51 protein-coding genes (1 of these 51 only partly in view) are annotated in these 54,737 nt (G+C 45.1%); 20 read left to right on the top strand and 31 right to left on the bottom strand.

Translation table 11 applies throughout. From position 1 onward, the window contains the following. Positions 1-364: 364 nt before the first annotated feature. From NHH16_RS07380 to NHH16_RS07365, 4 genes are read right to left on the bottom strand one after another with little or no spacing between them, the layout of a single operon-like run. Positions 365-1,210 carry an SAM hydrolase/SAM-dependent halogenase family protein gene (locus tag NHH16_RS07380; protein ID WP_262068947.1) on the bottom strand — a complete coding sequence of 282 codons (846 nt, stop codon included), beginning with the start codon at positions 1,208-1,210 and terminating at the stop codon, positions 365-367. Between the two features lie 26 nt (positions 1,211-1,236). Continuing rightward, positions 1,237-2,070: an energy-coupling factor transporter transmembrane component T family protein gene (locus NHH16_RS07375; RefSeq protein ID WP_262068946.1), complete on the bottom strand. Its 834-nt coding sequence runs from the start codon at positions 2,068-2,070 to the stop codon at positions 1,237-1,239. Then, complete coding sequence (locus tag NHH16_RS07370; protein WP_262068950.1) at positions 2,071-3,774, bottom strand: ABC transporter ATP-binding protein; 1,704 nt, start codon at positions 3,772-3,774, stop codon at positions 2,071-2,073. It lies immediately after the preceding gene. After that, on the bottom strand, positions 3,774-4,574 hold the full coding sequence (locus tag NHH16_RS07365; RefSeq protein WP_262068945.1) for a GNAT family N-acetyltransferase: 801 nt from the start codon (positions 4,572-4,574) through the stop codon (positions 3,774-3,776). Before NHH16_RS07365 ends, NHH16_RS07370 begins: the two co-directional genes overlap by 1 nt. 129 nt (positions 4,575-4,703) lie before the next feature. On the opposite strand from NHH16_RS07365, the gene NHH16_RS07360 reads away from it, so the two are divergent. The 3 genes from NHH16_RS07360 (at position 4,704) to NHH16_RS07350 (ending at position 6,556) form a co-directional block, all read left to right on the top strand. Next, positions 4,704-5,567 (top strand): SAM hydrolase/SAM-dependent halogenase family protein, encoded by an 864-nt coding sequence (locus NHH16_RS07360; protein WP_262068944.1) that lies wholly within the window; start codon positions 4,704-4,706, stop codon positions 5,565-5,567. 110 nt (positions 5,568-5,677) lie between these two features. Continuing rightward, entirely contained in the window at positions 5,678-6,172 is a 495-nt protein-coding gene (locus NHH16_RS07355) for a QueT transporter family protein (RefSeq protein ID WP_262068943.1), read from the top strand. Positions 6,173-6,184: 12 nt separating this feature from the next. Further along, a complete protein-coding gene (locus NHH16_RS07350) occupies positions 6,185-6,556 on the top strand; it encodes a VOC family protein (RefSeq protein WP_262068942.1) in 372 nt (123 codons plus the stop codon). A 50-nt stretch (positions 6,557-6,606) separates the two neighbouring features. Here NHH16_RS07350 and NHH16_RS07345 read toward each other — a convergent pair whose 3' ends face one another. The 14 genes from NHH16_RS07345 to NHH16_RS07280 all read right to left on the bottom strand — a co-directional run bounded on the left by NHH16_RS07345 (position 6,607) and on the right by NHH16_RS07280 (position 24,477). Further along, positions 6,607-8,004 carry an ABC transporter permease gene (locus NHH16_RS07345; protein ID WP_262068941.1) on the bottom strand — a complete coding sequence of 466 codons (1,398 nt, stop codon included), beginning with the start codon at positions 8,002-8,004 and terminating at the stop codon, positions 6,607-6,609. Next, entirely contained in the window at positions 7,976-9,424 is a 1,449-nt protein-coding gene (locus NHH16_RS07340; protein WP_262068940.1) for a COG1361 S-layer family protein, read from the bottom strand. The genes NHH16_RS07345 and NHH16_RS07340 overlap by 29 nt, the downstream gene beginning before the upstream one ends. Further along, positions 9,417-10,133 (bottom strand): ABC transporter ATP-binding protein, encoded by a 717-nt coding sequence (locus tag NHH16_RS07335; protein WP_262068939.1) that lies wholly within the window; start codon positions 10,131-10,133, stop codon positions 9,417-9,419. The genes NHH16_RS07340 and NHH16_RS07335 overlap by 8 nt, the downstream gene beginning before the upstream one ends. A gap of 199 nt (positions 10,134-10,332) precedes the next feature. Further along, positions 10,333-11,178 carry a MetQ/NlpA family ABC transporter substrate-binding protein gene (locus NHH16_RS07330; RefSeq protein WP_262068938.1) on the bottom strand — a complete coding sequence of 282 codons (846 nt, stop codon included), beginning with the start codon at positions 11,176-11,178 and terminating at the stop codon, positions 10,333-10,335. Between the two features lie 14 nt (positions 11,179-11,192). After that, complete coding sequence (locus NHH16_RS07325; RefSeq protein ID WP_262068937.1) at positions 11,193-11,855, bottom strand: methionine ABC transporter permease; 663 nt, start codon at positions 11,853-11,855, stop codon at positions 11,193-11,195. After that, entirely contained in the window at positions 11,845-12,882 is a 1,038-nt protein-coding gene (locus NHH16_RS07320; RefSeq protein ID WP_262068936.1) for a methionine ABC transporter ATP-binding protein, read from the bottom strand. The genes NHH16_RS07325 and NHH16_RS07320 overlap by 11 nt, the downstream gene beginning before the upstream one ends. 291 nt (positions 12,883-13,173) lie before the next feature. Next, positions 13,174-14,064 carry an AraC family transcriptional regulator gene (locus tag NHH16_RS07315; RefSeq protein ID WP_275982129.1) on the bottom strand — a complete coding sequence of 297 codons (891 nt, stop codon included), beginning with the start codon at positions 14,062-14,064 and terminating at the stop codon, positions 13,174-13,176. A 908-nt stretch (positions 14,065-14,972) separates the two neighbouring features. Beyond that, positions 14,973-16,901, bottom strand: coding sequence for a right-handed parallel beta-helix repeat-containing protein (locus tag NHH16_RS07310; protein WP_262068935.1), 1,929 nt, complete (start codon positions 16,899-16,901; stop codon positions 14,973-14,975). A gap of 27 nt (positions 16,902-16,928) precedes the next feature. Beyond that, positions 16,929-17,762 (bottom strand): carbohydrate ABC transporter permease, encoded by an 834-nt coding sequence (locus tag NHH16_RS07305; RefSeq protein WP_262068934.1) that lies wholly within the window; start codon positions 17,760-17,762, stop codon positions 16,929-16,931. A 3-nt stretch (positions 17,763-17,765) separates the two neighbouring features. Then, the gene (locus tag NHH16_RS07300; protein ID WP_262068933.1) at positions 17,766-18,674 is read right to left on the bottom strand and encodes a carbohydrate ABC transporter permease; all 909 of its coding nucleotides are present in this window, start codon (positions 18,672-18,674) and stop codon (positions 17,766-17,768) included. Between the two features lie 64 nt (positions 18,675-18,738). Next, positions 18,739-20,070: an extracellular solute-binding protein gene (locus NHH16_RS07295; RefSeq protein WP_262068932.1), complete on the bottom strand. Its 1,332-nt coding sequence runs from the start codon at positions 20,068-20,070 to the stop codon at positions 18,739-18,741. Between the two features lie 142 nt (positions 20,071-20,212). Beyond that, positions 20,213-21,172, bottom strand: coding sequence for a DUF4340 domain-containing protein (locus NHH16_RS07290; protein ID WP_262068931.1), 960 nt, complete (start codon positions 21,170-21,172; stop codon positions 20,213-20,215). Then, positions 21,165-22,727, bottom strand: a complete 1,563-nt coding sequence (locus tag NHH16_RS07285) for a response regulator (protein ID WP_262068930.1) — start codon at positions 22,725-22,727, stop codon at positions 21,165-21,167. Before NHH16_RS07285 ends, NHH16_RS07290 begins: the two co-directional genes overlap by 8 nt. Beyond that, entirely contained in the window at positions 22,705-24,477 is a 1,773-nt protein-coding gene (locus NHH16_RS07280) for a sensor histidine kinase (RefSeq protein WP_262068929.1), read from the bottom strand. Before NHH16_RS07280 ends, NHH16_RS07285 begins: the two co-directional genes overlap by 23 nt. A 199-nt stretch (positions 24,478-24,676) precedes the next feature. Here NHH16_RS07280 and NHH16_RS07275 point away from each other — a divergent pair, with 199 nt between their 5' ends. Then, entirely contained in the window at positions 24,677-25,237 is a 561-nt protein-coding gene (locus tag NHH16_RS07275; protein WP_262068928.1) for a biotin transporter BioY, read from the top strand. Here NHH16_RS07275 and NHH16_RS07270 read toward each other — a convergent pair. The 3 genes from NHH16_RS07270 to NHH16_RS07260 all read right to left on the bottom strand — a co-directional run bounded on the left by NHH16_RS07270 (position 25,207) and on the right by NHH16_RS07260 (position 30,085). Further along, the gene (locus NHH16_RS07270; RefSeq protein ID WP_262068927.1) at positions 25,207-27,075 is read right to left on the bottom strand and encodes a beta-propeller domain-containing protein; all 1,869 of its coding nucleotides are present in this window, start codon (positions 27,073-27,075) and stop codon (positions 25,207-25,209) included. The genes NHH16_RS07275 and NHH16_RS07270 overlap by 31 nt on opposite strands. 15 nt (positions 27,076-27,090) lie before the next feature. Then, complete coding sequence (locus NHH16_RS07265) at positions 27,091-27,564, bottom strand: RNA polymerase sigma factor (RefSeq protein ID WP_262068926.1); 474 nt, start codon at positions 27,562-27,564, stop codon at positions 27,091-27,093. Positions 27,565-27,802: 238 nt separating this feature from the next. After that, positions 27,803-30,085 (bottom strand): hydratase, encoded by a 2,283-nt coding sequence (locus NHH16_RS07260; RefSeq protein ID WP_262068925.1) that lies wholly within the window; start codon positions 30,083-30,085, stop codon positions 27,803-27,805. Between the two features lie 225 nt (positions 30,086-30,310). Between NHH16_RS07260 and NHH16_RS07255 the strand changes: the two genes are divergently transcribed. After that, the gene (locus tag NHH16_RS07255; RefSeq protein WP_262068924.1) at positions 30,311-31,618 is read left to right on the top strand and encodes an MATE family efflux transporter; all 1,308 of its coding nucleotides are present in this window, start codon (positions 30,311-30,313) and stop codon (positions 31,616-31,618) included. On the opposite strand, the gene NHH16_RS07250 is transcribed toward NHH16_RS07255, so the two are convergent. The 9 genes from NHH16_RS07250 to NHH16_RS07210 form a co-directional block, all read right to left on the bottom strand. Continuing rightward, on the bottom strand, positions 31,608-32,717 hold the full coding sequence (locus NHH16_RS07250; protein WP_262068923.1) for an ABC transporter ATP-binding protein: 1,110 nt from the start codon (positions 32,715-32,717) through the stop codon (positions 31,608-31,610). The two genes, NHH16_RS07255 and NHH16_RS07250, sit on opposite strands and share 11 nt — an antisense overlap. After that, positions 32,718-33,575, bottom strand: a complete 858-nt coding sequence (gene rsmI / locus NHH16_RS07245; protein ID WP_262068922.1) for a 16S rRNA (cytidine(1402)-2'-O)-methyltransferase — start codon at positions 33,573-33,575, stop codon at positions 32,718-32,720. Positions 33,576-33,577: 2 nt separating this feature from the next. Further along, positions 33,578-34,309 carry a tRNA1(Val) (adenine(37)-N6)-methyltransferase gene (locus tag NHH16_RS07240; RefSeq protein WP_262068921.1) on the bottom strand — a complete coding sequence of 244 codons (732 nt, stop codon included), beginning with the start codon at positions 34,307-34,309 and terminating at the stop codon, positions 33,578-33,580. Continuing rightward, positions 34,302-35,219: a PSP1 domain-containing protein gene (locus tag NHH16_RS07235; protein WP_262068920.1), complete on the bottom strand. Its 918-nt coding sequence runs from the start codon at positions 35,217-35,219 to the stop codon at positions 34,302-34,304. Before NHH16_RS07235 ends, NHH16_RS07240 begins: the two co-directional genes overlap by 8 nt. Position 35,220: 1 nt before the next feature. Then, the gene (gene holB, locus NHH16_RS07230; protein ID WP_262068919.1) at positions 35,221-36,219 is read right to left on the bottom strand and encodes a DNA polymerase III subunit delta'; all 999 of its coding nucleotides are present in this window, start codon (positions 36,217-36,219) and stop codon (positions 35,221-35,223) included. After that, positions 36,206-36,793 (bottom strand): nucleoside/nucleotide kinase family protein, encoded by a 588-nt coding sequence (locus NHH16_RS07225; protein WP_262068918.1) that lies wholly within the window; start codon positions 36,791-36,793, stop codon positions 36,206-36,208. Before NHH16_RS07225 ends, holB begins: the two co-directional genes overlap by 14 nt. After that, entirely contained in the window at positions 36,786-38,186 is a 1,401-nt protein-coding gene (locus NHH16_RS07220) for an aminotransferase class I/II-fold pyridoxal phosphate-dependent enzyme (RefSeq protein WP_262068917.1), read from the bottom strand. Before NHH16_RS07220 ends, NHH16_RS07225 begins: the two co-directional genes overlap by 8 nt. A 25-nt stretch (positions 38,187-38,211) precedes the next feature. Then, on the bottom strand, positions 38,212-39,558 hold the full coding sequence (locus NHH16_RS07215) for a glucose-6-phosphate isomerase (RefSeq protein ID WP_262068916.1): 1,347 nt from the start codon (positions 39,556-39,558) through the stop codon (positions 38,212-38,214). A 68-nt stretch (positions 39,559-39,626) separates the two neighbouring features. Next, entirely contained in the window at positions 39,627-40,319 is a 693-nt protein-coding gene (locus tag NHH16_RS07210; RefSeq protein WP_262068915.1) for a 5'-methylthioadenosine/adenosylhomocysteine nucleosidase, read from the bottom strand. A gap of 102 nt (positions 40,320-40,421) precedes the next feature. On the opposite strand from NHH16_RS07210, the gene NHH16_RS07205 reads away from it, so the two are divergent. Beyond that, entirely contained in the window at positions 40,422-41,486 is a 1,065-nt protein-coding gene (locus tag NHH16_RS07205) for an undecaprenyldiphospho-muramoylpentapeptide beta-N-acetylglucosaminyltransferase (RefSeq protein WP_262068914.1), read from the top strand. A 78-nt stretch (positions 41,487-41,564) separates the two neighbouring features. On the opposite strand, the gene NHH16_RS07200 is transcribed toward NHH16_RS07205, so the two are convergent. Further along, on the bottom strand, positions 41,565-42,287 hold the full coding sequence (locus NHH16_RS07200; protein WP_262068913.1) for an adaptor protein MecA: 723 nt from the start codon (positions 42,285-42,287) through the stop codon (positions 41,565-41,567). Positions 42,288-42,754: 467 nt separating this feature from the next. On the opposite strand from NHH16_RS07200, the gene NHH16_RS07195 reads away from it, so the two are divergent. From NHH16_RS07195 to NHH16_RS07130, 14 genes are all read left to right on the top strand, one after another. Continuing rightward, positions 42,755-44,611 carry a glycosyl hydrolase family 18 protein gene (locus tag NHH16_RS07195; protein WP_262068912.1) on the top strand — a complete coding sequence of 619 codons (1,857 nt, stop codon included), beginning with the start codon at positions 42,755-42,757 and terminating at the stop codon, positions 44,609-44,611. A 70-nt stretch (positions 44,612-44,681) separates the two neighbouring features. Further along, positions 44,682-45,740 carry an L-threonylcarbamoyladenylate synthase gene (locus NHH16_RS07190; protein WP_262068911.1) on the top strand — a complete coding sequence of 353 codons (1,059 nt, stop codon included), beginning with the start codon at positions 44,682-44,684 and terminating at the stop codon, positions 45,738-45,740. Positions 45,741-45,742: 2 nt separating this feature from the next. Continuing rightward, positions 45,743-46,372 (top strand): uracil phosphoribosyltransferase, encoded by a 630-nt coding sequence (gene upp, locus NHH16_RS07185; protein ID WP_262068910.1) that lies wholly within the window; start codon positions 45,743-45,745, stop codon positions 46,370-46,372. A 16-nt stretch (positions 46,373-46,388) separates the two neighbouring features. Beyond that, positions 46,389-46,877, top strand: coding sequence for a deoxycytidylate deaminase (locus tag NHH16_RS07180; RefSeq protein WP_262068909.1), 489 nt, complete (start codon positions 46,389-46,391; stop codon positions 46,875-46,877). A gap of 265 nt (positions 46,878-47,142) precedes the next feature. Next, entirely contained in the window at positions 47,143-48,060 is a 918-nt protein-coding gene (locus NHH16_RS07175; RefSeq protein WP_262068908.1) for a P-loop NTPase family protein, read from the top strand. After that, positions 48,053-49,252, top strand: a complete 1,200-nt coding sequence (locus NHH16_RS07170; RefSeq protein WP_262068907.1) for a CpaF family protein — start codon at positions 48,053-48,055, stop codon at positions 49,250-49,252. Before NHH16_RS07175 ends, NHH16_RS07170 begins: the two co-directional genes overlap by 8 nt. Then, entirely contained in the window at positions 49,176-49,958 is a 783-nt protein-coding gene (locus NHH16_RS07165) for a type II secretion system F family protein (RefSeq protein WP_262068906.1), read from the top strand. The genes NHH16_RS07170 and NHH16_RS07165 overlap by 77 nt, the downstream gene beginning before the upstream one ends. Next, entirely contained in the window at positions 49,895-51,157 is a 1,263-nt protein-coding gene (locus tag NHH16_RS07160) for a type II secretion system F family protein (RefSeq protein ID WP_262068905.1), read from the top strand. The genes NHH16_RS07165 and NHH16_RS07160 overlap by 64 nt, the downstream gene beginning before the upstream one ends. A gap of 46 nt (positions 51,158-51,203) precedes the next feature. After that, positions 51,204-51,350 (top strand): Flp1 family type IVb pilin, encoded by a 147-nt coding sequence (locus NHH16_RS07155; RefSeq protein WP_262068948.1) that lies wholly within the window; start codon positions 51,204-51,206, stop codon positions 51,348-51,350. Between the two features lie 92 nt (positions 51,351-51,442). Next, positions 51,443-52,699 (top strand): DUF5702 domain-containing protein, encoded by a 1,257-nt coding sequence (locus NHH16_RS07150; RefSeq protein ID WP_262068904.1) that lies wholly within the window; start codon positions 51,443-51,445, stop codon positions 52,697-52,699. A gap of 84 nt (positions 52,700-52,783) precedes the next feature. Beyond that, the gene (locus tag NHH16_RS07145; RefSeq protein ID WP_262068903.1) at positions 52,784-53,581 is read left to right on the top strand and encodes a pilus assembly protein; all 798 of its coding nucleotides are present in this window, start codon (positions 52,784-52,786) and stop codon (positions 53,579-53,581) included. Beyond that, positions 53,572-53,991: a prepilin peptidase gene (locus NHH16_RS07140; protein ID WP_262068902.1), complete on the top strand. Its 420-nt coding sequence runs from the start codon at positions 53,572-53,574 to the stop codon at positions 53,989-53,991. The genes NHH16_RS07145 and NHH16_RS07140 overlap by 10 nt, the downstream gene beginning before the upstream one ends. After that, the gene (locus tag NHH16_RS07135) at positions 53,991-54,401 is read left to right on the top strand and encodes a TadE family protein (protein ID WP_262068901.1); all 411 of its coding nucleotides are present in this window, start codon (positions 53,991-53,993) and stop codon (positions 54,399-54,401) included. The genes NHH16_RS07140 and NHH16_RS07135 overlap by 1 nt, the downstream gene beginning before the upstream one ends. Then, positions 54,374-54,737 carry the 5' portion of a DUF6382 domain-containing protein gene (locus tag NHH16_RS07130; RefSeq protein ID WP_262068900.1) on the top strand. Its footprint extends 305 nt past the window's final position, so 364 of the gene's 669 nt are visible here — the first part of the coding sequence; its start codon is at positions 54,374-54,376; its stop codon lies off the right edge, out of view. Before NHH16_RS07135 ends, NHH16_RS07130 begins: the two co-directional genes overlap by 28 nt.

Here is a 54,737-nt window from a genome sequence, read left to right as displayed (position 1 = left end):
GCGGATTGCGGACTTACACCGGTTAGAAACGTGCGCCGCCAGGCGCACTACAAAAGCCCCGGCAGCACTTAGCTACTAGGGGCTTAACTTATCCGTTACGCATACAATACTTTTCTCATTTTGGGAATAAATCACACGCAAAGGTGGTACGTCGGTGGGTGGCGTTTTCCATTATCTTATTGCTTGCCCCCGGGCGGGCGCTATACCCTTTCTAATTTTCCCATTTTGGACTTTTTTTGGACTTTTTACTTTCTTCAACTGCATATTGCAATATACGCAAAACGCTAGAGCCCTTTATTTATCAAGACTCTAGCGTTTATTTTTATAAAACTATCGTTGCAATTTTTCTTAATTATATCTTAATCTATATTTTTTGCAAGATGACTTTCCACTCAGGACCGTACCCTAACTGGTACTGGTTGCAGAAGTTCCCTTGGCTAACCGCCATGGCAATTCGCATCAGCTCATTGTTATAAATCATCGGGTCGCCCTTCTTGGCGTAACCAAAGCTTTGGTGGAAAAGTACCGACTCTTGGAACACCTCCTGGCCGTCGTGCTCTACGGTCATCTTAACCAGATCGCCGTAAGCAAATCCCGCCTCTCGGAAATCCTTTAGCGGTATATTCGTCCAAAGGTTACCGAAATTCGGATCATTAATCTCAAAAATACCTTCCACTCTCCCTGGGGTAATCTCTGGGGTGAGCAGGGGATGGGTAACAATCTCATCAAGGCCGTATTCTGGACCTACGCCCGCAAAGTCGATAATACCACTGGCAAGTCTAGCAGCCGTATAGCCAAACACGTCCCGGCCATGGAAAATCGCCACCTCTTCTGTCCCTTTTCCTCTTAAGCGGTTCACACTCTCATCAATCTCCCGGACAGCCTCAATGCCCATCATCGCTTTCACATGAGTTAAAGCCCCATTATCCGGGGTCACCACGTAGTGACCGGTGACAGTTTTAGCCACACACGCCTTTCTCGAAGTGCCCACCCCTGGGTCCACCACCGAGACGTAAATCGTGCCCTCCGGCCAAAAAGGCAAGCTCTGGAACAAACGATAACTGGCACTCCAAGTATCGTATTGTGGCAGCTCGTGGGTACCGTCGTGGATCTCTAGCTCCCTGTCTACACTTTTTACCACGCCGTACATGGAGCTAACGGCGCTTTCTTTATAAGTAAAATCTGTCTGGAAAACTAACATTGGTTTCATAAATAATCTACCTCTCTTTCACATACTTATATAAATGGATTCCAAAATCTGGACTTATTAATAAAGACACTAATCATAACTGTAATGGCAAACACGATAACCGCTAGGACAATCGCCACCCAGTCGCCAGCCTTAAGAGGCTTCGCCGCGTACCAGGTACGTTTCTTTTTCTTTCCAAAGCCCCGCAAATCCATAGCGTTACTGATTAACTCAATTCGGTCCAAAGTAGAAAAAATCAGGGGAATACAGATATTCATAATATTCTTAATCCTTGTTCCTAGCTTCTCCTTCTTCGATAAGTCTAAACCCCGGCTCTGCTGAGCCAAAGAGATATCGCCGTAGTCACGAATCAAATCCGGAAAATACCGCAAGGTTAAAGATAGAGCAAAGGCCCCCTTATAGCTAATACCAATCCGGTTAATGGAAGCGGCAAACTCACTAGGGTTGGTAGTCAGTAAAAAAAGCATCCCCATCGGTACCGTTGCTGCGTATTTTAAAAGCTTCGTCAGCTGATATAAAAGTTGTTCCTGGGTCACCACGTAACGACCGAGAATCGGAAAAATCACATGCTCCGTTCCGTATATCTCCGTGCCATAGGTGGGACTAAAGAGAAACGTGAGCACAAAGTTTAACAGTAAGAAAACGAAGACGTAAATTATCATCGTCCTTACCTGGGAGAACTTAATCTCCGACATGCGAAAAAAGATAACTGACAAGACGGCAACCCCGATAATACAGCGAATATCGTAGGAAAACATCACCGCAAAGGTATAGCAAACGAAACATATTAGTTTCGTAAATCCCGAAAGATTATAGATAATATTGTCTTTTTCAACGTAATCAAATAGTTTACTCTTCATCTACCGCACCTCCTTTTCGGAGTCGATAAATTGCTGAACAAACTTTGAAGGTTCCGGTAGACCGATCTTTTGGGCTAAGTCATAAAGAGACGTTACCTTTAAGTTCGCCGCCGCTGCCACTTCAGGATTTGACAAAATCTGAGCCGCACTTGCATCCCCTAGCTTTTCCCCTTCCGATAGGACGATGGCATGAGGGGTATACTCTAACATCAGGTGCATATCGTGAGTAATCAGAATAATCGTCACCCCTTGGTCATTTAATTCTTTTAAAAACTCCATAATCTCTGTATAGTGCTTATAGTCCTGACCGGCCGTTGGTTCGTCGAGAATAAGAACGTGAGGATTTAGCACCAGGATTGACGCTATCGTCACCCGCTTTTTCTGTCCATAGCTAAGAGCTGATACGGGCCACTTACGAAAAGGCGTAAGCCCACAGATTTTCATGACCTTTTCCACTCTTGGTTCGATCTCTTCCTCAGGTACGTCCCGCAAGCGTAGTCCCAGGGCAATCTCATCATAGATCATCGGTTTGCAGATCATCTGATTCGGATTTTGCATAACGTATCCAATAATCTGGGAGCGCTCCTTGATGGTTTGGCCTTTGAGAGACTGGCCTTTGTAGAAGACATCACCTGCGTCTTCCTTCACAAACCCGCAGATAACTTTCGCCAGCGTACTTTTCCCGGCGCCGTTACGCCCTACGATACTCACCATTTCCCCGGCCTTAATGGAGATATCAATCCCTTTTAAAATCTGGCGCTTTTTCGTATAGCTAAACTCTAGGTTGCTGATTCTTAAAATCTCTTCCTTTTCCGCTTTCTCAGGGCTTTTCCTCTGAGCCTTTTCCCAAGCTAATAGCGGGGCCTTCACCTGGTCAATATTAAGGGTCTCAATGCTTCCTAGGCGCAAGCTTTCATCTGGCGCTACCCCCGCGTATTTAATAGCCGTTACGTATAAAGGCTCCCGAATCCCGCACCGGGATAACACTGCCCCAGCTAGGAGAGCATCCGGCGTACCCTCGGCCACAATGCGCCCTTCTTCGATGACGATAATCCGGTCTACGTGGCGATATAGCACATCCTCTAAGCGATGCTCGATAATCACCATCGTCTTATGAAACTGCTGGTGAATCTGATCGATTAAATCGATTGCCGTCTTACCGGTAGCTGGGTCTAAGTTCGCCAGCGGTTCATCAAAAAGCATAATCGGCACGTCATTCACCATGATCCCGGCAAAAGAAACCCGTTGCTTCTGACCACCTGATAGTTCAAAGGGCGAGGATTTTAGATGCTGATCCATATCTACAAGAGCGGACACTTGATCTACTAGCTCTTTCATCTTTACTTGATCGGTACCGTCATTCTCCAAGGAGAAGGCAATGTCCTCACCAACTGACAGCCCGACAAACTGACCATCTGCATCTTGAAGTACCGTTCCCACTTGCCCCGAGCGTTCAAAAATGCTCTGGTCCGACACATCCTTTCCCTCAATTCGTAGCGTCCCTGTAGTTTCTCCTTTATAAGAAGAAGGAATCAATCCATTTAGGCAATGGCCTAAGGTGCTTTTCCCGCTACCAGAGGGACCCACAATCAAGACCTTCTCACCTTCATATATCTGCAGATTAATCTCGTGCAAAGTCGGTTCTGCTTGGCTAAAGTACTTGAAGGTGTAATTTTCAAATTCAATCATAACCTTTCTATCCATTACTCGTTCCTCTCCAAAATCGTCCACGCTGCCTCCTTGGTAAATCCACACGCCACATACAGATTGTGCTCTGTCTCGGGAATTGCCAGCAGACAAGGAATCTTACCTTCTTTCACAATTAGCGCTGCGAGGTGCCCCACTAGCTGAGTAGCGAGCCCTCTATTGCGAAACTCTGGCAAGCACCCCACGCCGCCGATCATGGTGGTTTGTGGACTTTTCGCTGCCGTATTCGCCCCGGCAATAATCTTGGTCCCCTCTGTTATAAAGAAGTGACGCCCTTCTCCGGAGCGCAAACGGTTCAGCAGCATGTCTTTTGAAGCATAGGCCGCTCTGAATTCTGGAAACTTGCGCAGAAAGGCAAATAACCGCTCGCCATCTGCCAGGGTCGCCTCCTGAATACACCCCTGGTCTTTGGGAAGCTTATTCAGATCACCGGCAAACACATAAAGCCCTTTGGTAATCGCCGTATAGCCATCTAGTTGATTTGCCAGCTTCCGGATGGTCTCTTCCCGACCCATCACCTGGCGAATTCCCTTTTCCCTTACATACGCTAGCGCAAACGCTTCATCAACCCGATCTTCTTTTCCGTAAACTATTAAGTTGTCATAGAAACGAAGATATATCCCTTTTATCGTTTCCGCGGTAACCTCTTGACTCTTCGTCTCTACATGGATTTCTTGAAAATCATTAGCAAACCCATAGATTAGTATGTCCGCTATCAGGAAAGTATTAAGCACTGCCTCTTCGTGAGCATACTTAAGCAGTTCCTCTTCGTGACTTTTATCACATCTAATCACCATCTTTTTTTCACCCCAAATCCGTATCAAACTCCTTTAAGTATAGCATAGGCTTTTTTCATATGCTATACTAATGATACGCAAACACGGGTGCTTTTGCATGTGATGTTTAGCTCGAAAAGGATAAATATTATGAAGAAAAAACCATTAATTTTGCAAACGGATTTTGGTACTGCAGATGGGGCTGTCAGTGCCATGTACGGAGTTGCCTACTCCGTTTCCCCAGAGCTGTTGATTACTGATTTGACCCATGATATTCCCCAATACGACATTTGGGAAGCCTCTTACCGGCTGATTCAAACTGTCAGCTACTGGCCGGCCGGCACGGTCTTTGTCAGCGTCGTCGACCCTGGCGTGGGTTCTACTAGACAGAGCATCGGCGTGAAAACCAAAAGCGGCCAATACATCATCACCCCAGATAACGGGACCCTCACCCATGTGAAGAAGATGCTGGGAATCGTTGAGGCCAGAATCATTGATGAGAGCGTAAATCGCCTCCCTAATTCCGGCGAAAGCTATACCTTCCACGGCCGGGATATCTACGCCTTTACTGGTGCTAGGCTGGCTGCTGGCGTGATCGACTTTACCGGTGTCGGCCCAGAAATTCCCGTGGACTCTGTCGTAGAGCTGCCTGTAATTGACGCCACTTTTGATGGCGATAAGGTGCACGGCACCATCGATGTCTTAGACGTCCGCTTCGGTAGCCTATGGACTAATATTCCTAGAGACCTTTTTGTAGGCCTTGGCTTAAAGCACAATAGCCGCGTAGAGATAAAGATCCAAAACGAAACCCGAATCCTCTACCAAAATATCTTAACCTATGCGAAAAGCTTCGCTGATGTTAACGTAGGAGAACCTCTCGTCTACGTTAACAGCCTTGATAACATGGCTGTCGCCATCAACCAAGGAAGCTTCTCTAAAGCTTATAACATCGGCACCGGCACCTCTTGGCGCATTTCTATGGGGAAGGCTCCAAGAATTGTCTATGATGATTAACGAGGTGGCCCCCACCTTGATTTCACTCTTTACAAATGCTATACTACGGGGTGCATAACCGTCTGTTCGAAACCATCCAGACGCTAAAAAAAACTAAGGAGAATTTAATAATGAAGAACAAGAATTTACTATTTACTGTGCAGGCAGCCATGATTGCTGCTATTTATGTGGTGCTGACGCTAATTTTCGCCCCTATTTCCTTTGGTGAAATACAGGTGCGGATCGCTGAGGCCCTAACAATTCTACCGCTATTTACACCGGCGGCGATTCCCGGCTTATTTATCGGTTGTTTAATCGGCAATATTGTCGGCGGAGCCATTTTGCCAGACATTATCTTCGGAAGTTTAGCTACTTTAATCGGTGCTGTGGGAACTTACTTTTTACGTCATAAGACCCCGTATTTGGCACCCTTGCCACCAATTATCGCCAACATCTTAATCGTACCGTACGTGCTGCGCTTGGCGTATGGGGTAAACCTACCCATTCCGTTTATGATGATGACCGTTGGCATTGGCGAAATAATCTCTTGCTTCGGCCTAGGACTAATCGTCTACTTTGCTCTACGAAAATATAGGGATGTAATCTTTACACCCCACTTCAATTAGGAGGAAAAACCTATGAAATTCCAATTTATCCACGAAAACTACAACGTTATGAACCTTGAGAAGTCCATGCAATTTTATGAAGAGGCTCTTGGTTTGAAAGAAGTTCGTCGCAAAGAAGCAGAGGACGGCAGTTTTATTATTGTCTACCTAGGCGATGGTGAGACGGATTTTGAACTTGAACTGACCTGGCTTAGAGACTGGGATAAGGAACATTACGATTTAGGTGATTGCGAATTTCATCTGGCCTTTCGCGTAGATGATTACGACGGCGCTTTTAAGAAGCACCAAGAGATGGACTGCGTGGTCTTCGAGAATCCCGATATGGGAATTTATTTCATCACTGATCCCGACGGCTATTGGTTAGAAATTGTTCCAGCTAAATAAAGCAAAGCTCTTCGACTAATTACAATCGAAGAGCTTTTTTCTATATAAAATTATTCCCCGCGGATTGCTGCTAGTGGCGAGAGCTTCATTCCCCTTGATGCTGGTAGAATACCAGCTACCACACCGACGACCATAGAAAAGGCCATCGCCAAAAGGACGAGCCAAGGTGGAATATAAGAGATGTTTCCACTGATACCCATGGATGCACCACCATTTGCCGCAAGCATATTGATAGCTGCGGACAAAATAAAGCTAAGGACACACCCGATAAAGCCACCAAAAAAGCCGATTCCGGCTGCTTCTAGAAGAAACATCCGGTGAATGCTCTTAAGACTACAACCAAGCACCTTCATCACCCCGATTTCCTTGGTCCGTTCATAGATAGCCATCATCATCGTATTGGCGATGCCAATCGCAGCGACGAAAAGGGAAACGGCACCGATACCGCCTAGGACGGCTTGAATAATAAAGAACTGCTTCTGCATACTCTCTAAGTATTCCTGGTTAGTAGAGGCGTTATATCCCAGCTCGCGCACGGCCGCTACCACCGCCTCCACGTTATCGATATCATCTACTTCAAGAGTGGCACTGGAATAACAAAAGTCCTTGTAAGGTTTTCCCGACTTGGTCTCTGGTTGTCCGGGAATCTTCTTACCAGTAAACTCTTTCTTTAGTACCTTTTTTAGACTTTCTAAGTCACAGTAGGCATAGTAGCCATTGATGGAGTAATCGTCGATTTCTCCCTCTAGGAGACCACTGGATTTAACGGGGTATTTCTTTGCCTGCTTTTGATTAAACCCATCCCCCTCCTCACTACTACCCTCGCTTCCGCTATTATCTTGACTAGCCCAGTAACTATCCGTATCCAGAATCAAAAAGAGCGTATCTTTTCCAAGATCGATATTTGGCACCGTTCCCGTCTCGTAATACCCTTTATCCGTTCCTCTTTCATAGAAGTTCGTCAATAGCGTATTACCGTAGACAAAATCCAAGCGACTCTGCCCGACTTCTGGAAGCTCCCCGTCTTTTAGCGTTAACTTTCTTGCTTCTAAGCCTTCCCGGGTTGAGGCAATAATCGGGATATAGCCCTCGTAATTGCCTTTTTTGAAGATACCTGTTATTTCGTAAAGAGGGGCCACGCCGATGACGTGTTCTAGTGCCTTTAATTTCTCTAGCGTATCATCGGTAAGATACTTCTCCCCTTCTTCTTCCGTATTACCATAGTAAATATAGGTCTCGCCGGCACTTTTACCGGTAACGTTCACACTAGTAAGTCCCCCACTAGCTTCTACCTCATCTAACATCGACTGCTGCAAGCCAAGGCCCAAGGAAATCATCGTTACGATAGAGGCGGTACCGATAACCACACCGAGAACCGTGAGAAACGTTCGCAGCTTTCTTCTCCGCAAATTTGTAACACTAATCCTCAGAAGGTCCATAGGTCGCATCAAATAACTCCTCCTCATCCATTTGGCCAAGCTTACTTTTACGCTTCTTGATTTTTAAAATGATAAACGCACCGCCGCAGATTACTAACACCCCGATAACTACGGGAATAATCGGCAACCCGCTCTTTTTCTGCTCAGTCACCATGGGCTCTGCCATCATTTCATCAGTCGCCCCGGCCGTAATTTCAAGAGAAAAATCCTTGCTTACCTCGGTTCGCTTTCCCCCTTCATCTTCATAGGAAAGAGTCATTTTCATCTTCTCTTTCCCCTTGGTTTCCTGCTTTCCTTTAAGCATTGCATCGATGGAAGCGGTCGCCCCAGATTCCACATGGCCGATAAAGACTTCTTCTTTCTCTATCCCTTTCCCTTCAAAGGTTGCCTTCACATTATATAGCTTAATCCGTCCCATATTGTAGAGCTCGCACATGATATTGGCGTCATCACCAACGGCAACGCTTTCCGGGGCAATCTCAAACTCGGAGAACTCAAATCTAGCATCTTGACTAACTGGAATCGAGAGATTGGAATTCCCCTCAATCTGATTGCCACTACCATCCTCATACATCATCGCCATGGTTAAGCTATAGGGTTTGTTCACCAAATCAGCTTTGGCATTCAAATCGATGCTAATATCTGCCGTCCCGCCAGCAGGGATACCTTCTAAGAAAATGGAACTGCTGCCTGTAGCTGGTAAGAATGAGGGTGCCGCCGTCTCTTCTTCTCCTTCAGGCGTGGCACTCATATTAAAGAGCATATTGGAAACACCGGTTACCTTAGACGTATTTTTAAGATGCACGACTAGCTTAAAATTGCTACCGGCTTTTACCGTTCCTGGGTCGGTACTAAAGCCCGTTACGATGACCCTAGGGACAGAGCTATTGCCGCCGCTTTCGCCGCCACCGCCGCCGCTATAGATCGGCTCAGAGTTGGCAACCATCGGCGCTTCCAGACTAGGTGCCGGGTTAGGTGTAATGGGCTCTTCGTCTGCCTTCTTCTCGCCCTTCACATAGACGTTCTCAGTGATTGGCGCCACTCCATCTGCAAGCACGTTAAACTTTACATTGTAACGCTTCGTTTCGATAGCCTTCTTCCCCGTCATCTCAAAAGCAACTTCACTACTTGCTCCCGCTGCTAAAATATCTATTTTCTGTTCATACCTTTGGGAATCCGTCGTAAACGGCCAAGAATTGCCGTCATTACCTAGATCTGGTGAGACGATAACATTCGTCATATCTACAGCACTATTATTTTTCACCTCTAGGATAATCTTCTTCTTTTCTCCGGCCGTGTAGGTAGGGACCGCATTATCCTTTACATTTAGCGATAGCTCGCCTGCTGCCCGGACCGGTACCATCATCAAGATACCGCCAATTAATGCAAAGGCAAGTACGCCCGCTACCATCTTCTTTACTTTATTCATCTTCTTTGCCTCCCTCTTCTCTCCTGTTATCAACAATTTTCGTTATCTGTCCGTCTTTTATATGAAAGACCCTATCCGCATACGTCGCCAAATTATCATCGTGAGTAACCATAACTAAGGTCTTCTGATTATCGCGAACCACTTTTTGCATCAAGGTCATAATTTCCTCAGAGGTCTGAGAATCCAAATTTCCCGTAGGCTCATCGGCAAAGATAATCTGGGGATCTACTACCAAAGCCCTGGCAATTCCCACTCTTTGCTGCTGCCCACCCGACATCTGCATCGGTACGTGTTCTTTATGAGAGCTTAATCGCACCTTCTGAAGCATCTTGACTGCTTCTTGAAGCCGCTCCTTTTTACTAACTCCCTGAAAACTTAGGGGTAAAGCCACATTTTCTAAAGCTGTCAGCATCGGCATCAAATGAAAGGACTGAAAAATAAACCCTACCTTTTTACGGCGATAAGTAACTAACTCTTCTTCTGTTCGTTTTTCAATATGCTCTCCACCAACGACAATTTCGCCCTTGGTCGGACCTTCAAGACCCGCCAACATATTTAAGAGTGTGGATTTTCCCGAACCAGAGGTACCGACGATTGCTACAAACTCACCTCTGGCGACGGTAAAATTAATATTCTCCAGAGCTCGCACCACTTCGTCACCAACCTTATAAAGCTTGTAAAGGTCCTTTACCTGTATTACATTTTCCATAGTCTTCCCTCCTCGTGTTCTTAAGCTTACCCATTAAAGTGTAAGAAAATACTGCCATCTTTATGAAGATTTTATGAAGATTAGATAGCTATTCAGGACAGCAGTCGGTTATAAATACGGAGTAGACGAGTCTGTGGTCTGTCCTGAACCATTACCACATAAAAAAAGTAGCCCGAAGGCTACTTTTAACGGATTTCTATTATTCTGTAAACGGCACTACCGCTCCGTCATACTTTTCATTGATAAATTCAGTAATCTTATCTGACTTTAGAACTTCTACTAACTTTTTGATCTTTGCACTCTCTTCATTACCAGCTTTCACTGCGATAATATTTACATACGTCTTCGCGGCTTCTGAATCTGCCTCTTCATATACAAGAGCATCTTTTTTCACTGAGAAACCAGCTTCTAGTGCGTAGTTCCCATTGAGAATAGAAAACGCTTGCTCATCCACCACCCGAGGAATCTGAGCTGCTTCTAATTCAAGGATTTCCACACCTTTAATATTGTCCTCAATATCGTTAACGGTGGCATTGATGCCAGCTCCCTCTTTAAGCTTGATAATTCCATTATCTTCCAGCAATAATAGTGCTCTCGCTTCATTGGTGGTGTCGTTAGGCACAGCAATCACATCCCCTTTTTCTACTTCGTCTAGGCTCTTTTTCTTACCTGGGTAAATTCCTAGAGGTTCGTAGTGAATACCACCAGCGGATACAAGCTTAGTTCCTCTTTCTTCATTAAAGTTCTCTAGGTAAGGAAGGTGCTGAAAGAAGTTCGCATCGAACTCATCACCATCAACTACTACGTTTGGTTGCACATAATCACTAAAAACGGTAATCTCAAGATCGATTCCCTCTTCCTTTAAAAGGGCTTTCGCTTCCTCTAAAATCTCTGCGTGTGGAGCTGCGGAAGCCGCGATAGTAATCGCCTTGTCATCTCCAGAGCTTTCTTTGCTGCCCTCATCTTTTTTGGCGAGACCACAACCACTTAAGGTTCCCACCGCCAATACACCTACTAATAATAACGCTCCAATTCTCTTTTTCATAATCATTCTCCTCCTTATTTTCTTCTATCTAAACTACTGGCAAAGCGATTGCCGACAGCTTGAAATAGCAACACCAAGACTACTAATAGTACTACCGTAATAATCATAATACCAAAATCATAACGGTGGTAGCCGTAACGAACGGCGATATCACCTAAACCACCAGAACCAAAGAATCCACCCATTGCCGAATATCCGATAATGGTCACTAAGCAGATGGTCGCTCCCGAGATCAGGGAAATCCGCGCCTCTACTAACATCACCTTAAAGACAATAAAACGATTCGTCGCGCCCATAGACCGGGCCGCTTCGATGACCCCTTTATCCACCTCGTTTAAAGAGGACTCTACCATCCGCGCCACCAGTGGGGCAGCACTTAAGGAAAGGGCAACTACCATTGCTGTTGGGCCTGTGCTTTTACCGATTAAAAACTTGGTTAACGGCCCAATCAAAAGGGCAAAGATTACAAAAGGAACACTTCTGGTAATATTAATAACGATTGTTCCCAGTAATTTATTGACAGCGGCATTGGGCTTAAGTCCGCCCTTATCGGTCACATTTAAGATAACTCCTAGAGGCAAGCCGATAACGTATGCCAATAACGTGGATAGCAATACCATATATAGCGTTTCACCAATGCCTTTTGTTAGCATCTCCATAATTTCTTTAGTAAACATCTGCTTCTACCTCCTCTACCTTTAGTCCTCGTTCTAGTAGATATGCGCTCATTTCGCTTGCCAGCTTCGCATCTTCCGGCAAACGAATCAGCATTTCTCCCTTTGCAATACCCCCGACGTTCTTCGTATCCGCTCCAAGGATATTAATCGGCGTATTAAACTTTAAAATCACATTGCTGATAACCGGTTCAAAGGCAGAGTTTTCTGTAAAAACGATTCTCACAATCTTGCCGCCCTTTAGAAGATCCTTTACCTTCTCATCACCGAGAACATGGTCTTCTTTCCCTGCATCTTTAAAGATTAAGTGCTTTGCGGCCTTGGATTTCGGGTTGTCAAAAATCGCCTCCACAAAGCCTTCTTCCTTCACTTCGCCTGCTTCCATAATCGCCACCCGGTTGCAAATCTCCCGAACGACTTCCATTTGGTGAGTAATAATCACGATGGTGATTCCCAGCTTTTTATTTATTTCTTTTAGCAAGCTGAGAATTGCTTTCGTAGTCTGCGGGTCAAGTGCGGAAGTGGCCTCATCGCAGAGGAGAATCTTGGGGTTACTCGCCAGAGCTCTGGCAATGGCCACCCTTTGTTTCTGGCCTCCGGAAAGCTTCGAGGGGAAGGCTTTGCTCTTTTCGGATAACCCCACCGTCTCTAAGAGCTGGTGAGCTCGCATTCGCGCTTCTTTCTTAGTTACACCAGCGATTAGAAGGGGCAAGCAGATATTATCGATCACATTCTTCTGCTCTAACAGATTAAAATGCTGAAAGATCATCGCAATTTCGGTCCGTTCTTTTCTAAGCTGCTGTTCATTTAAGCTCCCCAGCTCCACCTCGTCGATATAAACCTGGCCTGAGGTGGGCTTTTCTAGGTAGTTAAGACAGCGAACCAAGGTACTTTTGCCCGCTCCCGACATCCCTATAATGCCGTAGATATCCCCATCGTTAATCTCTAAGCTGACATCTTTAAGAGCCGAAACCTCTCCTTCTTTTTGATAAAATGTTTTTGTCAAATTCTTAAGTCTAATTGTTGACATCTCATTCCTCCCAATTATCATCGTTGTTTTTTAAATGAACCGGAAGCATCACGCTTCGCGAAAAAAAAGGTGTACACGCTTACACGCATACACCTGCTAAAATATCCTAATTAAAAAGCAATCGGAAACATTTTACGAAGCAGAATATCTAATGCGTGCAAAAGAAACTGTGTACATCATCATTGTTCCACAGCTACGCATCATCATCATTTCTACATTCGTCTTTTGAGTCTTAAATGTATTCACCGATTTGCCTCCTAGATTCTTTCTTTGCACTTTACTATGAGACATTCAGGAACTTTTGTCAATAACTTTTTTCTTTTGCACAGGTATCCATATCTCACAATAGGCATAATTCTTTTTATTTTCCGACATTTTTGTAAAAGAAAAGTTAGGGGCACAAATCAATTCATAATCAGCCGATGGCAACCACTCGGCATAAATTTGCGCCATGGTATTTTGCATAGTCTCGGGGAAGCTTCCCTCATTAGGAAATACTGCCCAGGTAGCCGCTTCTACTTTTACTTTTTCTAACAAATTATTGCTATCCCCGTTTGTTGTCAGTACGCCAATCATGTGAGTTAACTCACCCTCTTCTTTTTCAAATTCGCTATCAGCATTATAAGACGCATTAACAACCTGGTATGGTTCTATGTTTTGCAAGGCGTGCATTTCCTTTCGTTGTTCCTCGGTAATGCTCTTCGCTAACTCCACAATCTCATTATTGACACCTACAAACTGCATGGGAACACGTTTGCTTACACCTGCCAAATAAAACGTTGGCATTTCTACAACTTTATATCTCATACTTTTTCCTCCTTGTACTGTAATGAGAAACGTAAGCTTGGGGAAAGATTTACTAGCTTGCTTTTTCGCTACTTCTGACGGCAAAATACCACTCCATTTCGTAAACGCTCGCGTAAAACCATCCAGCGATTGATACCGGTATTTATACGCCACATCTGTAACTTTTTCGCCTCTAAGTAAGTCTCTGTTCGCTTCTGCTAATCGACGATTCTTGATATATTCACTCAATGTCATTCCGGCAAGGTGAAAAAAAACCGTTCTAAAATGATAGTCGGAAACCTGTACATACTCAGAAATCTTCTTAAGTTGCAAGTCATCCGTTAAGTGGTCCTCAATGTATTCGATTACTTGATTAAGCTTTTTCAGCACGTTCATCCCCTCCTTTCGTAGATATATCATAGCAGAGAGTTCCCAGCATTTACTCGACTTTTTATAATGATTTTAGTCGAATTTCTATAAGACTATTTTTACATAGGAAAGCGGCCACTACAATCGTTTTGTTGTAATGGCCGCCTTCCTATTTAGTTATAAAGCTTTATCTTTAATCGGAGGTTTCTTCCGATCAGTCGTTCCCGTTTATTACTTTTTTCTACCTCTGTTATTGATTATATTCATTAACAGCCCAAAGCCCTCGGTTTTGTTTCTTACTAACATTTTCTTGTAGTCATACACTCATTTTTGTCTTACTAATATGCATATTTCCACAATTAATCTTTTGCTTTCGTTAAACCTCGGCATCTATTTTATTTTCCCTATCTCATATAAAACATTTCAATTGGTTAATAAGCACCTATAACTTTTCTTATTGGTAGCAGAGCCCTTATCATTTACTAACAATCTTACTGGGTTATTACTTCCTAAACCTTGTTTTATATGTTATAAAATGACGTCCCGGTTAATGTTTCTTTACACATTTTCCGTTCACTTTGAGGTGATACTTCTTTCTCAATATGCTTACAAATATGATCTTTGCGGCACCAAATCTCTCCGATTCTTATTCACTTCTTTTAGTTGCCGTCTTTACACCGATAAGGCATTCTCTACGGGAACAACTATTTGCAGTATCACACGCATATTGACTTGTCATCACTGAATTGTCCAATGGATTTGCCTCCTTTTGTACAATTTAGAAACCTTAAAACTCTTTCTCGTCAAGTTTTTATTATATTAGGTTTCTTGGATTGACTATATAATAGCACCCCTATTTTTAATTGTCAAGACTATTTGTCTTTTTATTTTATATTAATTATTAACTTATTTTTATTGTCTAAATATTCTGACAATTACCAAACTTTAATTCTGTTCTGTCCCTTTTGTAGACCGACAATAGGACCGATGTTCGCGCCTGGCTCTCTTTTCTGGCCGAGATAGTCGGTATCGAAAACGATAGGATTGCCGCAAGGATCTTCAAAAGCGGCTTCCACAATCCGTACCATCTCCAGATCCTTTGTCTCAAGAACGGCTGCCTCTAAATCAAAGAGTCCGTCTTCTGCGTAGAACTCTAGATACGTGCCGTCATCCGTGGCCACGATTTTTGCCTTGGGATCTTCCTTACTAGAGAATTTCGTCTCTTCCTTTTCGTAGGAAGGCGCACCCTTTAAGTAGCCGTTGTTGTTGATATACACGGGATCCTTGACTAGTTCAAAGACTTCGTTATCGCCATTTCCGGCGGCGATTAACCACTCTTTATACTCGGCCATGGAGCTAGGACTACCGTTATAATCCACCGTTCCGTTTAAGGACTGCTCGTTGTATGTTTTCGTGCCACCGATAAAGATATTTTGGAACCATCTGTCATCCCCGCCATAGACAAAGGTTACCCCAGCAACTTCTGTTGAGTGAGGACGGTGATACGGCGTTGCCCGGTTGAGGACTGGTTCTCTGCGCATGGTACCACAGCATAAGTTGTTGACAAAAGCGCCGCCCCAAGCGATGTTATCGAAGTTATAATCAGAAGCGAAGATATTATCATCTACCGTATGAGGACCATGGGTTACTTCAATCATTAAGTCCCGGTCATTTTCATAATAAAGATTCTTACTAATTCGCGTCCCTTGAATCTGCCAATCAAGCCACGTTCCCAGCGTACAGTTATGGATATTGTTGTGGTGGATCCAAACGTCGATAGCAGCGTGAAGCTTAATACCACCGATTTCATAACCAAAGAATTCGTGTTTTACAGCAATGTTGTAGATATGGTTATGGGAGATTTCGCTAAAGACGCAGCCCAGGTGACCAACAATCCCGTTTTGACCACAGTCATAGATGGTATTGTAGCGAATAATGTGAGAGCCGATCTTTTCCTTACTCCAACCTATTTGTCTCGCTTTGAATACTGCCTCCATTTGGTATTGGTAGCCTGGTTTACGATGGGTTCTTGTACAGTCATTATGTCCTGTCGAGGCTTCTTTACCAATGCTAATTGCGCTACATTTTGCATCGTGTACTATGTTATTTTCAATAATCCAGCCTTTGCTCCAGTTGGGTCCTAAAAGACCTGGCTGATCCGCTGTGGGTGGCGTCCAAGGAGTTGCCGCCTGAGCCATTTCAAAGCCGCGAACCGTTATATAATCCCGGCCCGTGACCGCCGGATAGAAGCAGCTTCTGCGGACGTTAATCTCTACCAACTCTTCATTGGGGTTTTGGCCCTGGAAGTTAGCGTAAATCGTCGTTTCTTCTTCAGCCACTTCCGCGTACCACTGATAAATCGAGTCCTCTGGATGAAGCAGCGCTTCTTCTCTTTGCATCCACGGCGCGTCCTCCGCCGTTTCCCTTCTAACGGGGTTATCTAGTTCTGCTAAGGTTCTGGCTTCATAAAATGACTTACCATTTAAGTACACCTCTCCTAGATGAAGGGTATATTCGTAAGGATTTGGACGAACCATCCAGTCCCCAACTAGTTCTTCTTTATAAGGGTTAAAGTCGCCAAAGAAGGCATTCGGAAGGGTAACTTTCCAGACATTGCCCTTTACATTCTCCCAGCTATCGATAACTTCCGAGCCCTTAATCACTACTTTTTCACCAGCTGCTGCCTCGTAGACAATCCGGTCGGTATTGCTTTTGCCGCCATTTACTGGCTTTACCCATTCTCTGTAGACACCTTCGTGAACGATAACCTTATCGCCGGCTTCCGCGATCTGGGCCGCTTCTTGAATCGTTTGGAAAGCACCCTCGATATTGCCTTTTTGTGATACGTGTAACTCTCTACTCATTGTTATATTCTCCTCTTTTTTTATTTACTAACCTTTTACTGCTCCCGCTGTCATCCCTTTTACCAACTTATCCTGTGCAAAGATAAAGAGGATAATCATCGGTATTACCGTTAAGGTCAAAACTGCCATGACCATTGGGGTGTTCATTGAATACTGGCCTTGAAATTCCCAAACCGCTAACGGCAGGGTCCGGTTGGCTGATGACTGGGTAAGGGTGTAAGCAAAACTAAATTCATTCCACATGTTTACCCCGTTATAAATTGCTAGGGTTGCTAGACCAGGTTTCGCTAGGGGAAAGATAATGCGGAAGAACATTTGGTACTTACCGCAGCCATCGATCTGGGCTGCTTCTTCTATTTCCTTAGGGATTTCCCTCATAAAGCTAGTTAAGATAAACACCGATATGGGAATGGCGGTAGCCACGTACGGACCGATAAGGGCCCAGATGGAATCGTAAATTCCCATATCCTTTGACATCTTAAATACGGGAATCAAAGTGATATGAATCGGTATCGACATACAAGCTACAATTAGCGAATAGATCGGCTTTGCTAAGCGAAACTTAAACCGGGAAAGAGGATAAGACGCGCAAGCCGAAATGAATAATAGGATTGTCAAAGATATTACTAGAACAATCACGCTGTTAAAGAAAAACCGAAAGAAATTGCCAGTGAGAACGGTTTTGTAATTCTCTAGATTAAAACTCTTAGGAATCGAGAACACGCCTTCGGTTAACAGTTCGAATTTTTCTTTAAATGAGTTAAGGACCATAAACACAAACGGAAGTAGGGCCACAACGCTCCAAAAAATCCCCAGTATCCAGGCGATGCCCCAGCTTAATCTGCTTTTTGTTTTCTTCATAGTTTAGGCATCTCCTTTCTTTCTACCGTTTAGAATTCGCATGGTGATAAGCGAGGTCAGAGAAATGAGGATAAACATCCCCGCTGCTACCGCCGAGCCATAACCCATGTTAAACTTCACGAAAGATTGCTTGTACATATACGTTGCCATTAATTCGGTGGAAGTACCTGGTCCACCGCCGGTCATGACGTAGACTAAGTCGAAGTACTTAAGCGAACCCACCATAGAGAGAATGGCCGCACTTTTAATAGAAGGAGCCAAAAGTGGCAAGGCCACCCGCCAGAAGTATTGACCTTTCGTCGCCCCATCGATGATTGCCGCTTCGTATACATCCGTTGGTACGTTGGTGTAAGCAGCCATACAGTAGACCATATAAAAAGGGGTGAACTGCCAAGCGATAACCCCGATAACGGTATAGAGCGCTGTCTTCGGATTTCCTAATAAGTCGATATTGCCGCCACCAAAAATCTTGGAGATGGCGCTAAATATTCCTCCATTCGTGGCTAACGCATAAGAAAATAAAAAACCGATCGCTACAGAAGACATTAAGAGCGGAATAAACCACAGCACCTTAAAAATCGTCATCTTCTTACCACCAAAATCGATAAAGGTGGCTAGCGCCAGACCGATCGGAATCTGAATACAAATAGATAGAACCATTACCACCAGATTATTCTTAAAAGCGGTCCAAAAGCTGGTATCCTTTGCAAGCTTTACCCAGTTCTTAAGACCGATCATCGTCTTGTCCGCCGAAATACCGTTCCATTTAAACAAGCTTGTATAAAACGTATCCACAATGGGATAGAAGATAAATACAATCATTAATAGAGCAATCGGCAGTAAAAAAACAAACGCTGCCCGCCTAGTATCTTGCTTTCTTTTCGCTGCCAAAGAGAGTTCCTTTTTTCCCATCTTCTCTTTCCTCCTTTGTAAAAATCTCCCGGGATTTTATTCCCGGGAGATCCGTCTTTGGCTACTAGTTGGCCTCGTCTAGATATTCTTGCATCGCTTCCTGGAATTTCTTAGCTGCATCTTTTGATGTCATCGTGCCGCCGAAGAGCTCTTGACTGGTATCAAGATGAGCCTGAGCTACTGCTGGTGGCAGGTATTGGTCATACCATAGTTGGGTTGAAGAGGCGTTATTGGCGGCCTCCATAATCGACTTAGTAATTGGATCTGTCAGCTTATTTTCCACGCCTTTAACCGGTGGTACCTTGCCGCTTTCCACCATAAAGTCAACCATTTCATCCTCTGAGAACTTGGTTGCACATTCAAAAGCTGCTGCTAGCTTATCGTCCTTACAGTTAAAGGAGATAAAGTTATCACCTATCGTACCAATCATAATGGAATCATCCACATCCGAACCTTCCAGTCCTGGGAAGGGGAACCAACCAATTTTTTCATAAAACTCTGGGCTATCTTGTTGGATTAAGCCGGTGTACCAAGAACCGATCAAGTCCATAGCTGCCGTTTCTTGATAAAGCATCTGTCTCGCCTGACCGTCATCTTCACTAAGTGAGTTCACTCCCTCTGGGAAATATCCTTTCTCTTCCCATTCGAGAATCTTGTCACCTGCCCAGATAAAGCATTCATCTTCGAAGGTTCCACTGCCGTCTACTGCGGCATTGAAGGGCTCAAGTCCGCCTTTTCTCGCGGCTAAGTTCATAAAGTACATGGAACCGGTCCACTTCGGCGCATTTGCTAAGGCAAAAGGTGTGATTCCATTTTTAACAAAGGTATCGCTTACTGCTTCTAGCTCTTCGATGGTAGTTGGCACCTCTAGGTCATACTTTTCAAACATCTCCTTGTTGTAGAAGATCCCTGATAAAGAGACATTCATAAAAGGGACTGCATAAATATCATCTTTGTAAGTTGCTTGAGCAATCGAGGCATCTAAAAGACGATCTGGTAATTCGCTGTCGTTGAAAAGATCGGTAATCGGTTGGGCATACCCTGACTCAATATACTCATTCATCGGGCCACCTGACCAGTTGATATACATATCCGGACACTCCCCGGAGCTCATAGCAATAACCAATTTTTCCTTGTAGGTGTCATTCTGCACCGGAACACTGGTGATCGTGTAATCTGTATCGGTGGATTCTGCAAACATCTCGATGGCTTTGTCGTAAATCGCTTTATCAACTTCTTCCGTACCAATGTTCCAAAACACGATTTCGTTGTCGCCGCCGGTGGTTTTGTCCGTGTCGCCTTCGTCGCTGCTTTTACCGCCACAGCCTACTAAAAGGGATGCACCCATTACCGTTACCAGCAGTAGCGACAATAGTTTCTTCGTTCTCGTTTTCATATCATTTCCTCCTCATTGATTGTTTGTAACTAAAGATTAACAAACATCGCCAGCGAATAAAATTTAATAATTTGACCTTATTCTTTAATTTTTTTACCTTTGTCAAAAAAATGAGGACCTCGACTGCGGTCCCCACTTCTCCCTAATTATCCTGGGTTATCTTGATTAAATTCTCCACTTCGGCCTTCTCAACAAGGAAATGCTCTTCTCCTTTCACCTTCACACTGGCATACTCTTTGTCGTAATCGTAGTAGGTAATGGTAAGTTTCTCCATTTCCGGCGCAGTTCTCGCAAACGTTAAGGTGAGAAGTTCCTCTTTCTCTCCCTTTGCTGGCTCTTTTAACTCGCCAGCAATCAAAACGCCAAATAAATCCGTATAGATCTCCTGATAATTCTCTAACTTCTTGCTTTTCCCAGCGACTTTTGTCTCCACCGCTGATACGGTCTCCATCGGGCACACCGCACTGATTTTCAAAATCAAATCATAAGGCTTAACTGCAAAGATTTGCTCCAAGGCGTCTACACTTATCAGGTAAACCCGCTCTGGATCCCCACTAAGAGTAGCGTAGTAGTTCCCTGCCCCGTCTTCCTCACCAATCGTTAGCGTCAAGCGACTACTAGCTTCTGCTTGATACGAAGCCCTTTCATCCTCTTCGTCAAGCTGGCAGAACTCTAGCTCTAGATAAGTCTTTGAAGATGCTAAGTTCTCCTTCACCTCTGCGCCCACTTCGGTCACTTGGGTAAAAGAAAGCTGAGCAAGCTGGCCGTAAAATTTAAGGGCCGCTTCCGTATCAAGAACCGCCTCCCCACCGTAGGGAGCTTTCACCTTCCAGTACTCATAGGAGCTCTCATATTCTTTCGGCTCATAGGCGATATCGAGCAGCACTTCGCTGTCTTTCGTAAGCTTCACTCGGCGAATCCCCTCAGCGATAAACTTAGGTTCTGGCTCTTCTTTTAGCTCCCGCGTGCTGGCTTTTTCCTCTTCTTTTGCAATTTCTTGTACTGGCGCTTTCGTTTCCTCAGCCACTGGCTCTGCTTTCTGACAACCTCCAGCTAAAATGCTGATTAACAACAGCATTCCCATGCACTTATACTTATTCATGTTTCTCTCCTTCTGCTCGTTCTTGTTCTCGGTACTGCCCCGGGGTCTGACCTACGTGCTTCTTAAAGGCTAGCGAAAAGTAATTAGTATCCCGATATCCTACTTCTTGGGCGATTTTTCCGATTTTCATATTGGTGGTGGCAATCAAGTACTGGGCGTTCTCAATGCGCTTTCTGACGATATATTCGTTACACCCTTCACCGGTAATCCGTTTGAAAAGCCGGGAAAAGTAACTGGGACTGACAAAGAATTCCGAAGCGATACCCGCCACCGAAATATCCTCGCTTAAATGCTCCTTGATGTAGCGTTTTACCTTCGTAATCAGCTCGCTATCGTCGTCATCCTCTTTTAATAATTTTTCCAAAAAGGCCTTTACAATTACGTGATTCTCTTCCCGGCCAGCGTTTAAAAGGGCTCCAAGCAGTGAGTTAAGCTTGGCATCCGGACTCTCTGCCGACTCCACAATATAGTTAAAATAAACCGTGGAAGCAATCTCAAAGCAGCACTTCTGCACGTATTGATCCGAAATATTGTAGGCGTCTGTGGCTGCGCAAAACGCTTCGTAAACCCGCAAGATCGTATCGGTATTACCGATATTTTCGTTGATACTATCGATAAATTCTGCATACACTTCCCGGAACATATCCACCTGGCCCTTGGTATCCGTCCGCTTAATCAAGGTTTTGTATTCGTCTTGCTCTTTTTCTAGAAGGTAAATGGCGTCGTTGTAGGAAAGATGGAGGTGTTCAAATCCTTCTACCTCTTCGCCCATCACCACCCGCAGACGGACTTGGCACTCTTCTTGAATCAGTTTGGTCAGAGTCTTAATGGTGCTTTCTAACTCATCACTCTTGCCCTCCTCAAAAAGGACAACGACGATTCGCCCTTTCCGGTCCTCAAAAGTGACCCCTTTTTCTTGAGCGTCTAAGTAGCCGATTAAAAGGTTTTTTATCGTCAGTAAGGACAGAGACTCTACGCCCCTAGACTGTAAGCTGGGAATAAGAATAACGGCGCGCATTTTAAGTCCCTTTTTGAACTGAGAATTCTGGTACAGCATCTGGGCAATCCCTAAAGAATCTTCACCAGATACCAAACGACACATATCGTTTTCTAATTCTGCTTGATCTCTCGTACCGGTTATTCGGCGCATATTTCGCCGGTTAACTTCCTGTGCTCTTTTATCTTTAATCGCCTGAACCTGGGCGGCAATTGTCTCGATTAAGATATCTTCATCCACCGGTTTTAGCAAAAATTCCTGAACCTGCATCCGCAGACACTGGCGGGCATAATCAAAATCATCGAATCCCGTCAGAACGATAATGCGGATATCTGCACGCACCTCTCTGATTTTCTCAATCAGTGTAAGTCCGTTCATCTCGGCCATCTGGATATCCGTTATGAGAATATCTATCTCTTCTTTTCCTAATATCCCCAGCGCCTCTAGCCCAGAAGCGGCCATAAAGACCTCCTCAATTCCTAGCTCTTTCCAGGGAACAACAGAGTGAATACCCACCCGGATTATCCGTTCGTCATCAACTATCAGTGCTTTCATCATAAAATTTACGTCTTCCTTTCCTGTCATACCAATTGGGTAATAGTACCCTTACCCGCACACCACCACCGGGGTTTAGGTAATAGGTAAGTCCGTATTCTTCGCCGTAATACAGCTGAATTCGCCGATTCACATTGCGGACGCCATAACCAAACTCCTCGTCGAAGACCTTAACGGCCTCATTGATTTCCCGAATTTCCTCTTCGGTCATGCCGGCACCTTCGTCGATGACATCGATATAGACCTGCTCTTCATTGCCACCGGCCTTAATAAAAATCTTGCCCTTTTTCCCATTCATCATCTTAATGCCGTGATAAATGCCGTTCTCTACTAAAGGCTGGAGGGTAAGCTTAGGGATAATCGCCTTTTCTATGCTTTTATCCTCGATAATCTCATAATCCAAGATTTCGTCGTAGCGCATTTTTTGAATGTAAAGATAATTGCGGGTGTATTCTAACTCCTCACCAATGGTAATAATATCCCGCCCCTTGCTTAAGCAGATGCGGTAATAACTCGCTAGCGCCTTGACTAGCGCCGATATTTCTTTATTGCCGCTAGCGACTGCCTGCCAGTGAATGCAGTCCAAGGTATTGTAAAGAAAATGAGGTTGTATCTGGGACTGCAGAGCTTCCATCTGGATCCGGTCCATCTGATACTGCTCTTCCTTAATCTGCTCCATCAGCTGAATCACCTGATTCATCATGGAATTGAAGCCCTTAGAGACCACGCGCATATCCGGGTCGGCCTCCACAATTTCTAGCCTGGTCTCCAGATTCCCGTCCGATACCTCGCCCATCGCCTGGACCACATTTCCCCAAGGTTCATAGGCCTTAATTACCATCTGCCTTGCCAAACGGACACTAAAAGCGATGATGATAAAGAGCACCACTAGGAGCAGGAGCACCGTCCAGACGCTGTCCTTTAAAAGTTCCCACCAGCTAATCCTAGTAACGTAGTAAAAGTCCCAGCCCTTGACCTTTTGGTTGATCATCAGTTCCGTACGGCTCATGGAGGTCCGCCCGGAATCTTTAAACTTACTATTAGCAAATTGGGTGTCGATTTCCTCCCTACGCGTATCGGAGATTATCCGACCGTCTTTGTGGACAAAGGCCGTATCTACGGCAAAGCTTTGGCTGTTATCGCTGCTTGCTAGAAGCTGAGATAAATTGGCATCGTTTAAGTTGATACATAAAGTTCCTAAGCGCTTGCCGATTCGTAGATTGGAGAATAGGGGATAATAAATGCTCAGCGTATAATCACCTTTGGTGCTATACTGTTTCGTAAAAGTCATCTGCATCGCACTTTTTCCCATAGGGATGGCATTGTCCTGATCCCCTTTTATCACCTCTTTGTAATTAATAATCCAGTTGGGAATCGCGTTGCCCTTGATTAGCTGCCCTTTCTCATCTTGGCGGATAATCGTAATGAAGTTCACGTTCCCCCACATATTGCAGACATTGTCAAGGACACTGGTTGCATCCGCACTGTAGCGATAGACATCCACTTCTTCGCTCAGATAATCTTGAACGTGACGATTTAAGATTACCGACCAAATCAAATTATTGTATTGATTAAAATTATCCTCGGTGTTGATTGCCATGGCTTCCACTTCGTTTTTGGCAATCTGCGTCGATTTATTGGTAATGGACATGACTGTTGAGACCCCCGAGACAATGATGATAATCAAAGTCGAAAATATCAAAGCCCTGGTGATAAAACGAATCATTTTCCGGTCAAATGTTAGTTCTTTCATACCCGCCTCTTCCCTTTCCATTTTTCCTCTTTATATCACATCTTCCAAAAAAAGAACACCCGTCAAATAAGAATTTTTCTCACCTGACGAGTGTACAAAACAAATTGTAAACCCCTTTATTATTCGGTTGACAATCCTCTTTATTCCCCTTATACTCTTTTCTAGAACTAGAAAATAATACTAAAGGAAGAGGCTTATTATGGAACAAACCCTGCGTACGAAAAAAATTATTTTAATCGCCCTGATAACGGCTGTCACTTGTATCTTAGCACCATTATCTATCCCCATTCCCATCAGTCCGGTGCCCATTTCACTAACAAATCTTGTCCTCCTCATCAGCGTTTATCTGCTTGATGTAAAGAGTGCTACTATCAGCTATTTGGCTTACCTATTGCTGGGACTGGTTGGACTTCCGATCTTTTCTGGCTTTAGTGGCGGCGCCCACAAATTAGCAGGACCCACCGGTGGCTATCTAATCGGCTTTATCCCTTTTGTGATTATTTGTGGTTTAAGTGTAAAATATCTCAAGAATAGAGCGCTCATTTTCTGTGCCTTTATGCTGGCAACCATTGTGGCCTACGCTTTTGGCACCCTCTGGCTGGCGCAAAGCTTAGAAATTGGTTTTATCGAAGGGCTCGCCATCGGTGTCTTCCCTTATATTATCGGAGATGTTACCAAATGTATTCTCGCCCTCATGCTCGGTCCCGTTCTCGCTAAGCGCCTAGGAGCTTACAAGATAACGTTACCGGCTTCTTCATAGGTGTCCAGACTATAGGCTTCAATAATATTGCCTTTAATGACGTAGAGACGGTTCTCGATGACAACACTCCGGGCTTCTCTAGAGCCGGTGCCGTTCACTTCTTCCTCGAGGAGGCGCACGAAGCCCTCTTCGTCATTATAGGTAAAGAGCTGATATTTCTGTCCCCCCTCCCCTTCGGTGGCAAAGCCAAAAAGGTTATGATCAGCGCTAATCATCAAGGCTTTATAATCGTATAGAACACTGCTGTAAAACGTATTTTCTATCAATAGCTTGTGGATTTCTTCCACATCGCTAGGGTCATCGGTGGCGAACATAGAGAGCTTAACACTTCCCGCCACGCCGGTCTCTTCATCGGCATCCATCCCAATTCCCAACAAACGATTCTCTCCGTAAGGATGGAGATACTCGGAAAAGCCAGGAATCTTTAGCGCCCCTAGCACTTTCGGGGATTTTGGATCCGAAAGGTCGACGCTAAAGAGAGGATCCGTTTCTTTAAAGGTGACAAAATATCCCGTTTCACCCATTAGTCTAGCTGAGTAAATCCGTTCTCCCTTAGCAAGCCCTGTAATCTTTCCTAAATCCTTTAGCTTCTCGTCGAGAATATATAATCCATTGGTCTCACTGCGGCGATTCGTCACGACGATACGTAGATTGCCCTGGTATTCATCAATACAGAAGCTATCCTTGATATAGCCGCTGACATTCGTCACCGCTACCGGGGAAAACTCACCCTTCTGATAGCTAATCTTGCGAATATTGGTGTCGTTGCCATAGCCGTCTTGCCAGCTAACCTCGTAAAAATAGATATTCTCGTTACTCACATACAGTTCACCACCTGCCTTCATAATGGCTTTAGAGTCGACGATTTTATCTGGTTTCTCTAGCTTTAAAGAACTGATAACCGTATACTCACTGGCCCTTTGATAGGGGGGTAAAATTATGTTTTTTGCCTCAATCAATTCTCCATTCACACTAGGAATATAGGTAATTGGCTCACTTTTTTCCATAGCATGGTATGAATAGTAGTTCGTAAATAAATAGATATAGCCATCTACAAAGCGAGACGACTGATAGCTACCGCTTTGTTTGACGTTACCGATTAGTTCTGGATTTTCTTTGTCTTTTACATTATAGGTTAAGACTCTAGTGTAATTCTCTTCCCCGTAGGTCTCACCAACCACCACTAAGCGTTCATTGTCGTAGTAAAACTCCCGCACCGTTTCCACTTCGTCAATGAGAATCGTTCCTAGATCCTTCAATTTCTCACCTTCGGTGTCCACAATGGCAACTTCATAGCCGTTGTCTTTCAGCACGTAGAGGTAGCGACCGTCGGTCTTAACGATATCCGCTTCGCCAACCCCTTCTTGGCGAACGTTGGTGTCTGAGTAGACACCGCTGCTACTCATGCTCTTCGCATTCCCGCCAGCTGTAGGCGCTGCCATATCCGCTTCTAAGGTAACCGCATCTTCTACCATCACCTCTCCGGAAAAGCCCCCTTCCGTCTGGTTAGCAGCCATTACCTGATAGACTTCCCCGTAATCTTTCGCCGCTTGTAGACTTTCCGCTCCCTTCGTGGTCTCGTTCTGCGCTCTACCCGTATGATCCGTATCCGGCGTAAGGATTGTCTGACCCTGACGGTTCATCAAGAAAATACTGCCCCCAATGATAAGGGCCAAAGAGGCGGCGATCGCACCTAAGGTCTTCGCTGGGAACTTCCGCACCTTTCCTTTTTGGGCCAAGCGGCTTTTCAGCTCTTCCGGTTCTAATGACGGCGGTGGCTGAATCTGTTCGCTTTCTTTCTGTAACTTTTCAAGAATGTCTTTATCTTTGTCTTCCATCTTTATCTCCCCTTTCTACTCTAAAAATAACCGCAAACGGGCGTAAGCTCGGCTTCTTTTGGAACGGACGGTATTTTGATTAAGCTTTAAGATGGCAGCAATCTCGGTGCTGTTATAGCCGCCGTAAACGCTTAAACCGATAATCTGGCGCTCCTGGTTCGAAAGTACCATAAACGCCTTTTGTAAGTCTAAGGGCAAATCGTAATTTACAGAACTGCCCACTTCCTCTCTTCCTTCCATTGTCTCTTCTCCCCGTTTGCTCATGTCTTTCAGCTTTTTCTTACACACATTGGCTAAAATGGTGAAAATCCAGCTTTTAAAAGCCTCCTCCGCGCGCAGAGAAGCCATTTTCTCATAGGCCTTTAAGACCGCTTCGCTAACACAGTCCTCTGCATCATGGGGATTTCGCATAATGCATAAGGCATAGCGATATAGCTCTTTATAGACTTTCTCATAGAGAGAGATAAATGTTTGCTCATCTCTTTTCATGATGACCCCTCCGTTTTCATCGTTACATATATTAGAGTATAAAAAAGGTACAAGTGTTGCATTAAAATAGAATTTGCTCTTGGCAAATTCTTGCGCCTTCGGCGTGTGCTATTGCATAAATTACCTTGCGCCGAAGTGCGCATCCATAGTGGAACGTCTTTTTGTATAATAGGAACGTTCCTATTATACAAAAAGAGCAGAAAAATTAATTCCTGCTCTTCTATCTACTTATTTATGCCTAGCCGCGGTAGTAATTAATTAGACATCCCTTTAAGATAATTTCCCGTTCAGCATCGGTCAAATCACCCACACTGAGGGTAATCTCTTTTAATTCATCCCCCACAACGTAGGCTTTAATCTCGCCTCGTTTTTCGGCAATCGCTTTTTTAATATCGGGAACGAATAGGTAGTCATCTAAGCCAAAGCTTAGCTGTTCGTGATTCTCTTTGGTGATAAATGGGAGCATGCCCCAGTTAATTAAGTTAGAGCGGTACCGCTTCGTCGCGTACTCGTTGGCGATATTCGCCCAGCCGCCTAAGACTTTTTGACAGGAAGCCGCTTGCTCTCTAGCCGAACCATCTCCTGGCTTGACCGCAAAAATCGTACTACCTACACCTAAGTTTCCTTCACCGACTTCGGCAAACTTCGTGCGAATCGTGGTCAGCACAGAATCTAATTCTGGGAAAGCATCCACAGGACAGCTGCCGCTTTCAATAGCTTTCTGAGCTACCTGTACCGCTTTGGCCCGGCCCACGTAAGCAGGGTCTTTCCGGGAAAGGGTAAATTCCGCCAAGCCTAACGGATTGGAGCGGTAAGAAGAAGTCTCTCCTGAAGGAATCAACTCATCGGTAGTGGTTACAGGATCGTGAATCTCGGAAACCACTTTTAAAATCAGGTTATCCGGTAAGGCTGACATAGCTGGCCAATCCTTAATATTTGGACCCATTTTAATTTCCACGGTAGAATCTGCCTGACCGTGACTATCAAAGACGCGGTTAGCGTAGATTTTCTCATCAAAATGGTACTTCTGTCCCTTATATTCGATATCGGCGTAATCGGTAGCCGGGGTTAAGTAACCTTGGTTAGCCGCGGTTGCCGCAATACTTCTGGCATCCATTAGAGCGACAGAAGAAATCTGACCGCTTTGCAATTTAGAACCTTCTCTATTCGGGAAATTCCGGGTAGTATGACGAATGGAGAAGGCGTTATTCGCCGGCGTATCCCCAGCACCAAAGCAAGGACCACAGAAGGCGGTTTTTACAATTGCTCCCGCTTCCATCAGATCAGCAACTACACCATTTTTAACTAGTTCCATATAAATCGGGGTACTAGCCGGGTAGACGTTTAACGTAAATTCATCGGCACCGGTGTATTTTCCGCGAATCAAATCGGTCGCTTCACAGATATTTTCAAAACCGCCACCAGCACAGCCGGCGATAATTCCCTGCTCTACGTAGAGTCTGCCGTTTTTGATTTTATCCATCAGCGTATAATCCACAGCGCCATCAAGGCTTACCTTCGCCTGTTCTTCTACTTGGTGCAGAACATCTTCTAAATTATTATTCACCTCTTCGATGGTGTAGACATTCGAAGGATGGAATGGCATCGCAATCATTGGTTTGATTTCGCTTAAGTTCACGTAGACAAGACCGTCGTAGTAAGCTACGTCGCCTGGTTTTAACTCCTGATAATCCTCTGGGCGGTGATGAATCTCGTAGAATTTTTTAATCTCCTGATCCGTCTCCCAGATAGAAGAAAGACAAGTGGTCTCTGTGGTCATAACGTCCACGCCGATACGGAAGTCCGCGCTTAAGTGCTTCACACCTGGTCCGACGAACTCCATAACCTTATTATTTACATAGCCGTTTTTAAAGGTGGCACCGATAATCGCTAGTGCCACATCCTGAGGACCTACCCCCTTCGCAACTTTTCCGTCTAGGTAAATAGCGACTACCTGGGGACGTTTAATATCGTAAGTTTTATCTAGTAACTGCTTAACAAGCTCCGGTCCACCTTCGCCCATCGCCATGGTTCCTAGCGCGCCGTAGCGAGTATGGGAGTCCGATCCGAGAATCATCTTGCCGCCGCCGGCTAGCATTTCTCTGGCGTACTGGTGAATAACCGCTTGGTGAGGTGGTACGTATACGCCACCGTATTTCTTGGCACAGGAAAGACCAAACATGTGGTCATCCTCATTAATGGTTCCCCCTACTGCGCAGAGCGAATTGTGGCAGTTGGTGAGCACGTAAGGAATGGGGAATTTCTCCAGTCCTGAGGCTCTTGCCGTCTGAATAATACCAACAAAGGTAATATCGTGAGAGGTTAGCTTGTCAAATTTAATCTCCAGCGCCTCCATATTATCGGAAGTGTTATGAGACTCTAAAATTCCGTAAGCGATCGTGTTTTTCTTCGCCTCTTCTTTAGAGATTTCCTTCCCTAGTTGCTGTTTTAGTTGCTTCTCATCTTCGACGATTTCTACCCCACTTACCAGGTAGACGCCGTTCTTGTACAAATCGACCATATTTTCTCTTCCTCCTTACATCTTTAACATTCTACCATAATTCTATTTGTTTGGCTATTTCTAGGCTTGACTTTTACCAGAGAGTCACGTATTATTTGTTTTAGTTTAAGAAGGAAACGACTTTGCCACCGGGTAAAGTCTGAGAATGACTTTTTTCACGCCGTTAGGTCTTTGTAGGTGTGAAACTTAAAGTCATTTTTTTATGCATAAAAACGAGGTGAACCTATGTTATTAAAACGCTTTCTAAAATACACATCCCTTAACGTAATCGGTATGATCGGGGTCTCCTGCTACATTCTGGCAGATACCTTCTTTATCGCCGCTGGTCTGGGCGCAGATGGGCTAGCAGCACTGAATCTAGCCATTCCTGTTTACGGTTTGATAAACAGCACGGCCCTGATGATCGCCATCGGTGCCGGCACCGCCTTTGCCGTTGAGCGGGCGAAACGAAATCAGCAAAAAAGCAACGAAATATTTACCTGCGGCGTCCTTTTAGCACTGCTTTTTGCGGCTATCTATATCCTAGCGGGACTTTTTTTCTCGGAAAAGATCGCCCTCTTACTAGGTGCTAATCAGGATATTCTCGCCCTAACGACCACCTACTTAAAAACCATGCTTTTCTTTTCACCGGCTTTCTTAATGAACCAATTGCTAATCGCCTTTATTCGCAATGACAAAAATCCCGGTCTTTCCATGGCGGGAATGCTAATAGGTAGCTTTTCCAACATCATCCTGGACTACGTCTTTATCTTTCCGCTGAAGATGGGGATGTTTGGCGCGGCCTTTGCGACGGGGCTGGCTCCTCTGATCAGCATGGCCGTAATGAGTCAGCATTTCTTTAAGAAACAAAATACTTTCCAGCTACTGAAAACCGGCAGAGTCCTAAAGCGAGGCCTCTTTGTGCTTCTCTTAGGCGTCTCTTCCTTTGTTACCGAAATTGCTTCTAGTATCGTCATTGTGGTGTTTAACTTCCTAATCCTAGGACTGGCTGGCAATACCGGCGTTGCGGCTTACGGCATCATCGCCAACCTCTCCTTAGTAGTGACTTCTATCTTTACGGGGATCGCTCAAGGTGTGCAACCGCTAATTAGTAGTGCTTACGGCAAGAAAGAAATTAGCGACATAAAAAAAAGCGCTGCTTATGCGCTTTTTATGGCTTTTATCTTAGCCCTTGTCTCGGTCTTTTTCGTCGCCGTCTTTAGGGAGGGTATTATCGCTCTCTTTAACAGCGAAGGAAACCAAAAGCTAGCCAGTATCGCCAGTCGCGGAATCCTTTTATATTTTACCGCGTTTCCTTTTGCAGGAATTAATATCGTCGCGGTCTCGATCTTTAACTCTGTCACGAAAGCGCGAGCGGCTTTTTTGCTCTCCCTCTTAAGAGGAATGCTCGTTATCATTCCCTTAAGCTTTCTCCTCGCTGGCGCCTTCGGCTTAACCGGTGTCTGGCTTGCCTTTCCCGTTACCGAGGTGCTCACCGTCTTGATCGCGGCAGCCTTACTCCTGGGTATCTTGAGGGGAAAGATTAGATATTAATGTTCTTTTTCGTAACCTTATCAAAGATGTGCACCTTTTCATTGTCCACGATAAAGTTGGCACTTGCTCCCGCTTCTAGGGACCCACTGGTATTTAAGGCATCTACCAGATAGCCATCTAAATCAAAGCGCAGTACTTGCCCCGCCTCTTGGTCGTAGACGGCAGCTACTTTTGCCTGATACTGAAGAAAGCGCTTTTCGTCTAGTACCGTTTCGTTCACCAGCATCTGCTGGGGTCTAAAGCCAATTACCACCGTTTGCTGATGGTAACTGCCTTTATCTAGGGCGCTACCAGACTTAATAGGAAGGCGAAACTCACCCATCTTGGTGGTGATATAAGCCACGTTATCGTATATCTCGCAGTGGCCATCGATTAAATTGATCTTTGGGTCTCCGATAAAATCCGCCACAAATAGACTAGCGGGCTGGTCGTAGACTTCGCTGGGAGTCCCAATCTGATGAACTTCGCCAAGCTTCATCATCACCACCCGGTCCGCTAGACGGAGGCCGATGGGCAGATTGTGGGTAACCAGCATGACAATTCCTTTCATCTGGGCGTGGATTTCGGCAACTCGCTTACTAATTCGCGGGCGCACATTCTCTTCCATATTGGCAAAGGGCTCATCCATGACGAGAATCTGAGGATCATAGATAAGGGCTCTAGCCAGGGCCACTCGCTGACGCTGAGAAGCGGTTAGGGAGCGAGGCTTTTTCTTTAATAAGTCGGCCACCTCTAATAGATTGGCAATTAATCTGACCTTCTCATCGATAACCTCTTCGGCGACCCCGCGCTGACGAAGACCAAAGCCGATATTTTCATACACCGTCAGCTTCGGGTAAACTGCATAGTTTTGAAAGAGCATCGCCATGCTCCGCTCTTTCGGGGGAATCTCTTCTAGACGCTTCCCATCAATCCGAATCTCACCACCACTAGGCTCTTCAAGACCGGCAACCATTCTTAGCACCGTGCTCTTTCCCGATCCCGAAGGACCAAGGAAAACCACGAATTCCCCGTCGGTAATTTCCATATTAAAATCTTTGACCACTTCAAACCCGTTAGGAAAGGTTTTCTTAACGTGGCTTAGCTTGATATTCGGCATTTACTTTTCCTCTTTTTTTAGTTCTAACAGTTCTTGATAAATATCGCGTTTCGTCAGGTTACGGTCTTTCGCCACCTTCTTCATCGCCTCCTTTTTATCAATTCCTTGCTCTAAGTAGTATTCCATATGCTCGGTTACGCTCAATTTTTCCCAGGCGCTAACCTCTGCCGCTTCCAGTTCTTTTCTATCCCTGCCGGCAATGACGAGAACGATTTCCCCTTTCACCTCATGCTCCTGGTAATAAGCAATCCCTTCGCTTAAAGAAACTCGCTTCACTTCTTCGTAACGCTTTGTCAGCTCTCTAACCACAGCGATTTCCCGGTCACCGAGGCTTCCATAGAGGCTTTCTAGCGTCTTTAGCAAACGGTGAGGTGCCTCGTAAAGAACGATGGTCCGGGTCTCTTGCTCTAATTCCTTTAAGACCTTTTCTTTCTCCTTCTTTTCCCTTGGCAAAAAGGCTTCGAAGACAAAACGCCTAGTGGAAAGACCAGAGAGAATCAGCGCTAGCACAAAAGCGCAGCCCCCGGGAAGGGCGGTCACTTCGATGCCTTCCTCGTAACAGAGGCGCACTAACACCTCCCCGGGATCAGAGATTCCCGGAGTCCCGGCATCGGTAATGAGGGCGATGTTCTGCCCCGCAGCTAGCTTTTCTACCAACACTTTCGCTTTATCGTATTTGTTGTGCTCGTGGTAACTGGTCATAGGCGTGGCAATCTCAAAGTGATTCAGAAGCTTCTTCGAATTCCGCGTATCTTCGGCGGCAATTAAATCCACCGTCTTTAAGCAGTTCACGACGCGAAAGGTCATATCTTCAAGATTTCCAATGGGTGTGGCACACAAATATAGGGTTCCCGGCATAATTATTCGACCTCTCCGTATAATTTCAGTAGTTCTTTCGTATAGTTTCCGTTCTCTTCATAAACGATTAAAGGAGGTTCCACCTGCATTCGCGGCCTCCCGCCTTTGACTCCTTCAATCAGCACCATGTTGGGTTCCTTATGTACATAAGGATAGACTAGGCGCATCCGTTTCGGCTCTATGCGCTGCTTCTGCATCTCCGCTAATATCTCCGGTAGACGGAAAGGACGATGAACCATGTAAAACCTTCCTTTTTCCTTTAACAGGCGACTCCCTTCCCGGATAACGTCTGAGAGGGTACATAAGACTTCATGGCGAGCGATATTAAGAGCCTCTTTGTCACTGGTTAGGCCGTGGGCGCCGATCATATAGGGTGGATTACTGGTAATAACAGAAAAAGAGGACGCTCCGAAGATTGTGGATGCCTCTTTTATGTCCCCTTTTATCACCTGGATTTTATCCTCTAGTCCATTGAGAGCAATGCTGCGCTTAGCAAGATTCACACTTTCCTCTTGGATTTCTAACCCGGTAAAGTGCTGCCCCTTCGTTTTCGCCGCTAAAAGCAAAGGGATAATCCCATTGCCGCATCCTAGATCAAGAGCTGTCTCGGCCTCCCCCACCCGGGCGAAGGCACTTAATAGCACAGCGTCCATTCCGAAACAAAATAGTTGCGGATTCTGGATAATCTTATAGCCCTTTATCTGTAAATCATCGATACGTTCCTGATTATTCATCGTCTAATTTTGAATTCCCGTTCTTTTCTTCTAAAGAGGCTAATTTCTTCATCTCCTCTTTCGATATCTTATCCTTGTCCTTGCGACGCTTATTTCCCTTTTTGAACTTGAGCTCCTCGCTTTGATATTCCCGAATTTCTTTTTCGTCGTTATCAAGGGTGACTAAGACCCGCACCTGCTTGCGCAAAATATTTACCGACTGGACATCGCCCTTTAGCCCTTCAGGAGTATCCACCTGATCGCCTACGGAAGGCAAAGTCCGGTTCAGCTCCTCATAGACCTTTTCTTCATTTTGCAGACAACACATTAAGCGGCCGCAGACTCCTGAAATCTTGGTAGGATTAAGGGAAAGGTTCTGTTCTTTTGCCATCTTAATGGATACCGGTGCAAAATCCGAAAGATAGGTTGCGCAGCAAAGTGGACGACCACAAATACCGATACCACCACGAATCTTCGTCTCGTCGCGAACGCCGATTTGTCGTAATTCAATGCGGGTTCTAAAGACCCCGGCTAAGTCTTTAACCAGCTCTCTAAAGTCCACGCGGCCATCGGCGGTAAAGTAAAAGAGCACCTTGTTGTTATCAAAGGTGTACTCCGCCTCGATAAGCTTCATCTCTAAGTTATGCTTGCGGATTTTCTCTAAGCAAATCTCAAAGGCTTCCCGTTCCTTTTCTTTATTCTTTTCGGCTTTCTTAATGTCTTCTTTGGTAGCCACTCTAATGACCGGCTTTACCGGTCCAGGAACTTCGTCTTCCTGGATTTCCTTGATACCGGTTACCACGGTTCCAAATTCCACCCCTCTAGCCGTCTCCACAATGACTTTATCTCTAACCTTAATATCTAACTTTTCCGCCCCGAAAAAATATATTTTCCCCGCGGGCCGGAATCTAACACCTACTACCTTTACCATGCTAATTCTCCTTAAGTGTTAAGAACAGAAGCTCTAGGCTCAGTTCTGAATTTACATTTGCCTGCAAACGCTCTTTGGCAACATTTATCGCCTCGAGTATCTTCTCAATCCCCTCATAGGAGGACTTTCGGGCTTGCTCCTTTATCGTCTCTAAATCTTCACGGAAGATAACGCCGTCAATATCCGTGGTAGCTTTATATAATAAGACATCTCGGTACCAGATAGCGACCATATCAAGGAAATCGCCAATCTCCACTTTATTTCTCGCTGCCGCACTGCGAACAGCCCCGATCAAGTCTTCCATTTCCATCTTCTTAACGCGCTTTGCCAGTAATACCGCTTCGTTCTTAAGCTCTGTGAAATTCTCCGACCCTGCCAGCATAATCGCTTGGCCTAAATTTCCCTGGGCAAAAGCGGTACATACCTTGGCTTCATACTCACCTAGTCCTAGGTTATCTTGGAGATACTTTTTAATCAAGGTATCTTTTAAGTTTCGTAGCTTCAGCTTGACACATCTAGAGATAATCGTGTCGTACAGCATGTTTTCATTTTCTGTAAGCAGGAGGAAAACTACGTACGCCGGGGGCTCCTCTAAGGTTTTTAGAAGGGCGTTCTGGGCCCCGGGAGTCATTTTATCCGCATCTCTGATAATATAAACTTTATAAGCGCTACGGTAAGGTTTAATATCTACCGTGCTATTCACCTGGTTACGTATATCATCCACCCCGATGCCCGTCGCATTTAGCTTTTCCGGGACCACGTAGATAATATCAGGGTTGTTGTTGCTCTCCGCTTGAATACAGGATTTACACTTTCCGCAAGGATCCGTCTGGGAACGCTCACACAATAGGGTCATGGCAAAAAGCTTAGCTAGCATCTTCTTTCCCGAACCTCGCGGTCCATTTAGCACGTAGGCGTGAGACACCTTATCCTGACTAATGGCATTTCTTATATATTCGATAATCTCTTTGTGGCCTACTACATCTTTAAACCCTGTCATTTACTATTTCCTCTTCTATTTCCGATATACACGTCTCTCGGTCGATATTGAGAAAACGTCTATCAATTTCCATCTTTTTCAAATTTTCTTCGCTAAAGTCTTCCGTATCGGCTAAAAAGCGCCGACAAACTTCCGCGTATTTCGGTTCTTCTTGCTTGTCTTCCCTTTTAAGGGCGCGGCGAAGGCGCTCCCCGTCTTCCACTTCGATATAAAGGGGAACCACATTACCTGGCCCAAAGTACTCCCGCAAATGGGCATAGGCTTCTAGCGTAGCGATCAATAAGTAATCACCTGTGGCTAGAGAAATAGTGCCGTCATCGATAGTCGCATAACGCCAAATCCCGTGAACCGTCTGATAGGCCCGCTGCTCGATCACTTTACCGGCCTTCGTATATTCGGCTAGCTTTTCTTCATCTATAAAAAAATATTCGGCGCCGTCCCGCTCCCCCTCCCGAATAGGTCTGGTGGTATAGGGAACCACTGGCTTAAGCTCAGGGATTCTTTTTCTAATCTCCCGGTAGAGATAGTCCTTACCGGTAGAGCTCTTTCCCATCATGCAATATATTTTACCCAAAATCTATAACCTCTATTCTAAGATCCCCTCTGGTATCGGTGAGTCCTTGGACCTCTAGACCATCTGCTCGGTACTTAAGAATTACCTGGATCATCGTCTGCGTAATCTCTTCCCCAGGGATTAAAAGCGGTACCCCTGGCGGATAAAGATAGATATATTCGGCGGCAATCATTCCCGCCGCCTCTTCTATTATAACATTTTTTCGTTTCTTTTTCACGGTTTCGGAAATACTGTACTTAACCCTAGTCACTGGGGTCCCAAAGTTTTCCCTTTCACCGCTTTTTTCACTGAGGCGCTCATCCATCTGTAAAAGCCCCTTCAAAAGCCTTAAAAAGCCCTCTTTGCAGTCACAAACGCTGGTCATCGTCACTACGTAATCACCACTTGCCATCTCCAGTTCCAAGTGGTGTTCCCGGCGAAGATACGCCATCAGCTGGGTGCCTGTAAGGGACGTTTCTCTCGTGGAAATCACAATTTTTGACAGTTCGTACTCTGGACCCTCTACAAGCTTTAGCCGCTTAAGCTGTCGTAGTTCGCTTCTTAGTTCTTGTAGCTCCCGGGTATACCTAGCAAACTCTTCTGGCCCGCGCTCCTGCAAAAAGGAGACGCACTCATCGATACTAGCCATCAATAGATAAGAAGGGCTACTGGTCTGAAGCTTTGTGAGCATCCGCGCCACTTTCTTTTTATCTACGATCTCACCATTCATATGCAAAAGACCCGTTCCCGTTAGCGCCGGCAGGGTTTTATGGAGGCTATGAATCACAATATCGGCGCCGCTGGCATTACTACTGGCAGGAAAATCCTTATGAAAGCCAAAGTGAGCGCCGTGGGCTTCGTCGACAATCAGAGGCAACTGGCGCTGATGAAGAATGTCTGCAATTTCCCGCACCTGGGAAACTACGCCTTCGTAAGTAGGGGACGTGATAACTAAGCCTTTACACTCCGGATGGGCATTTAGCGCTTCCCTTACCGCCGCCGGCGAAATCCCTTGGCAAATGCCCGTTTCCTGGTCGATACGCGGATATAAAAAGACGGCCTTAATGCCAAACATTTCCAGCCCATTATAAACAGACTTGTGGCAATTTCTTGCCACAAGTATGGTATCACCTAGATCTGCTATCCCCTTAATTGCCGAAAGTATACCACCGGTACTACCATTCACTAGAAAATGAGATTCTTCGGCGCCGAAGACCGCCTCGGCGCGCTCCTGGGCTTCTTTTAGGAGGCCGCTGGCGTGGTGCAAATCATCAAAGCCGTCAATCTCGGTAATATCTAGCGAATACGGCAACTCGCTGCCAAGCATCCGTAAATTGCGCTTATGCCCGGGCATATGAAAGGGATAAAAATCGGTGCTCGTATACGATTGCAAACACTCCCGTATGGTTTTCATCGCTAACCCCGCATTAATCGTTCTATTATAATCTTTTTAATAACTCTTCCCGTTCTTTCTCAAACCCCGGTTTACCAAGAAGAGCGAACATATTCTTCTTATAGCTTTCCACTCCCGGTTGGTCAAAAGGATTGACGCCAGAAAGATATCCGCTAACACCAACAGCAAATTCAAAGAAGTAGAAAAGCTGTCCGAGAGAATACTCATCTCTTTTAGCGATGTTGATCATCATTACCGGAATGCCACCATCTGTATGAGCAAGTACAGTACCGCGCATAGCGTTTTTGTTAACGAAATCCATGGTTTTACCGGCTAAGTAGTTAAGGCCGTCTAAGTCAACTGCTTCCTCTTTTAGGACCACTTCCTGATCCATGGTTTCGATGTTCATCACCGTCTCCATAATGTTACGGCTACCGTCTTGGATAAACTGGCCCAGAGAATGGAGATCTGTGGTTAGGTCAACGGCAGCGTTGAAAATACCTTTTTGGTCCTTGCCTTCGCTTTCACCGTAGAGTTGCTTCCACCATTCGCCCACAAAATGAAGATTTGGTTCGTAGTTAGCGAGAATCTCGATGTCCTTGCCCTTACCGTGTAAAATATTGCGAACAGCCGCGTATTTTAGCGCATCGTTCTCTTCGTAAGGCGCACTTAGTGTGATCTCTCTAGCATCGGCTGCCCCTTTCATAAGCAGGTCAATATCGGCACCGCTAACGGCGATTGGCAATAGACCAACAGCCGTTAAAACAGAAAAACGTCCACCTACATCATCAGGTACTACAAAGGTTTCATAGCCTTCAGCATCCGCTAGGTTCTTTAACGATCCTCTTGCTTTATCCGTGGTCGCGTAGATACGCTTAGCCGCTTCTTCCTTACCGTATTTCTTTTCAAGCATTTCCTTAAATACGCGGAAGGCGATGGCCGGCTCTGTGGTCGTTCCCGACTTACTGATAATATTTACCGAAAAGTCCCGGTCCCCAATCACTTCGATTAAGTCTTGTAAGTACGTAGCGCTGATATTCTGACCAGCAAAGTAGATTTCCGGCGTTTTGCGAACTTCTTTCGAAACCGTATTGTAAAAGCTGTGGCGTAAAAACTCAATGGCGGCTTTTGCGCCTAAGTAAGAGCCACCGATACCGATCGCGATTAACACCTCGGAATCGTCTTGAATCTTCTTCGCGGCCTGCTTAATTCTAGCAAACTCTTCTTTATCATAAGCCACTGGCAAATCAATCCAACCGAGGAAATCGTTTCCTGCCCCTCTTTTTTGGACTAAGGTCTCCTTAGCTAGTAAAGTAAGTTCTTCCATTTGTTTCACTTCATCCTCACGGATAAAGGAGCTCGCCCTACTATAATCAAATTTAATATTTTGCATGTTCTTGTGCTTCCTTTCTTTTCTTAATATCTGCTTTTAGAATAATTTCACGTTTCTAGTTTACCAAATTACCAGCGTTCTATCAACGACCGCATGAAAGTTGTAGAATTGGCCACCGCTTTTTTTTCAAACACCTCATAATCCTCGGTGGCACTATCATCTGCCTTATCGGAAATCGACCGCACAATGAGGTAAGGACAGTGGTTAAGGTACGCCACGTGAGCAATCGCTGCGCCTTCCATCTCTACGCATAACGGACCAAAACTTTCTTTAATCACGGCCTTCTTCTCCTTGCTAGAGACAAACTGATCACCACTGGCAACTCGGCCGAGGAAGGTCTTGATCTGTGGGTTCACCGCTTCATTGACCCCTTTCGCCTTCGCCGCTAATCCCTGATCTGCTGGGAAATAAAGGGTATCCATCCGCGGAACCTGACCTAAGGGATCCCCAAAAATAGTGGCATCCATATCGTGATGCACCGCATCCGTTGAGATTACCATATCGCCAATGTCGATGCGTTCGTCTAAAGAGCCGGCAATTCCAGTATTAATAATCGTCTCCACCGCAAATTCGTCAATCAGAATCTGGGCGCAGACAGCAGCATTTACCTTACCGATGCCGCTGCGAACCACGACCACCTCTTGCTTATATAGCTGCCCTTTATGAAAAGTCATGGACGCCTTCTCCATAACGCTTACATTTTCCATCACCTGGATAAGTCCTTGTACCTCTTCTGCCATGGCACCAATAATACCTATCATCTCTTCAACCCTCCATCTTTTTTTCCATTTTTCTACTAACTCTGCTATAATAATGCATAACGTATTATACCACAAATTTATGGGACAAAAGGAGTTAATAGGTTGAAAAGAATAATCTTAACCGGTGGCGGTTCCGCCGGACATGTGACCCCCAATATCGCCTTATTACCGCGGCTAGAAGAACTGAATTACGATGTACACTACATCGGCTCTTACGAGGGCATTGAAAAGGATTTAATTGAATCCTTCGGTATTCCTTATCACGGTATCTCCTCAGGAAAGCTTAGACGATACTTTAGCTTAAAGAACTTTACGGATCCTTTCCGAGTTCTTAGAGGAATGGGTGAAGCCAAAAAACTACTGGAAGTACTAAAGCCGGATATCGTCTTCTCCAAGGGCGGCTTTGTTACCGTTCCTGTGGTCCACGCTGCGAAAAGATTAAAGATTCCTGTAATCATCCACGAATCCGATATGACTCCTGGTCTAGCCAATAAATTAGCCCTCTCAGCGGCCACCAAGGTCTGCTGTAACTTTCCGGAGACGTTAGAACTCTTGCCAAAAGAGAAGGCTGTCCTAACCGGGTCACCGATTCGCCAAGAGCTACTTTCTGGCGATCCGGTAAAAGCTCGGAGCTTCCTGGGCTTTCGCTCGAAGAATCCCGTTATTCTCGTGGCCGGTGGTAGTCTGGGCTCGGTGGCGATTAACAATACCATTCGGGCTGTGCTGCCAAAGTTGCTAGAGAATTACCAAGTGGTTCACTTATGTGGAAAAGACAAGCTAGACCCAAATCTAAAGGACTTAGCTGGTTACGCCCAGTTTGAATACTTAAAAGAAGAGCTTAAGGATGTGTTCGCCCTAACTGATATCGTTATCTCCAGAGCTGGTGCTAATGCCATCTGCGAACTTCTATCCCTGCGAAAGCCCAACCTGCTAATCCCCCTACCGTCAAAGGCTAGCCGCGGCGACCAACTACTGAACGCCCGCTCCTTTGAAAAGCAGGGCTTTAGTATGGTCCTCGAAGAAGAGACGCTAACGGATGAGCTTCTTTTAGAAACCGTTAACCACCTGTATGAAAATCGCAAGCAGTACACCGATAACATGAAAAGTTCTGACCAACAGAACTCCATTGATACGATTGTTGATTTAATTGAAGAGATTACCAATTAGGAGCGTTCGAAGAGCTCCTAGGACATAAAAAAATGACGACTAATTAAAGTCGTCATTTTTCTCGCTATACTGTAAATTCTATAAAGCTGCCAATTTTTTAATTGCATCCGCCGCGATGATAACCTGGCAATGCTCCTCTAAATAAGCTAGAGTAGCTCCTCCAGATTTCTCCAACGTACCAAACTCTGACAACATATTGCAGATTCTATTGAAGGCATTCGTCGTTAATTCTGATTGCGTAATCGCAAGAATATAAATATCTTCTCTATTGTCCTTATATAAGGTGTTCGAACCACTGTACATATTCTCTAATAACTTCGCCGCCTGGGTAACACTATCAAGGCTAGCAAAAGAGAATAGGTGAAGCCCCATAGTATTGATGGCTTCTGCTTTTGTTGGAACTGGAGAGGCGCCGGTTTTATCTTTGACTTTACCAAGATAATCCATAAGGTTTTCTGCCCCTTCTAATTTGTCTGATTTAAGTGAGTTCTCATTCGTCCAGTCCTCGTCTGCCGAGGGTGAAAATCTTGAGAATCTAGCATCTAGTTCTTCAGGGTTCTCCACTTTCGTAATAATGAGCACAATCGAATCCGCACTTGCGGGGATTGCCTCTATCATTAAAGGGATATCCTCTGCTTCAAAACCGAATTCAAAAGCCGCTTGTTGCATCATGTCGTGAAACAATGATTTGGCTTTTTCGGTTCCATAAGCTAGCTCACTAAGTTGTAGTTGACGGGAAGCTAAATCGGCACGCGTAAGTGTACAGCGAATTTGATTGTCATTGATTTTTTCAATCTTCATAATATCACTTCCTTTTGTATAGTATAGCATAGGGAAACAGGGTAATTCAATTAAATATGTATTAAGCCTTAATAAAGTAACTCTTGTTTTTTGTTTACCAATTTTATATAATGAAATTTACATAGAGGCGGGAAAAAGATACGAACATCAACCAGTCTTAATCAGTCCAAGTCATTTTAGAATGCGTTCGCATTCGACAAACTCCATGAATTCACAAAATTATAATCACTTAAGAGCCGTTTCTAATGTAGGCCGCTTTAGGGGAATCATTGTATCACAGCAAGATCCTTTTGGTCAGTGGTATCTTTATCTTAAGAGAAAGGAGAAGGAACTGCCGGTATAGCTACCAATCCTGTGCTTTTTAACAATTAAGCAATTAGCCATCGCTTAAATTTCTCTTGTGTGCAAAAAATTAGTGTAATGTGTGTTATTTATTGCTATAATGGGGGTTGTGTAGGAGGTGTGTAATGGAAGAGAAGGATTTACAGAAAAGGAAACGACGACCGGCGAAGGCCCCGGATTCCGGTACCGGAACGACCCGGAAGCGCGCTGGTGCAAGGCGAAGAGTTCAAAGGAAGCGGAGAAGACAAAGAAATCTTGTGATCTCCACCGTGCTTTTGATTATCCTCATCCTTGCCGCTATTGTCGGTTTTTTCTTATGGAATAGATATAGCCCCTCGAAAGAGCAGGCGAATTTGAATGAATATTATGGAATAGAAAGCGAAGGTCAACTCGCTGTAATTGTTGACAATCAGATAGCGGAGCTAAAAGGTAAGGTCGAAGAAGGCAGAACCTACGTAAGGTACGAGACCGTTCGCGACCTGATCAATCAGCGTTTCTATTGGGATCCTAATGAAAATATTCTATTATACACGTTGCCGAACGACGTTATCCAGGTACCTGTAGGCTCCAAGGAGTATCAGGTATCAAAAGAAAAGAACACGGAAGACTATGTTATATTAAAAACCGAAGGAAGCACGGCCTTTATCGCCCTTGATTTCGTAAAGAAGTATACGAATATGGATTTCGAAGTCTTCAAGGATCCGGAAAGGGTGGTAGTGAATACCGGAACAGAAACAAAAGTAGCTACTGTTAAAAGAAAGAATTACGTTCGCTTTCAAGCTGGGGTAAAGAGCCCCTATTTAACAGAGGTCGCAGCCAAAGATACGGTAACGGTTATCGAAGCTTTAGACGACTGGCAAAAAGTGCGAACGAAAGACGGCTACATCGGCTATATTAAGCAGAGCCTCTTAAACGACGAGCGCACCGAAAAGCGGGAAGTTAACTACGAGGAGCCTGAATTTACCAGTATCTCTAAGAACCAAACCATCAATATGGCTTGGCACAACGTTAGCAACGCTTATGCCAATAACGGTATCTTAGCAACGATTGCGAATACCAAGGGCTTAACCACCATTTCGCCCACCTGGTTCCACGTAAAGGACACCGCCGGCAACATCGATTCCATCGCGGATACGACGTACGTTAATTACTGTCATCAATCAAACATCGAAGTTTGGGCGGCCCTTAGGGACTTTGATGGCGGGATATCTTCTTATGAACAGACCCTGGAGCTTCTTAAGTATACCTCGAGGCGAGAGAATTTGATTAACCAACTGATTGCCGCCGCTCTTCAAAGCGGTATCGACGGCATTAACTTAGACTTTGAAATGGTTTCTACCGAATGCGGGGAGCATTATATTCAGTTCGTCCGGGAACTATCCGTAAAGTGTCGCCAAAACGGCCTGGTATTCTCGGTGGATAATTACGTACCAAAAGGTCACAACACCCACTATAACCGAGCTGAACAAGGCGTCTTTGCCGATTACGTAATCATTATGGGTTACGACGAGCACTGGGGCGGATCCCCTGTGGCTGGTCCGGTCGCTTCAATTCCGTTTGTAAGAGAAGGAATCGAACAGACGTTAAAAGAAGTGCCTGCTGAAAAGGTGATTAACGCAATGCCATTCTATACCCGGTTGTGGATGGAAACGCCCAAGACCGCCGAGGAAATAGCCTCTCAAGAAGGTACGGAAGCGGCTGAGTATGCCACTAACGTTACCTCCGAAGCCTATGGCATGGCGGATGCCCAGGCCATTATCAACAATAACGGCGCCCAGGTTACGTTTGATGAAGCGAACGGCGTAAATTTTGCTACCTGGGAAAAAGACGGGACTACGTATAAGATCTGGCCTGAGGATGAGGTGGCGATTGAAGCCAAGCTTAAGCTGATGAAAGAGTATCATCTAGCTGGGGTAGCTGCTTGGTCTCTCGGACAAGAAGATACAAATATCTGGAACCTAATTATTCAATATACGAATTAAAGATAATAGAATTTGCCTTACGGACGATAAATGATGTTCGTAAGGCTTTTTTTGTAGTATAATTGAAAACATGAAAACGATAGTAAAGAAAGTGAACGATATAATACACGATAAGGAGGCCATTGATGAAGCTGGAGAAATTCTAAAATCCGGCGGTTTAGTGGCTTTTCCCACGGAGACGGTGTACGGTCTCGGAGCGGATGCCCTAAATGAAGAAGCCGCTGCTAAAATCTACGAGGCAAAAGGGCGGCCTTCAGATAACCCGCTGATTATCCATATTGCAAAGCTTGAAGACCTAGCGAAAATCGTCACGGAGATTCCTGAAAAAGCCGAAGCCCTAGCCAGCGCTTTTTGGCCGGGCCCTTTGACCCTTATTTTGAATAAAGCCAGCTGCGTTCCCTACGGAACCACCGGGGGGCTTGAAACGGTGGCCGTACGGATGCCTGACTGGGAAATCGCGAGAGCGGTTATCGAAGCTGGTGGCGGCTATATCGCGGCCCCTAGCGCCAATACTTCCGGAAAGCCAAGCCCAACTAATGCGGCCAGAGTCCTTGAGGATATGACAGGCAAAATCGAGATGATTGTGGATGGTGGCGAAGTTAGCATCGGTCTGGAATCGACCATAGTTGACTTAACCGTAGAACCGCCTCAGATTCTCCGCCCGGGAGCGATTACGAAAAGTATGCTTAGGAACACCATCGGTGAAATTATCGATGGCGGGAAAGAAATAGGTACCCAATCTGGACCTAAGGCTCCAGGGATGAAATACAAGCACTACGCTCCCAGGGGACAGCTGGTGATTATTAAAGGCGAGCCGAGGGCTGTGGCCGAAAAAATCAATGAACTGGCCCGGGAAAAACGAGCACAAGGCTTCACGGTAGGCGTCCTTGCCACAACCGAGTCTGCCTATCTCTACCCAGACGAACAGGTACGGATTATCGGGACCCGCCAGGACGATGCTAGTATTGCTAAAGGATTATATGAGAGTCTTCGCAGCTTCGATGATATGGGTGTGGATTACATCTATAGCGAAGCGTTTGCCGAAAAAGGCATGGGGAAAGCAATTATGAATCGGCTTGTGAAAGCTGCCGGTCATGCAATCATCAATTTAACCAAGGAGGATAAGTAAAAATGTCAAATGTTCACGTAATGGACCACCCGCTAATTCAGCACAAAATCACCTATATTAGGAGAAAGGATACCGGCTCCAAAGACTTCCGTAGCGCCGTTGGGGAAATCGCAGCCCTTATGTGCTACGAAGCTACGAGAGATCTTAAGTTGCAGGACGTGGAAATCGAGACACCGATGGGGAAAATGGTCGGAAAGGAATTAAGCGGTAAAAAGCTGGCGATTGTGCCGATTTTACGAGCAGGCCTAGGAATGGTTGACGGTATGCTAGACATGGTTCCAGCGGCAAAAGTGGGTCATATTGGTCTGTACCGAGATCCCGAAACCCTAGAACCGGTAGAATACTACTGCAAATTGCCGGCCGACTCTAGTGAACGGGAGGTCTTTGTGGTTGATCCCATGCTAGCTACTGGTGGTTCCAGTGTGGCTGCCATTCAGATGCTAAAGGACAAAGGCGTAAAAAGCATTCGTTTTATGTGTATTATCGCGGCTCCTGAAGGCGTAAAGAGAATGCAGGATGAGCATTCTGATGTGGAATTATATATTGGGGCGTTAGATGAAAAACTAAATGATCATGCGTATATTGTACCTGGTCTTGGCGATGCCGGAGATCGTATTTTCGGAACAAAATAAAGTGAGGTAATCGAGGATGAGTGGGAAAAGAAAAGATTATATAAGCTGGGATGAATATTTTATGGGTGTGGCACTGCTTTCGGGGATGCGTTCAAAAGACCCCAACACCCAAGTAGGCTGTTGTATTGTGGATCAGGATAATAAAATTTTGTCCATGGGTTATAACGGTTTGCCAAAGGGCTGTGATGATGACGAATTTCCTTGGATTCGCGAAGGCGAAAATCCGTTAGAGACGAAATACGTCTACACCGTTCACAGCGAATTAAATGCGATCCTCAACTACAAAGGGGGTAGTCTAGAAGGTAGCAAGATTTACGTCTCTTTATTCCCTTGTAATGAATGCGCTAAAGCGATTATTCAAAGCGGAATTAAAGAGGTTATCTATGGCGATGACAAGTACCACGAGACCCACGGCGTGATTGCCTCCAAGCGAATGTTTGATGCAGCAGGGGTACGTTATCACCCTTACCACTGGACCGATCGGGAAGTAAAATTTAAGATTTAGCACCAAAGCCGCACTTTACCAAGGTAACGTGCGGCTTTGCCTTTAACGAAAATATGTTTTGGTAAAATCGCCAACTAGACAAAGCAAAAAACAATACGGTATAATCTACGAACCAGCCTTTTCTGGCTCGGTCTAAACAGAAATTTCTAGAACTATCTAAGGTTCAAAGCGAAGTAACAAGCAGAACATCACAGTCTTTCATCAAGACATAAATACCAGACAAAAGGATTAGTTTAAACTTGAAAAAATTGAAAAGGAGGAGCAATTGTATTACAAGAATATTGTGATTTGTGATACGGAAGTGGCATACGCTAAAGCACTCGGTCGGTTTATATCCGAACGCAAAGAACTCGCCCTCCAGGTTTTTGTTTGCGATCATCCGAGGGAGATAGAAAATCTTGAAATAAATGGCGAGATTGACTATTTACTGATTGCTTCCCAGTTTGACGAAATAAGTCGCACGCAGATTAAGGCAAAGGCGAAGTTCGTTTTTACAGTAACCGGCACCGAAGTGCTAGCAGCAGATGAGAAAGGGATTTTTAAGTATCAAAGTGGTGAACAAATACTAGAAATAATTTTTACAGAAGAGCACGCCGCTAAAGGAACAAGGGGCCTATTTTTTGACTCCAAAAGTAAGACAGAAGCGACCGTAATCGGCGTTTTCTCACCGGTTAACCCGGTGGAAAAGAGCCGTTATGCCCAGAGTCTCGGTAAGGATTTAGGAAGAAATGCCAACGTCTTACTAATTAGCCTTCAGGCATACGCCAGTATGCGCCAGCTGGGAGTGGAATCGCCAGCGACTGTGGCTGATTTACTATATTTTGTGGAGCAAGAAGGCCAAGATATGCGGACGTATTTGCCAATGCTGATCTCTAGGCTGGAGGGCTTCGACTATTTGGAGCCACCCTTAAAAGAAGATTTGGGGCGCATTCCGCCAGAAATCTGGGTCGCCATGGTAGGCGAGGTGATAAGAGGCAGTCTTTACGAACAGATTGTTCTCGATATCGGTGAAGGCCTTCAGGGCCTCACAGCAATCCTCGGTTTATGTGAAAAGGTCTATCTGCCTTATCGACCCCAACAGGAATACCGGGAAATAATCGATCGGTGTCTCGCCGAACTGTCTTTTCTTGGCGACGGTAGCTTAGCCCAAAAAATTGAGTTAAAGGAACTTACCGATGAATAGATTCGAAATCCTACATGAAAAAATCCTAGGTGAAATTGACCTTACTCAGGAGTTTGACGATCAAGAATTAGTGAGACTGATCCACAAGGTCATCAAAGAGCATACCCAGAACGATTATATGGCTATCGACGAACGTACTGCTCTTGGCAAAGAGTTATTTAATACCCTGCGTAAACTAGACGTGCTGGAGGATTTTCTCCACGACGAAGCCATCACTGAAATTATGATTAACGGCACGCAAAATATCTTTTACGAACGTGAAGGCAGGCTCTACGACTCGAAAAAGCGGTTTTCCTCAACCGAACGTTTAAATGACCTTATTCAACAGATCGTATCCCAGACCAATCGTCTGGTCAACGAATCTTCACCGATTGTGGATACTAGACTGGCGGATGGCTCCCGGGTCAATGTGGTTCTGAGTCCTATTGCCCTAGACGGTCCAGTGGTGACCATCCGCAAATTTTCTAAGGCCGGTATGAACCTAAAGGAGCTGATCCGCCGCGGATCTGTAAGTGAGGATATCGTTCACTTTTTAAGCATACTAGTGGCGGCCCGCTACAATATCTTTATCAGCGGCGGCACCGGGTCAGGGAAAACCACCTTTCTTAACGCTCTTGCGGAAACCATTCCGAAAGACGAGCGTCTTATCATCATCGAAGACAATGCCGAACTAAACATCCGTAGCCTTCCTAATCTGGTTCGCCTCGAAGCCCGAGGCGCTAACACCGAGGGCAAGGGTGAAATTCCCATTCACACGCTGATAAAGACCGCTTTGCGGATGCGCCCTGATAGGATTATCATCGGTGAAGTCCGGGGGGAAGAGGCACTGTCTCTTCTGCAAGCTTATAATACCGGACATGACGGCAGTATCAGCACCGGGCATGCCAATAGTTGTATGGACATGATTGCCAGGCTAGAGACCATGGTCTTGATGAATAAGATGGAAATGCCCTTACAGGCTATTAGGCGACAGATCGCTTCCGGAATCGATATTTTTATTCATCTCGGCCGCCTCCGGGATAAGTCTCGGAAAGTACTAGAGGTCTCGGAAGTAAAAGAATATAAGAATGAAGAAATCGTTTTAAACGTATTGTATGAATACCGAGAGGAGGGCTATGGTCAAGGAAGTTGGACAAAAGTTAACGACATTTATCACACCGAAAAGCTGTTGGCGGCAGGATATCAGCTTTAAGGAATATACCCTTGGCGTCCTCACCGCCTGGGCCTACACCTTGGCAGTGGCCATCATCTTCTATCGCTCCTTCTGGGCTCTTCTCGCTCTTACCCCCCTTTGCTTTCTTCGCTTTCGAAATTGGTATTCCCGAACCTTAGATAAAAAGAAAAGTCGGTTCAAACAGCAGTTCAAGGATTTTGTGCTCACAATCTCCGCTAACATGTCTGTTGGTTATTCGCTGGAAAATGCTGTTCTTAGAGCCGGCAAAGAGTTGGCCCTTCTCTACGAGAAGCCGGCCCGGATCTTTACCGAAATTTCTGTTATCGGTCATCAACTTCAGTTAAATATTCCCATTGAGCGGGCCTTTTTAGAGATGTACGAACGTACCCAGGACGAAGAAGTAGGAAACTTTACAACCTGCTTTGTCACCGCCAAACGCAGCGGCGGCAATCTGGTGGCAATCATCGATGAGATAAGCCATCAAATCAGTGAAAAGGAAGACGTACGCAAGGAAATTGAAACCATCCTGAGCGCCAAAAAATTAGAATTTAGTATTATGCAGGGTATCCCCTTTTTTATCATTGGCTACGTCCAGATTAGTTTTCCTGGTTTTAACCAGGTGTTGTTCGGTAATTTATTAGGAACAGGAGTGATGACCATTTGCTTAGCAATTTATTTAACCGCAATTTATATCGGATCAAAAATAACAAATATAGAAGTCTGATTCTTTTCAGCGTCCTTATCTTGGTCCTAGGAATCGCTATATTTATTTTTGATTTGGCCCGTTCAAAAAAAGAAGTTGAGCCCGTCTTTAAAAGAGGTACCGCCGTAGAAGGCGCAAAGAAAGAAGCTTTAGAAGTGGAAATCGGAGACTCCACCGAGTCCTTAGAAGTGGAAATTGAAGCCAGGGAGTATGCAGACGCCGAAGTTAGTAAGATTCTCGAAAGAGAGAGTGCTCAGTTAGAAACCTATATCTTAGGGGATAATCAAAGCCTTGATAAGGTAACTAGTAATCTAAGGCTGATTACCAAAATTCCTCAAGAGCCTTTCACTGTGGATTGGTACCCTGACCGCTACGACATCATTAATCTCTACGGCGAAATCAACACCGACAATCTCGCAGAAGAAGGGACACTTGTTAACCTACGAGCGGTTATTTCTTATCAGCAGCGTCCCCAGCTACAGACCCAGGTCGAATTCGCCGCTTGTATATTCCCCCCATTCCCCTCAGAAAAGGAGAAGGAGGTTTTTCAACTTGAGAAAATTATTAAAGAAAAGGAAGAAGGAAGTCGGACCGAAGAGAACTTTGCCTTACCAAGAGAATTTAAGGAAGAAGCCCTCACCTATTATCGCCCACTTACTTATCGGGGAATTACGATTATGCTATTTGGCTTACTTATTGGAATCTTGGCTTTTGCCAAAAAGCATCAAGATGTGGCGGATAAACAGAAACAAAAGGAGAGGCAAATGCTCCTTGACTACCATGAAATCATCTACAAGCTAACGATGCTGCTAAGCTCAGGGATGGTCCTCCTTCCCGCCTGGAAGCGGATTATCGAAGACGCTGCGCGCCTAGGTAAGGACCTGGACGAGCGTTTTGCCTATCAAGAAATGAAACAGACCTACAGCGAGATCACTAGCGGAAAGTCCGAAGCCAAAAGCTTTGAAGACTTTGGGCGGCGTTGTAAGCTAAAGCCGTACCTACGGCTCTCGGCGCTCTTAAGTCAGCACTTAAAGCAAGGTAGCACCGGGTTAGCGGAGCAGTTAAAAAGCGAAGGCCGGGAAGCCTTTCTCGAGCGAAAGCTCAGAGCAAAGCGCTTAGGTGAAGAAGCCGGTACCAAGCTACTGCTGCCCATGTTTATGATGCTGGCCATTGCTTTAGCAGTCATCGTGATTCCCGCATTTTTATCGATTAATATTTGAAAGGAGTTTGCTATTGAATTATTTTTTATTTCGTCTAAACAAAATAATGCAAAATCGCCAAGGTATTGGCGTCGTCGAGGTAATCTTAATCCTCGTGGTCTTAATTGCCCTGGTTTTGATTTTCAAGAACCAACTGATCAGTCTGGTAGAGACCATCTTTGCCAAGATCACCAGCGAAAGCTCAGGCATCTAAATTGTTCTGGTTCACTGACCGTCTATTTAAGTCTCGTCATTATTATTCTTTTGGCCTTTCTGGCCGCCTTGGTAGAAAGCGCCTCCCTTAATATGGCCAAGAACTACCGTCGCATCGAAGTAAATAGCGCTTTAGAATCCATCTTTGCCGAATACCAAAAAGATTTACTGGAAGAATACAGTATTTTCGCCCTAGAGTCCACTTACGAAAGCGGCACTTACGATGAGGAGAAAGTAAAAACCAGATTAGCTTTCTTTGCCGGCGAAGGTACCACTTACCAGCTAGTTGAGAAACGATTGCTCAGCGATGCCAGCGGTGCGCCTTTTATCAAGCAAGGCGTCGCCTATACGAAGGCCAAATACGGATTATCACAGCTAGAACTTCCCGGATCTGGTTCTAATTCAGAAGAGATTGAAGCCGCTAAAGAGGGCGTAATCCTTGAAGAAAAGGAGCTCCTAGGAAGCGTTCAAGATGTTTTATCAGAAAACGACGTATCCCTTCCCAGTGAAAATAATCCTCTAGCTAAGCTTTTAGAGCTTCAAGGACAATCCCTTCTAAAGCTGGTGCTACCGAAGGATAAAAGCCTCTCGGAAAAAAACTTAGAAAACTCAGAGACCTTGCCGTCTGAGCGTACCTTAATGACTGGCAACATGGCTACTGACAACGCTGGGGGCATGGAGCGCCTAGCCTTTGCCGAATATCTGCTGGATCACTTTCACTCTTTTACCAGCACCGAAAGCCTGCGTGCTCTCGCTTACGAACAAGAGTATTTACTCGGGGGCAAAAGTAGCGATCAAGATAACCTAGAAGCCGTTATTGGTAGCCTTCTAGGAATTCGCTTCGGCCTGAACTACCTCTATATTCAGACCGATGGTGAAAAGAAAGCCGAAGCTAGTGTTCTCGCAACCACGCTGGCAACTGCGGTGCAACTGCCGATGTTAGCCGAAGCCTTAACTCAGGGTATTCTCCTAGCCTGGTCCTACGGGGAGGGAATTATGGATGTCCGGACCTTATTAGCTGGCAATAAAGTGTCTCTATTAAAGACAAAAGATACTTGGCAGCTCCAGCTGATGTCCCTTTTTACCCTAGGTACGGAAGAAGATACCTTTGCCGGTGCCGATAATGAAAAAGGCTTGTCCTATCAGGACTACTTGCGGCTACTATTAACCCTTCGCAAACCCGAAGTCTTAGCTTTGCGGGCTCTTGACTTAATCGAGCGCAATCTAGCTCTTAATGGGAAAAGCTTTGTCAAGGTAGACCAGCTCTTTTGCGGTCTTAAGCTGCAAGCAGTTAGTTCACTACGCCGAGGGATAACCTACACCTATACCTGCGAATATGAATACCTCTGAGATGGTTACAGATGTCCTTTTTGACGCCATGTATTCCCATAAACGATTTTAGAAATATAAAAAGAAAGGAGAAGGATTCGTACTATGACAAAGAAGATTCCCTTATCAGAAGATACTCAAGAAAAATCTGTCAAGAGGACATCTGTAACCGTCTCAGCTAGAGGAAGCATTACCCTTGAAGCGGCCTTGGCTCTTCCCCTCTTCTTTCTCGCCATGCTGACCTTGGCCTTTCTCTTAGAGACGCTAGCCATTAAAACATCCATGCGCAGCGCCCTCTATAGCAGTGCCAAAAAAGTGGCCGCTGGCGGAATTAACGAGCTCTTCCTATCGACCACTGGTTTAGAACAGGAGATTCAGGAAACCATCGGTCGCGAACGGCTAGCGAGAAGTCTCGTTAAATCCGGGAGCATCAGCTGCTCTGGCTCCTATCTCCAGAATAATACGGGAATGCTTTACGCTACCGTTACCTATGAGCTAGAAATGCCCTTTGTTCCCTTTCGCCCTAAGGCCTTAACCCAGCGGGACGAACTTCGTCTAAAGGCTTGGACTGGCTATACAGCCACAGGTAGCGATACCGCCACCGAAACCGTCTACATTACCGAAACCGGACTGGTCTACCATGTAAATCATCAGTGTACTCACTTGCAGCTTTCGATTCAGATGGTTACAAACAAAGAGGTCTTCTCTTTGCGAAATGAAAATGGCGGTAAGTATCACCCCTGTGAACAGTGTCAAAAAGGCACTGCTCTGACAAGCGTCTACATCACCGACTACGGCGACCGCTATCACGGAAGTCTAAGTTGTAGCGGCCTTAAGCGCACCATTTATGCAGTACCTATTAATGAAGTAATCGGAAAAGGAAGGTGTAAAAGATGTGGTTAATAACTATAAAAAGATGTTTAATTTTAGGTTATCTCGGCTATCACGCTTATCACGATATTAAGAGTCAGCGACTGTACTTAAACACCCTGATCGGTGGCGGACTCCTCGTTACCGCCATAACCTTATTAATCGGCCTAAGACAAGCGCCCGTTTGGCAGTTAAGACGAACCGCCTCTGGGGTCGTGGTCTTTATCGCTTTTTTGTTAATTAGTCGTTATACAGAGGAAAAAATCGGCTACGCCGATAGTCTAATTATCGGCTTTCTCGCCCTGGCCCTCGGGGCCCTGGATGTGATTCTTATGGTCATTATCAGCTGTCTGTTTATTGCTCTATGGTGTGTCATCACCAAAAGAAAGGAAGCTCCTTATCTGCCCTTTCTCTTAGCTAGTTACCTGTTGGTGATGTTCTAATGAAGAGGAAAACCGTAAAGGGTAGCTTTACCATTGAAATGACCTACCTGATGGGTATCTTCGCCTTCGTATTTATAACCGTTATCTATACCATCTTTTTCTTTCACGATAAGGCAGTTTTAAATAGCGCCGCTTATGAGTGTGCGGTGGTAGGCAGTATGAAGGCGAGAAAGAAGGATTTTGAAAAGGAGGAATTAGAGGTGCTCCTTCGTGAACGGGTAAACGGCCGCTGCCTTTTTCTCACCGTCAGTGCCGAAAAAGTAACTCTTGATGAGAAACGGGTCTTAGTAGAACTTTTAGGAAACAAAGGTCCGGCGAAAGTCGCCATTCGCCAAGAGGCTGCCATTACCTACGGCGAAGACACTCTGCGAAAACATTATATATGGAAAAAACGTTTACAATCACCGTAGCGACTAGCTATAAAGAGGATTATCAGATGGCGATGCTCAAGATGAATGAATTAAAGGGAATCATTCCCGTTCGGGGCATGGGCATAAACGATAAATCCGAGTATCACTTTCACACTAGCGGAAAGATTTCTCTTCTACTTCTATTAGAAGAAGAAAGATTAAGTGTGGCTCTATTAAAGACTTTCGCATCCAACTTGTTAACCGCCTGTAAAGAAACCGATCGCTTCCTTTTATATGAAGAAAAGCTAATGCTAACCCCTGAAGATATCTATTATGACGGGACGGAGTTTTCTTTTTGTTACTTTCCCGGGAAGGAAATAGAAGCGAAGGCAGAGC

Origin of the sequence: Ohessyouella blattaphilus, assembly GCF_024721265.1 — a bacterium.
Taxonomy (GTDB): domain Bacteria; phylum Bacillota; class Clostridia; order Lachnospirales; family Lachnospiraceae; genus Aequitasia; species Aequitasia blattaphilus_A.
The sequence above is the reverse complement of the archived record's forward strand: the minus strand, read 5'-3'. Positions and strand labels throughout refer to the sequence as shown.

Excerpts from the sequence above, each read along its gene's own strand:
- NHH16_RS07145 (WP_262068903.1), top strand. The coding sequence starts at position 52,784 with ATGACAAAGAAGATTCCCTTATCAGAAGATACTCAAGAAAAATCTGTC.
- NHH16_RS07380 (WP_262068947.1), bottom strand. The coding sequence starts at position 1,210 with ATGAAACCAATGTTAGTTTTCCAGACAGATTTTACTTATAAAGAAAGC.
- NHH16_RS07210 (WP_262068915.1), bottom strand. The coding sequence starts at position 40,319 with ATGATAGGTATTATTGGTGCCATGGCAGAAGAGGTACAAGGACTTATC.
- NHH16_RS07305 (WP_262068934.1), bottom strand. The coding sequence starts at position 17,762 with ATGAAGAAAACAAAAAGCAGATTAAGCTGGGGCATCGCCTGGATACTG.
- NHH16_RS07360 (WP_262068944.1), top strand. The coding sequence starts at position 4,704 with ATGAAGAAAAAACCATTAATTTTGCAAACGGATTTTGGTACTGCAGAT.
- NHH16_RS07200 (WP_262068913.1), bottom strand. The coding sequence starts at position 42,287 with ATGAAGATTGAAAAAATCAATGACAATCAAATTCGCTGTACACTTACG.
- NHH16_RS07255 (WP_262068924.1), top strand. The coding sequence starts at position 30,311 with ATGTTATTAAAACGCTTTCTAAAATACACATCCCTTAACGTAATCGGT.
- NHH16_RS07320 (WP_262068936.1), bottom strand. The coding sequence starts at position 12,882 with ATGTCAACAATTAGACTTAAGAATTTGACAAAAACATTTTATCAAAAA.
- NHH16_RS07275 (WP_262068928.1), top strand. The coding sequence starts at position 24,677 with ATGGAACAAACCCTGCGTACGAAAAAAATTATTTTAATCGCCCTGATA.
- NHH16_RS07330 (WP_262068938.1), bottom strand. The coding sequence starts at position 11,178 with ATGAAAAAGAGAATTGGAGCGTTATTATTAGTAGGTGTATTGGCGGTG.
- NHH16_RS07250 (WP_262068923.1), bottom strand. The coding sequence starts at position 32,717 with ATGCCGAATATCAAGCTAAGCCACGTTAAGAAAACCTTTCCTAACGGG.
- NHH16_RS07340 (WP_262068940.1), bottom strand. The coding sequence starts at position 9,424 with ATGAATAAAGTAAAGAAGATGGTAGCGGGCGTACTTGCCTTTGCATTA.
- NHH16_RS07335 (WP_262068939.1), bottom strand. The coding sequence starts at position 10,133 with ATGGAAAATGTAATACAGGTAAAGGACCTTTACAAGCTTTATAAGGTT.
- NHH16_RS07295 (WP_262068932.1), bottom strand. The coding sequence starts at position 20,070 with ATGAAAACGAGAACGAAGAAACTATTGTCGCTACTGCTGGTAACGGTA.
- NHH16_RS07290 (WP_262068931.1), bottom strand. The coding sequence starts at position 21,172 with ATGAATAAGTATAAGTGCATGGGAATGCTGTTGTTAATCAGCATTTTA.
- NHH16_RS07345 (WP_262068941.1), bottom strand. The coding sequence starts at position 8,004 with ATGCGACCTATGGACCTTCTGAGGATTAGTGTTACAAATTTGCGGAGA.
- NHH16_RS07155 (WP_262068948.1), top strand. The coding sequence starts at position 51,204 with ATGCAAAATCGCCAAGGTATTGGCGTCGTCGAGGTAATCTTAATCCTC.
- NHH16_RS07370 (WP_262068950.1), bottom strand. The coding sequence starts at position 3,774 with ATGGATAGAAAGGTTATGATTGAATTTGAAAATTACACCTTCAAGTAC.
- NHH16_RS07195 (WP_262068912.1), top strand. The coding sequence starts at position 42,755 with ATGGAAGAGAAGGATTTACAGAAAAGGAAACGACGACCGGCGAAGGCC.
- NHH16_RS07235 (WP_262068920.1), bottom strand. The coding sequence starts at position 35,219 with ATGGTAAAGGTAGTAGGTGTTAGATTCCGGCCCGCGGGGAAAATATAT.
- NHH16_RS07280 (WP_262068929.1), bottom strand. The coding sequence starts at position 24,477 with ATGAAAGAACTAACATTTGACCGGAAAATGATTCGTTTTATCACCAGG.
- NHH16_RS07180 (WP_262068909.1), top strand. The coding sequence starts at position 46,389 with ATGAGTGGGAAAAGAAAAGATTATATAAGCTGGGATGAATATTTTATG.
- NHH16_RS07375 (WP_262068946.1), bottom strand. The coding sequence starts at position 2,070 with ATGAAGAGTAAACTATTTGATTACGTTGAAAAAGACAATATTATCTAT.
- NHH16_RS07165 (WP_262068906.1), top strand. The coding sequence starts at position 49,176 with ATGGTCAAGGAAGTTGGACAAAAGTTAACGACATTTATCACACCGAAA.
- NHH16_RS07265 (WP_262068926.1), bottom strand. The coding sequence starts at position 27,564 with ATGAAAAGAGATGAGCAAACATTTATCTCTCTCTATGAGAAAGTCTAT.
- NHH16_RS07150 (WP_262068904.1), top strand. The coding sequence starts at position 51,443 with ATGGCCAAGAACTACCGTCGCATCGAAGTAAATAGCGCTTTAGAATCC.
- NHH16_RS07170 (WP_262068907.1), top strand. The coding sequence starts at position 48,053 with ATGAATAGATTCGAAATCCTACATGAAAAAATCCTAGGTGAAATTGAC.
- NHH16_RS07215 (WP_262068916.1), bottom strand. The coding sequence starts at position 39,558 with ATGCAAAATATTAAATTTGATTATAGTAGGGCGAGCTCCTTTATCCGT.
- NHH16_RS07140 (WP_262068902.1), top strand. The coding sequence starts at position 53,572 with ATGTGGTTAATAACTATAAAAAGATGTTTAATTTTAGGTTATCTCGGC.
- NHH16_RS07310 (WP_262068935.1), bottom strand. The coding sequence starts at position 16,901 with ATGAGTAGAGAGTTACACGTATCACAAAAAGGCAATATCGAGGGTGCT.
- NHH16_RS07270 (WP_262068927.1), bottom strand. The coding sequence starts at position 27,075 with ATGGAAGACAAAGATAAAGACATTCTTGAAAAGTTACAGAAAGAAAGC.
- NHH16_RS07260 (WP_262068925.1), bottom strand. The coding sequence starts at position 30,085 with ATGGTCGATTTGTACAAGAACGGCGTCTACCTGGTAAGTGGGGTAGAA.
- NHH16_RS07315 (WP_275982129.1), bottom strand. The coding sequence starts at position 14,064 with ATGAACGTGCTGAAAAAGCTTAATCAAGTAATCGAATACATTGAGGAC.
- NHH16_RS07285 (WP_262068930.1), bottom strand. The coding sequence starts at position 22,727 with ATGATGAAAGCACTGATAGTTGATGACGAACGGATAATCCGGGTGGGT.
- NHH16_RS07350 (WP_262068942.1), top strand. The coding sequence starts at position 6,185 with ATGAAATTCCAATTTATCCACGAAAACTACAACGTTATGAACCTTGAG.
- NHH16_RS07365 (WP_262068945.1), bottom strand. The coding sequence starts at position 4,574 with ATGGTGATTAGATGTGATAAAAGTCACGAAGAGGAACTGCTTAAGTAT.
- NHH16_RS07355 (WP_262068943.1), top strand. The coding sequence starts at position 5,678 with ATGAAGAACAAGAATTTACTATTTACTGTGCAGGCAGCCATGATTGCT.
- NHH16_RS07220 (WP_262068917.1), bottom strand. The coding sequence starts at position 38,186 with ATGAAAACCATACGGGAGTGTTTGCAATCGTATACGAGCACCGATTTT.
- upp (WP_262068910.1), top strand. The coding sequence starts at position 45,743 with ATGTCAAATGTTCACGTAATGGACCACCCGCTAATTCAGCACAAAATC.
- NHH16_RS07190 (WP_262068911.1), top strand. The coding sequence starts at position 44,682 with ATGAAAACGATAGTAAAGAAAGTGAACGATATAATACACGATAAGGAG.
- holB (WP_262068919.1), bottom strand. The coding sequence starts at position 36,219 with ATGACAGGGTTTAAAGATGTAGTAGGCCACAAAGAGATTATCGAATAT.
- NHH16_RS07240 (WP_262068921.1), bottom strand. The coding sequence starts at position 34,309 with ATGAATAATCAGGAACGTATCGATGATTTACAGATAAAGGGCTATAAG.
- rsmI (WP_262068922.1), bottom strand. The coding sequence starts at position 33,575 with ATGCCGGGAACCCTATATTTGTGTGCCACACCCATTGGAAATCTTGAA.
- NHH16_RS07300 (WP_262068933.1), bottom strand. The coding sequence starts at position 18,674 with ATGGGAAAAAAGGAACTCTCTTTGGCAGCGAAAAGAAAGCAAGATACT.
- NHH16_RS07325 (WP_262068937.1), bottom strand. The coding sequence starts at position 11,855 with ATGTTTACTAAAGAAATTATGGAGATGCTAACAAAAGGCATTGGTGAA.
- NHH16_RS07135 (WP_262068901.1), top strand. The coding sequence starts at position 53,991 with ATGAAGAGGAAAACCGTAAAGGGTAGCTTTACCATTGAAATGACCTAC.